Below are 57,141 nucleotides of genomic sequence, written 5' to 3' on the forward strand. Positions count from 1 at the left end.
CAATATGATTCAGGATGTCGCTCATGTTTCTGTCTCAAAAAAGCTTTACGATCTTCTTGTACCACAAAATGTTACTATTTTGGAGATGTCTTCTGTGTAGTTAAGCTCTTTTCGCTATATAACCATAAAATACCGCAAATTGCTCATGTATGTCAATTTCTTCTTACTCCCGTCGGAATCTCCTGTTGCGGGTATAAAAGCAGAGCATATCGTGACTAGCTCCTTCTCTGACAACAGCGATCGACAAAGAACCTATCAAACAGTGTAAGGCCCCTCAATCGACAATTGTTATGCTTAAACAAAACATCTGTCCTTTCAGGACTATGTAATATACATCATTAAAACGATCGAATTGGAAGCCTACAATTGGGTGAATACTCGCGATCGCCCCTCAACTCCCCCCTCCCATCCCCCAACAGCCCAACAATACTTAATAAAAACTTTATAAAAGTTACCATTTCCGCATAGATTAGAGTTATCCTAGAAAATCCAGCAATCCTGCAAAGCGTCAACCTTCTCGTCACTTATCCAGTGGTTCGATGACTCAAACCCAAAGCACTAAAACCGCCACCCCAACTGCAATTTATTCCTTGACAATTGCTCCCGCCTGTGTATTGCGGGGTCGATCGGCGATCGCACAAGCCGGAGAAGCGATCGCCCGTTTCGGAAAGCGGCCGCTAATCGTCGGCGGCAGCAACTCCCTCGCCGTCGCGCAACCCTACCTGCAACCAATCCTCAAACAGCAGCAGTTACAATCCGCCGAAACAGCCTACGGCAAGGATTGCAGCGAAAGAAGCCTCGAAACCCTCCGCGAAGCAGTCCAAACTCATCAAGCCGACTTCATCATCGGTGTCGGCGGCGGCAAAGCCTTAGACGCAGCCAAACTCGTCGCCCATCAGTGCAAAATCCCGATCGTCACAATACCCACATCAGCAGCCACCTGTGCGGCTTGGACAGCCCTTTCTAACATTTATTCAGAACAAGGTGCATTCCAATACGATGTCACATTAGCCAGATGTCCCGACTTATTAATACTCGACTACGGCTTAATTCAAACCGCACCGCAGCGGACATTAGTAGCAGGAATTGGAGATGCGATCGCCAAATGGTACGAAGCATCAGTCAGCAGCGGACACTCCGAACAAACCCTGATTATTTCCGCCGTCCAACAAGCTAGAATACTGCGCGATATTTTATTCCAAAAATCAGCCGCCGCCCTCAAAGAACCCGGTAGCGAAACCTGGCAAGAAGTCACAGATGCAGCCGTATTGCTAGCAGGAGTAATCGGTGGAATTGGCGGCGCCCAATGTCGCACCGTCGCCGCCCACGCCGTCCACAACGGCCTAACTCATCTATTAGCAAGTCACGGCACATTGCACGGCGAAAAAGTCGCATACGGCATTTTAGTACAACTGCGACTAGAAGAAATGCTGCAAAACAATCAACTCGCCGCCACCGCCAGACAGCAACTGCTAAAATTCTACGCCGAAATTGGATTGCCTCAAACTTTAGACAACCTCGGACTCGGAGACATTACCATCACAGAATTGCAGCGCGCCGCCGACATAGCCTGCAATCCTAATTCCGACATCCACCGACTGCCTTTTAAAGTTGTTCCCCAACAATTAATGGCAGCGATGGTTTCTACCACCGCACCTGTGGGAGAATTAAAGATTAAGAATTAAAACAGTTTGTAGTAAGGACTTTAGTCCTGAAAAGGCTGTGCTAGCAAGGACGAAAGTCCTTACTACAAACCAGGAAAACTGACAACTGACAAAAAATAAATGACCTTGGATTGGATTACCCCTGCTGACAGGTTGCAAAAACTACCGCCCTACGTATTTGCCCGTCTCGACGAACTCAAAGCCCGCGCCCGCGAACAAGGACTCGATTTAATAGACTTAGGAATGGGAAACCCCGACGGTGCCACTCCTCAACCAGTAGTAGAAGCCGCCGTCGCAGCCATCCAAAATTCTGCCAATCACGGCTATCCACCCTTTGAAGGAACTGCCAGTTTCCGCCGTACTATTACTAAATGGTACAGCCGCCGCTACAACGTTGAACTCGATCCAGAAAGCGAAGCATTGCCTTTGTTGGGTTCTAAAGAAGGTCTAGCACATTTTGCGATCGCCTATATCAATCCAGGGGACTTAATATTAGTACCAAGTCCTGCTTATCCCGTATTATTTCGCGGCCCAATCATCGCCGGTGCAAAAGTTCACAACATCATCCTCAAACCAGAAAACGACTGGGTAATTGACTTAGCCGACATTCCCGACAGCGTAGCCGAACAAGCCAAAATACTCTATTTCAATTATCCCAGTAATCCGACTGGAGCAACTGCACCCCGCGAATTTTACAAAGATATTGTTGCTTTCGCACACAAACATCAAATTTTGCTGGTTCACGACTTGTGTTATGCGGAATTAGCCTTTGACGGCTATCAACCGACAAGTTTATTAGAAATTCCCGGCGGTAAAGAAATCGGTGTCGAATTTCACACCATGTCCAAAACTTACAATATGGCCGGCTGGCGCGTCGGCTTTGTAGTAGGAAACAGCAAAATTATTCAAGGTTTGCGGACATTAAAAACTAACCTAGATTACGGTATATTTTCCGCATTGCAAGCAGCCGCTGAAACAGCACTGCAATTGCCCGACAGTTACTTGCACGAAGTGCAGAATCGTTACAGGACTCGCCGGGATTTCATGGTGGAAGGATTGGCAGAATTAGGGTGGAATATTCCTAAACCTCTGGCTGCAATGTATCTTTGGGTTCCCTGCACTCCGGGCATGAGTTCGACTGATTTTGCCCTGAATGTTTTGCAGCAAACGGGTGTTGTAGTGACTCCTGGCAATGCTTTTGGGCCGGGTGGCGAAGGATATGTGAGAATTAGTTTAATTGCAGATTGCGATCGACTGGGAGAATCCCTGCGGCGCATGAAACAAGCTAATATTCGATATTAGTCATTAGTTAGTGGTTATTAGTTAGTTGTTATTGGTTATTTGTTGGCCATCGTAACCAATTATTAACTACCAAGGACTAATGACTACTGACTAATGACTACTGACTACTAACTATAACGTTTTAATTTGCTCAATCACCCAGTCAAAAGTTTCCATAACTTGCTTGAGGGCCGATTCATCTTGCAAAGTAAACAAAGCCAGACTCGGCGACCTTCTCTCGCCCGGTTCTATAGGTAGCGACAGACCGATCGAACTCAGCTTGCTTCTCAATTCCAGCCAATTTTCTTCCGCATTAAACGGCGGTCCGGAACCGTAATTGTCAGCAGAAATCTCCATTCTGCCAGCAATATCTACAGTGAATAACTGGTAGGGTTTTCTTCCCCTTTGAGGCAATTGAGCGGCGAAACCGCCGTAGGCATCCCCCGTTCCCCAGTGGATTTGAACTTCGGGTTCTTGACTTTTTGCCCAAAGGTAAATTGCTTTTGCCATTTGCGCCTCGTCCGCGCCCCGTCTAGCTTTGATTTCCGCAAAAAATGAAGATTCATCCCAGCGCCTTCTTTCGCGTGTTGCGCTGGATTTTTTCTGCTGTGCTTCGGCTGTCTGACCGATCACTCTGGGAACCAAAGTTCTGAGGCCGTCTTCACTTACATACTGCTTAATTTCCAGGGCCAAAACTTCAACCGGGTCCATTTGTTCGTTGAGAAATTCGACAACTCGGCGCATTTCAGCGGAAATCTCGTCAGCTACAAACACTAAGCGAACTTTACCCGCTTGCAAATTAGTTTTAACTTTCTGCCAAAATCGGTCTTCATTAGCATCCGCACCGAGAAACTCTTCAAAAATCTGTTCGGGATCGCGACCCCGATCGCGACAATTAGCTTCAAACAGAGCAATAATTGAATCGATCGGCCAGTAAAACAACGCATTAGCAGCATAGTCGATCGACTGACCCAACACTTTTTGTCGCAGTTCGGCATTAGGAGTTCGCCTGACATCCACCAAAGTAGGAACTGCATTTTGGTCGAGAAACAAATGATCCAGCGACCACTGCACCGCTGTTTCCTCATCGCTGGGTGCAGCTTCCCGCGAAATTAACAGCCACCTCCGGGTCGTAGCCCGATCGATTTGGTCTCCCGGGATCAAATTAGGATAAGTTACTAGCAAGTCTTGTAACTGGTCTTCCGAGTCGTAGGGCTGTTCCATCATTTCTACCAGCCTGTCGTCGTCCTGAATCAGATAAATACCTCCAGCCATGCCAGCCCACCTACTTAATTTTAGATTTTAGATTTTAGATTTTAGATTTTAGATTTCAGGCTTAGTTATTAGTCTTCAGTCTTCAGTCCGCAGCAAATAACTTGTGAAGGCAGAAGGCATTGGTCAGAATTCAATACAAATTTTGAATTCAATAATTTTTATTGTTTGTTAATTAAACAATAAAATCCTTCTGACGAGTGACTGATGCCCCTAATAACTGATAACTGATGACTGATGACTAATAACTAATTACTAATACAACCAGTAAATACTAGCTGTGCCGGCCCGGTCATGTAAATCCGCCCTGAAACTTCTGCCCATTCGATTTCCAAAACGCCGCCGGGGAGTTCAACCGCAGTGGCCCGATCGCACTTCCCTACCAACACTCCAGCTACCACAGCAGCACAAGCACCAGTCCCACAAGCTAGAGTAACACCTGCGCCTCTTTCCCACACCCGCATTTTTACATAGTCCGAACGTACCACTTGAATAAATTCCGTATTGGTACGCTGAGGGAAGGCTTTGTTGTTCTCGAATTGAGGCCCGACAGTTTCTAAAGCAACAGCCGAAACATCCTCTACAAACGTAATGCAGTGGGGATTGCCCATGCTGACGCAGGTAACAGACCAAGATTTATCAGCAACTTCGATCGGCACATCTATAACTTTGGCATCCGGTGCGGCCAAAGTTGTCGGAATTTCCGCAGCCAGCAGCCGGGGAACTCCCATATCCACCTTAACCTGACCGTCCGATCGCAATTCGGTGACAATAACGCCCGCACCGGTGTGAATCCGGTACTCAGTCTTAGATTCAATCCCCCCCGAAGCTTGGGGGGGTTGGGGGGGGTGAATTTCCGACGATTCCAAATCGGCGATAAACTTAGCCAAACAGCGAATCCCGTTGCCGCACATTTCCGGTTCCGAACCGTCGGAGTTAAAAATCCGCATCGTATAGTCAGTGCCGTTTTGACCCGGAAGAGCAAATATCGCGCCGTCTGCGCCAATCCCGAAATGTCGATCGCACAAATCCACAGCTTGTTCTGGTGTAATCGCCGGTTCTGACGAGTGGCGGTTGTCAATCAGAATAAAATCATTTCCCAGTCCCTGATACTTCGCAAACTCGATCGGCATAAAAACAAACCTCTTTTGGTTAAAACTGATTAGATAATTCGATCGCCAAATTACCAATTTCCCACTATTATAAAACTTTATGCAATTTATAGTCCTTTCTAGTGCAAGATCGACAAATATAATATTTATAACTCCACAGCGATATCTAATTAATGCTGATGTCAATGGCTCAATGAATATCGGTCGAAAATTAGCTGCCAACGGGTTTCTCCCCGATCCAGTAGAGGCGCTTGTAGTTGGGCCAGTACGGTTTAAACCGTATAAACAGAAGAATATGGTTTAAGGTAATATTTGACTATATTTTTCTGAACTATGTCTGAATTTGAAACCGGATTGCCCAGCGTTCGCTTAATACAAAGCTACATCAAAGACAAACAACAGGTGGAGATCAAACTCCTTACTGGCGACTTACTAGCGGGCAGAATTTTTTGGCAGGATCATAGCTGCATTTGCCTCCTCGATCCGTCAGACCAACAAATTCTGATCTCGCGACCAGCAATTGCTTATATCAAACCCAACGGCTGAGGAGAGGGAGAGAGTGGGAGAGTGGGAGAGTGGGGGAGGGGGGAGATTGGGAGAGGGGAAAAATCTTCCCTCTTCCTTCTTCCCTCTTCCTTCTTCCCTCTTCCTTCTTCCCTCTTCCCTCTTCCTTCTTCCTTCTTCCTTCCCTAATCGCTAAACAGCTTTTCGCTGACTTGGGCGGTAATAAAAGGCAGCTTTAAAGCAGATTGCCGAACTGGCGGCGAGGCCGTCCGCTGCATCAAGCCTAGTTCGTAGAAGCCGCCGCACAGCAGCAAACGATCGCCTTCTTGCAAATTGGTAGTTCCGTCCGGCCAGCGAGTAAATTTCCCTTCCCGGCGGATCGCCCGCACCTGCACCCCGTACTGACTCAGCAAATCTACCTCTGACAGTTTTTTGCCCGCCCAAGGGCTGTTTGCTGGCAGCCTCAGCCACTGGCAGGAACTGTCGCCCTGCGGCACTGCAACTTCGCCCTTCGCCAGCAACTCAAAACTGATGAGTTCTTCGGGTTCTCCCACTACAAAAAGTCGATCGCCCAACTGCAAAGCTGTCTTGCCGTTAGGATAATCAATTTCCTCGCCATTCTTGCGGACTATCGCCATCACGCTGACCCCTGTCAACTGCCGCAAGTTAGTTTCTTCCAGAGTCATGCTGGCGATGGGAGAACCTAACGGCAAGCTGTACCACTCGCTGTTCATATCTCGAACCGCCACTTTCAAATCCCGCGAAACCGCCAAAGGTTCGCGCGGCGGCCGCAATTCCAGATAGCGGCTGCTGCGAATTTGCTGCACTTCCCGCGCGATCGCGGTTGCCGAGATCCCGATGCCAGCCAGCAAGTGGGCAGACAGTTCTAAACTCGCCTCAAACTCCGGCTGCACGACTTCCCAGGCCCCCAGTTGGTAAAGCAGTTCGATGTCTTTATCTTGGTTGGCCCGCACCACAATATCCAAATCCGGGACTAATTCTAAAGCCCGCTTCAGACACAAGCGAGTGCTCATGGGATCGGGAAGGGCGATCGCCATTGCTTTTGCCCGTTCCACCCGCGCTGCTTCCAATACGTGCAAGCTGGCAGCATTCCCGTAAATGTAAGGAATTCCTTGGACTCTGCAGTCTTGAATTCTACTTTCTGACTCGTCGATCACCACAACAGAACAGTTGCGGCTTTGCAGCATTTTGACTAAAATTCTGCCGACTCGCCCGTAGCCGCAAACCACAACATAATTTTGTTCCGGCAAAGTTTCAGCTATTGCCACAGGTTGAGATGTTTCGTCAAAATAGCGCTGCAAAGGCCCGAATTTTTCCGCCCATTTCAATAACTGCGGCACGCTTCTCAACACAAACGGAGTCAGCACGAGGGTGACGGCTGTCGTTCCTAAAATTAACAGGTAAACGTTCCGCGAAACCAGCCCCATAGCTTGGCCGGAACTAGCGAGTACAAAGGAGAATTCTCCTATTTGAGCTAAGCCCAAACCTGCGATCAATGCTGTTTTTAGCGGATAGCCAAATAATCGGACGATCGGCGTTATAATCAAGAATTTGCCGACAAATACTATAAATACCAGTCCCAGAATTACTTCTAGATGGTTCCACAGAAACACCGGGTCAATTAACATTCCGATGGTGACAAAAAATAAGGATGCAAAAATATCTCGCAAAGGCTCGACATAAGTTAGAGTTTGGTCGGCATATTCCACCTCCGAAATCATTAAACCCGCCACAAATGCGCCCATCTCGATCGAAAAACCCAAATATTCTGTAAGCAGCGCAATCCCTAAAGCCAAAACCACAACTCCCAGCAAAAACAGTTCCCGACTTTCTGTTTTCGCGAGGTAGCGCAGCAACTGCGGTACCATCCAAATGCCCGCGACTACAGCACCGGCAGCAAATAACCCGATCCGCAGCAGGGCCCACGCTACCGTCATGCCGATCGCTTCTGCTGGCTGATTGAGTGCCGGCAAAACTGCTAGCATTAGCCCCAAAGCCAAATCTTGAACTACTAATATTCCCAGCATGACTTGACCGTGGGAAGTACCGGATTCATTGCGCTCCATCAAGCATTTCAGGACGACTGCGGTCGAGGAAAGCGACAGAATCGCTCCTAAAAACACGCCTTGAGCGGGCGATTCTACCCAGCCTACAGCCAAGGAAATTGCAGTAGTAATGGCGATCGTCAGCACAATTTGCAAGCCGCCCCCGCCCAAACTAATGGCTTTTACTTTCTGGAGTTCGGCGAAAGAAAATTCCACTCCCAAGGCAAATAACAAAAAAGCAACCCCGAATTCAGCCAGGGTGTCTACCTGAATTAATTCTTTAATCAGCCCCAAACCGGCCGGCCCAATTACGATCCCTCCCAGGAGATACCCGAGAATTACCGGCTGTCGCAACAGCGATGCAAAGAGTCCTCCTGCTGCGGCAGCAGCGAGAACTAGAACTAAGTCAACGATCAGTCGGAAGTCTTCTTGCACAACTTTATGAAAAAAGTATAAAGTTATATTATAGTGTCTAATGTGTTGACTATGTTTAGTGGGTTGACTGTAGTTGGGAAGCGAGGGCAACTGCAACTATAGAACCAGGTATTTTCTGATACCAAAGAGTTTCTCTCCTCACAAAAAGCTTAACCTCTTGCAAGTCGATCGAGGCATTGGGGCTTGATTGTGGGTAATGTTTCACCTCAACCCGATGAGGGCGGAAAGATTAAATCAAGTTACTTTTTTTAATCAATTTCAGGCTGGGTGGAGTGATGTTGATTGCTTTTTTGTAGGGAGCGGTTTTATCGTGGTGTACATTCACCGATCGGCGATAGGTAAAAAAAATTAGTTGAAATCGTTTTTAGTCAAGCCATGCTTGCGGATTTACCCAATCTACTGCATAATTACTCTGACACTTTTGTGCTTTTTTATAGAAATCCCCGGTTTTGCTAACAATAAAGATTTAGGTTTTAGACAAGTAATTTTGTCGTTGCTTTTGATACCTCAAAATGACAAGTCCATTCGGGATCTAGGTTGACAAAGCTGCCGTCGCACCTGTAAAGACTTCACTAGAGGCGATCGAGTCCCTAACTTTAGGACACCCGTATTTGCTCGGTCACGAACTGAGCATTGCCGATTTCTAGCTAATTCCCGTCTTCACCTACCTATCGCAGACCCCAGAGTACGAAGCAACGATCGCTCAAACTCCGAAACTGCGGACTTGGTGGAATGAAGTCAGTCAACTTCCCAGCGTCAAGAAAGTCTGTGCTTGATTGACATCTGTAGCATTTTATAAACCACGGGTTTACAACCATGTCCCATTTATTTGAGCCATTCGATCAACGTGGCGTTAGCTTCCGAAATCGCATTGCAGTTTCTCCCATGTGTCAATATTCCAGTGTTGATGGGTTCGCGAATGATTGGCATCTGGTTCATCTCGTCAGTCGAGCCGTAGGAGGGGCAGGGCTGGTGATGACTGAAGCAGCAGCAGTCGAGCCTGAAGGACGAATTACGCCGCAAGATTTGGGAATCTGGCAAGATGCTCACATTGAAATGTTGGCGCGAATCGTCGAGTTAATTCACCGCAACGGTGCGGTTGCTGGAATTCAACTTGCTCATGCAGGTCGAAAAGCCAGTACAGCACTTCCGTGGGATGGCGGCGAGGTGCTTTCGGAATCTCAAGGGGGATGGACTTCGATCGCCCCTAGCGCCATTCCTTTTGAACCCAATAGCCCCGCCCCGACCGCTCTGAGTATCGAAGACATTCAGAAGCAGACGACACTCTTTGTCAGCGCAGCCCAACGCGCCCTCGAAGCCGGATTTGACCTAATAGAGATTCATGCGGCTCACGGCTACCTACTGCATGAATTTATGTCTCCCTTGAGCAATCAACGGACAGATGACTATGGTGGCAGTTTTGAGAATCGCATCCGGTTTTTATGTGAAGTCGTAGAAGCGGTGCGAAATGTTTTGCCGGATCGAACACCGCTTTGGGTTCGCATCTCTGCAACCGATTGGGTTCCAAATGGTTGGGACATTGAACAAAGTATTGTACTCAGCTATAAATTAAAGTCACTGGGCGTTGATTTGATCGATTGTTCCTCAGGCGCAATTGTACCGGGTGTAAAGATTCCGACGGGTGCAGGTTATCAAACTACCTTTGCCGAGAGCATTCGACGCTCCGGGAACATCGCCACCGGAGCAGTTGGTATGATTACTGCACCCGCGCAGGCTGACCACATCATCCGTACAGGTCAAGCAGATATGGTATTACTTGCCAGAGAAATGCTGCGCGATCCTTATTGGCCGATGCGGGCTGCCAAGCAACTACGTCAGTCGGTGCCTGCTCCAATTCAATACGCTCGCGCTTGGTAATTAAGCGGATTTGCGATCGGTTTTACACAACTCCACTAGGAATCCCTTTTTTAGTGTTTCTGTTAACCAGTCGCTCAATAAAGGCTTGTTTGATTCTGCGATCGCCTCCCGTACAAGGCACGTTCCCATCCCCGTGACGTGAGCCGATTTAATCAACTAACAGGAGTGAATATGTCTGAGATTCAAAACAAGGTTGTCATCATTACTGGAGCAAGTAGCGGTTTAGGTGAAGCCACCGCCCATCGTTTAGCCGCCAGCGGAGCCAAACTGATGCTTGCTGCCCGCCGCGAAGATAGACTCAAGGACTTGGTGGCTGCAATCGAAAAAACAGGTGGCACCGTTGCCTATCGAGTCACCGATGTTGCCGATCGCGCCCAGATGCAAGCATTGGCGGACGCAACGCTGGAAACATACGGACGCATTGATGTGCTGGTCAATAATGCGGGTTTAATGCCACTGGCTCCCCTTGACCAGATTAAGGTCGATGAGTGGGATCAAATGATTGATGTCAACATTAAAGGCGTACTTTACGGCATCGCAGCAGTGCTGCCGACTATGCGCCAACAGAAGTCTGGACACGTAATCAACTTGTCGTCGGTTGCAGGACACAAAGTATTTCCGGCGGCGGCAGTTTACTGTGCTACAAAGTATGCCGTGCGAGCAATCTCCGAAGGGCTGCGGCTGGAGTCAAACGGTGAAATTCGTTCTACCAACATTTCACCCGGTGCGGTTGCGACTGAGTTAACCAGTACCATCACCCATGGTGAGACGGCATCAGGGATAAATCAGTTGTATTCAATCGCCATTGATGCGGATGCGATCGCCCGGGCGATTGCCTATGCCATCAAGCAACCCGGTGATGTGGATGTCAACGAAATGATCATCCGTCCGACTCGTCAGGAGTTGTGAAGTGGGGCCCAGGAAAGTCGATCGACTCTCAATTGAATACGGCTCAACTGTTTCTGGGTCATCCATAGCTTGATTCAGTAACGCCGAATCGGAAGCGATGGCAGTTGACTTACCGGGTTTTGGCGAAACTCCGCCGCTGACAAGTGAAGTGTCGATGCGAACGCTAGCCGATGCAGTCAGTCGGACTGCGCTCTTTGCCCTGTTTTCGGCGCATCCCTGGCAATTGTCGCGTGAAATAACCCTCGAATAGATGCGGAGTTTTGCGGCTGCGCCGTGTTTTGATGAATTGCTGCATTAGCTTGCTTGCGGAGAACTCAGCAAGTTGTACCTGTGGGTGCGATCGCACATCCCCTCGCGATCGGTTGGCACTCCCAATTCGTTCCTGAGGGTATCGTTGTGTCGATCGCACCCTCCTAGGTCAAACTCAACAATCTAATCAATCTAGCCACCATAATATCGGATAATTGTAAAGCAATTCACCAAGCCAACAGCATGAGTATTGACCAATTAAACACAGACTACGGCATAGCCGGGAACCTCACCTTCGCCACCGGAAACGGTGGTTTCCCGATGATTCACATTGACAACGGTCAAGCCAAAGCCTTAATTTCTGTGTATTCCGGTCAAGTGCTCTCCTTTCAACCAGCCACCGAAACCACAGACTTGATGTTTGTCAGCGAAAAAGCCTACTATGCCGAAGGGAAAGCCATCAAAGGCGGTATACCCATCTGTTGGCCCTGGTTTGGCCCCGATCCCGAAGCCTTGGGGCGTCCGAGTCATGGCTTTGTGCGGAATCGCCTCTGGAATGTGCTAGAAACCGCCACAACCGCAGACGGCGGAACCAAAGTAACTCTCGGACTCAAGGATACCGATGAAACTAGAGCAATTTGGCCGCAAGCCTTTGAACTGGCGATCGCAATTACGATCGGCACCAGCCTCACTGTAGAATTAATCACCCGCAATCTAGGCGACAAAGCATTTCCCCTCACCCAAGCTTTGCACACCTATTTCCAAGTCGGCGATATCAACCGCGTACAGGTTTTAGGTTTAGAAAATAGCCAGTATCTTGATAAAGCTGAAGGTGGTGTCGAAAAAACTCAAGTGGGTGCAGTGGTAGTAGCAGGTGAAGTCGATCGCATTTATCTCGATGTCACCAATGAATTAGTCATTGACGATAGCGCCCTCAATCGCCGGATTCGCATTAAATCATCGGGTAGTAAATCCGTCGTAGTGTGGAATCCGTGGGTGACAATTTCTGCAAATATGGCCGACCTTGATGATGCAGATTATCAGCGTTTACTCTGCGTAGAAACGACCAATGCAGCTACAGATATTGTGGAGGTTCCCCCTCATGGTGAGTTCCGCTTGCAGGCAATTTACAGCGTTGAACGCGACTAAGGAATTAGAGCTTAATCTTAGCGGTGATGGGGGCAAAATTCCCAGTAAGCGGTTCAACATTTCAATTGGATATTTTGGGCGTTGCTCAAATCCCACCCACAAGACTGGGATTGTTTCTTTAAATACAACTTAAATGCCGATTAGCTGATTGAATTTAAAAACTCTGTCACCCTAATGACTAATAATACCAAATCCAAAATTTCTCCCCTCTTTATTTCTTCGTCCGCGAAAGACGTTCGGCGAATACGATCGGTGTTAACCGCCGACTCCGATATTTTACTTACCATCAATTATTATGCAAAACTTCAATTGGACAAAACTTCAAAATGGATCAGACATTCGCGGTATCGCACTCGAAGGCGTTCCTAATGAAAAAGTCAACCTCACCCCCGAAATAGCGACAATCTTAGGTAAATCCTTTGTGAGTTGGCTGGTGCAAAAACTCAAGAAACCGACCGCAGAATTAACGATCGCGATCGGGCGTGACAGTCGCCTATCAGGGCCAACTTTAATGCAAGCAGTCATGGAGGGAATCGCCTCAGTTGGTGCAACCGTGTACGACTTTGAAATGGCCTCAACCCCCGCCATGTTTATGAGTACAATTACCCCTGGTTTTGATTGTGACGGCGCGATTATGCTCACTGCTAGCCATTTGCCATTTAATCGAAATGGCTTAAAGTTTTTCACTGCCAAAGGTGGGTTACAAAAGCAGGATATTACAGATATCTTAACACTAGCCCAAAGCAATTACTTTCAGCCAGCCTCATCGCCCGGTAAAATTACAAAGCATGATTTTATCTCAGTTTATGCTAACCAATTTGTCACAAAGATTAGGGAAGCAGTCAATCATCCAGATAATTTTGAGCAACCGCTAACAGGATTAAAAATTGTTGTAGATGCGGGCAATGGTGCTGGCGGTTTTTATGTTGATAAAGTCTTAAAACCTTTAGGTGCAGACACTAAGGGCAGTCAGTTTTTAGAACCCGATGGTACTTTCCCCAATCATGTGCCAAATCCCGAAGATAAACAGGCAATGCAGTCAATTTGTCAAGCGGTAATTGAACATCAAGCTGATTTTGGGATTATTTTTGATACCGATGTCGATCGCAGTGCGGCCGTTGATGGAGTTGGCAAGGAACTCAATCGCAATCGCTTAATTGCCTTGATTTCTGCGATCGTATTACAAGAACACCCAGGCTCTACCATTGTCACCGATTCTATCACCTCCGATGGCTTGACACAATTCATCGAACAAGATTTAAAAGGGATTCACCATCGCTTTAAACGCGGCTACAAAAATGTGATTGACGAGTCGATTCGCCTCAATAAAGCCGGACAGGAATCATGGCTGGCGATTGAAACCTCTGGACATGGAGCTTTGAAAGAAAATTACTTTCTGGATGATGGCGCTTATTTGGTCAGCAAATTATTGATTGAATTGGCTAAGTCAAAGCTAGCAAATCAATCTTTGCCCGATTTAATCGCAAATTTAAAAGAGCCAGAAGAAAGTACAGAATTTCGGATTAAACTTGGTGTGGATGATTTCCAAGCCCAAGGATATCGCGTTATTGAGCAACTGCAAGAATTTGTCTCAACCCAAGCAGACTGGAAAATTGTTCCCAATAACTACGAAGGTCTGCGAATTTCCTGTACCTCAGCTAGCGAATCCGGCTGGTTTCTGTTACGCTTATCACTCCACGATCCGGTGATGCCTTTGAATGTTGAGTCTAATGTTAAGGGTGGTGTCGCTCGCATAGTGGCTCGGCTTTTAGCTTTTTTCCAAACAACAGAATCCCTTGATTTGTCGGCACTATCGAGCTAAGTTTTACTGGTGCCAGACTGTTAGTAAACCAAATCCAAAGAGGAATTTAATCATGTGGCTTTTAATCATAAAATGTTCTGCTGCAAGCTGGGATATCCATTCCAAAGCTTTCAAAGCGATCGCTGCCAAATATCCTGCCACGCCTCTTTCTTCCAAAAAGATGAAAGGCGATGCTCAACGCATCATGGAGTATCAGATTGAGAATGTCAACGATGTAGAGGAATTTATGGAAGAATGCTTGAGCTTAGATGGTTTCACCGCTACCTTTGAATCCCTATAATTCTAGGTGATAAGATTATAGCAATTCTCAATTTTGATCTCATATCCTTTGAGAGGAGATTTTAAAATTGAGAATCAATAGTATTTTGCCAAAAACAGGCTACAATAACTAAAGAGTTTTAGGAAGATTATCGGAAAATAAACTGCCAAGAAAGCAGTTAATTAACAGCAGATGAGTTAACAATAATTATGTCGCCTCGCCGCGATATAACTAATACCAATTGTTAAAAGTTATGCAACAGTAGCTAGGGCCGATAAAATAAAATCCCATTAGGTTATAGATGAAGAGTGTTTATGTTCAAACTTCGGCTGTCCTAGATTTGTGGTGGTGGAAACGGTAGTGTGACCGTCTGGCTTAAGCAGGTTTTCCTCCCCGCATAACGGGAATTTTTATTATTGTTATCACCTCAAGTTAAATATTGATTTAAGTTAGTCTCTCATCTCCAAATCTTTTAGTTTCCCAAGCTTTTTAGCTACGGCTGTTTCTCTCGACTGATTGAGGGTTGCTATAGTGAGTCTAGATTGTTAAAAATATCTCAGCGAGAGAAAGGTTAAGGACACCTAGTGATGATAATGAGTGTGAGTCGAGGCAACGGCGGGCTAAGTGCGGAAATAGTTACGGGTAGGATTTTGCGGTGGCGGCAGTTGAAAGCAAACAAGCTAACCGCCAGTTCGATCGGGGGAATTGTTGCTGGCTTACTGAGTTTTGCCCTGCCGGTGCAAGCTTTGCAGGTAGTTGTAACACCGGCAAATCCCCAACTGGGAGATACCCTGTCAGTAATGATTCAGGTTGACGGTAACGGCGGGGAAACTCCCAAAGTGTCTCTACAGCAAAAAAACTACCCCGCGTTTCCCATTGGCAACGGACGCTTTCGGGCCCTGCTGCCGACGACGCCTGCTGAGAAACCCGGTGCCCGCCTTGTTCAAGTCGCAGGTGACGGACAAGTGCAGAAGTTAAGCGTGCAAGTGCGCGATCGAGATTTTCCCACTCAATCCATCTGGCTACCGCCTGGGAAAGACGAGGAAGGTACAGATGCGGAGTTCGATCGCGTAGACGCATTTAAAGCACTGGTGACACCCGAAAAATTTTGGGACGGCAAATTGTTGCGCCCCAACTCCGGCGAAATTACTACTATTTACGGAGTTCGCCGATACTATAATGGGGTATTTGCTCAGGACTACTACCACCGCGGCGTCGATTACGCGGGTGCTTACGGTTCGCCTGTAGTCGCACCAGCAGCAGGTCGGGTGTCTCTAGTGGGACGCGAATCTCAAGGGTTCAAAATCCACGGGAATGTCGTTGGTCTCGACCACGGTCAGGGGGTAGCAAGTATTTTGATGCACCTCAGCCGGATTGATGTCAAGGAAGGCGATGTCGTGAAAGCCGGTCAAGTAATTGGTGCTCTGGGGTCAACGGGGGCTTCCACAGGCCCTCACCTGCATTGGGGACTTTACGTGCACGGGCAGTCCGTCGATCCCGTACCTTGGCGGCTTCAGGGAATTGAGTAGGAATTTTTACGGGTTTTGACGAATAAAGCCGTCAATTATGGGGTAAGTTTGTGGCTAGGGTGTGCAGATAACTGTTATGGGTTATCAGTATTGAGTTAGGATTTGTATAAAAATTCTCAACTCAATCCTCAAAACTCGAATCTCAAGACGCTAACAATCGCGTCTTAACAAAACTCTATTAATGATGCCGTTGAGTGGGAAGCATATATGAGTATTGAAAAAATTGTTGAACAAGCTTTGCAAGACGGCTATTTAACGCCGTCTATGGAAGCTGAGGTGGGACGGATATGCAATACGGCTTCGGAATTGTCGATCGAAGAGTACATGGCTCTCGATCGTCTGATGGGCTCTTTGTTGACTGGCGAAGTTGTGGTTCTGCCACGCAAACAGTTCATCAACGTGATGGAAGAGTTGGTGCTCAGCGATGCGATCGCTAGGGTGGCCGAAATTGAGGCCACGAGCGACCTGAGTCTGGATGTGGGAGATATTGCAGCTTATGCTTTAAATAGGCTGCCACCTCTGTACGCTACGACGGAAGAGGGAGCTCACTTTCAAAGGGCTAGGGCTAAAGAACAACTTCACGATTTGATTTCCAAAGAAGTCAACGCAGCGATCGCCCGCAACTTGGACAGGCCCGACACCCCAAACCCCACAGCTTTGGGCAAGTCTTCGGGAAACGAAGTTCTTTCACAGCTAAGCACTTGGCTGCAAGCTAACGCCACTAATTTTGAGCCGCAGCCTTAGTACCACCCCAAAAGCTCTATTTTAGTTAAGTCGATCCCGCTCAATTCAGAAAGCGGGATTTTTAGTTGGTTTCTGAGCAATCAACATCTAAACGCACAAGACAGAAGCCAGAATTCAAGAAAAAAAATTAAAAATTAAGAGTTTTTATTTGATGTAAAAAATACAAAACTCCCTCTTCCTTCTTCCTTCTTCCTTGTTCCTGACATCCGTTATAAAATCCGTTGCCGAACTTCCTTCTTCTTTCAAACAATTAATTGTTGCTGTCAGAAGAGTCACCCAAGGGGCCGACGGTAACTTTTGTCTCTCGTTTTTCGCGTTTTTTTCGTTCCGCTTGGATGACATCTTGAAGCACTATTCGCGCTTGGGCCATTTTTTCCAAATTGCTGCGGTACAAATCTAAATCTTTGCTAACTTTGTCTTCTGGGAGGTGCAATGCGGCACAGACTTTGGCGATCGCGCCGTTTCGCGTTTCTTGATCTTTTACTAAGTTAGGGTCAGCTTTTTCTAACAGCGAGAACAAACCGATCGCGAACAAGCGGCTGTACTTAAATTGAGGGTTGCTGGCGATCGCCCCTAAAGATGCTTGCAAATCCCCTGTATCTTCAAAGCTGGTCGAGCGATCGAGCCACGAGAGCAACTCTTGCCCGGAAAGTCGCTCCGCCAAGCTTTCCAATCTCTGAGCGTCTTGTTTGTAGCGATCGGGATCGTCTTCTAGGGACTTGCACAAAGCGTTAAAAATCGAAACTCTGTCTGCTTCTGGGGCGTACCCGAGCATGAATCGATCGAAAGCTGTCACCACACCCAAAGCATAAATTGGGTCGTATTGAAAATCGGCATTTGCCGAAAGCAAGTGCATTTCTACCATCAACTCTTCCACCACTCGACGGTAAATTGAGTTGATCGGTCGAGTGTGAATCGTATAGAAACTTCGCTTAGTATCTGAAACAGTACGGTTATTGTTCACCTGAGTCTTATAGATAAATAATTTTGCCGTAGCGGGCGTGCCAGCGCGGCGTGAGTAAAGTCGGGGGAGTCTTTCTGCGATCTGGCTGACAAAAATTGCCAGTTTTTTAAGCGTTGCCGCCTCTTTGCGAGACAAAATTTTATCAAAAAGATTTTACGCCCGATCGGCAGCAACAATTAATCTGTCGCACTACGAGAGCCAAACCCCAGTATCTTTACAATCATAGCTCTTCTGGGATCGCTCATAAATCTAATCTTCTGACTTGCGCAGCCCAGGTATCGCAACCGTTATCACAATAAGTTTTTTCTGTCAAGCCATGAACCTGAAAAATCAAACAAACATGACAATTTCTCCTGAATTAAGAGCTTTAGCCCAGTACATGGCGGGCGAATTTGACAACCGGGAACAAGCGCTAGCAGACCCGGCTTGGTACGTCCACCTTCGTTTGTGGCAAAGACCCGTACCCGTTCCTCTTTTTTCCGAACCCAGCATTACTCTGTTTGCCGAACAAGCCAACATTCTGGAATTAGACAAGCCATACCGCCCCCGCATCGTGCAACTGAGGCACTCACAGATAGCGCCGGGACTTATAGAAGCTCAGTATTATATGTTCCACGACATTGAAGCCGTCAAAGGAGCCGGTTGCAACCCCGACTTGCTTGGAAAGCTAACGAAGGAGCAAATCCAACTCCTCCCCGGCTGCACCCTCTCGGTTGCGGTGCAAAATTTAGCCTCAAACGGCTATCGGTTTCGGGCATCTTTGCCGGAGGGCACTCGCTGCGGCTTTGCCTACGGGGGGCAAAATTACCAAGTAGACTTGGGGTTTGAAGCTGCAGGCGAGGAATTTCTCAGCTATGACAAAGGAATCAGCCCCACGACAGGCAAGGCTATCTGGGGAGCCTTAATGGGCCCTTTTAGATTTGTCAAGCGTCAGGATTTTGCTGCTGAGATATTGGGTTGAACTACAAAGCAACAAGAAAGAAGGAAGAAAGATTTAGTTATCTAGGAGAGAAGGCAAGACTTTACCTTGACGTATTCTTCTACTTTAGTGTTTTGGTGAATGTTTCAACCTTTCAAGAAAGGAATAAGGCAGAAGGAAGCAGGCAAAAATTTACCTGCTTCCTGTTCTTCTGCTGGGTTTCTGCGCGCTTCTGAGTCTCAAGCTTAAATTACCCGCGACACTGCAACCGATGCCAGCAGGAGTGCTCAACTTGCGCGCGGCACCCCCTCTAGAGCTTCTTCTTCCGTTTCAAAGATTTCAAACACAGAATCCATCATGGTGACTTCAAACACCAGTTTGGCTTCTGGATGAACATTGCAAATGCGGAAACTTCCCTTAACTTTATCCGCATCCCGCATACCTGCTACAAGTGAGGTCAGGCCAGAACTATCGATAAAGTTAACCTGACCAAGATTCACTACGACATGGCGGCTGAGTTTGGAAATACACTCTTGCAACTTGAGGCGGAATTGCCAAGCTGTAGTGATGTCCAACCGTCCTGTCGGTGCTAAGACGATAACTGTTGTACCGTCTTGAAGCGTGTGGGTTTTTTGATCAATATGAATCACTGACCCTTCCCTCAAATTTATTATCTATCGCGGTGGTTACTGTCCCAGTAGTTTAACTCAGGTCGGTGACTGCTGAGGCATCCAATTCGCCCAATCTTGCGGTTTTAAGAACTTGGAGTAGAGTTCGGCTTCTGGAGAGTTGGGTTCTGGCTCATAGCAGTATTCCCAGCGTACCAAAGGCGGCAGGGACATCAGAATCGATTCGGTGCGTCCGTTGGTTTGCAAGCCAAAGGTCGTGCCTCGATCGTACACTAAGTTAAATTCAACGTAACGGCCGCGGCGGTAAAGTTGGAAATTGCGCTCGCGATCGCCGTATTCTTTCGATCGGTGCTTTTCAATTATGGGGGTGTAAGCCGGCAAAAATGCCCGGCCGCAGTCCTGTACAAAAGCGAACAGCGACTCCCAACTCCTAGGTTCCGGCACCCCGATGTTGTTGCTGCACTCAGCAGCCTTCCCTTTGACATTATGGTCGCGGTAAAGCGCGCCTTGAGCGCTTTGGTAGTCAAAAAACAGGCCGCCCACGCCGCGGGTTTCTTGGCGGTGGGGGAGGTAGAAATATTCGTCGCACCAGAGTTTAAAGGTCGGATAATATCCGGGATGGTGGCGATCGCAAGCTGCTTTCAGAGTTTTGTGAAAATGAGCTGCATCCTCAGCCAACGGGTAATAAGGAGTCAAATCGACACCGCCGCCAAACCACCAAATCGGTCCAGCCTCAAAATAGCGGTAATTCAGGTGAACCGTAGGCAAATAGGGATTGCGGGGGTGCAGCACCATCGAAGTGCCAGTTGCATAGAAATCGTGACCGGCAGCTTCTGGGTGCTTGGCCAAAATCAAAGCCGGCAAACTTTCGCCCCAGACTTGGGAAAAATTGACTCCCCCCTGTTCAAAAACATTGCCTTCCCGCATGACGCGAGAACGTCCGCCGCCGCCTTCAGAGCGTTCCCAAGAGTCCTCTTTAAATTTGCCAACGCCATCGACCTGTTCGAGGGATTGACAAATTTCGTCTTGTAGGCTTTTCATAAATTGGCTGACTCTAGCTCTAGAGTCAGCGGGCGGCAAAAACGGGGAAGTGGCGGTTTTAAGTGTGGTAGAAACTGTCATCCGATTTTAGATTTTAGATTTTAGATTTTAGATTGAAGAATTGCGACCACGGCTCAATTCGCCTATTGTGACCAAATTGCTTTCGGTCGTAGAAATTCTTGCCGATCGCATTTGAGTTTGAGATTGACCGTGAGTCCCAAATCCTGTCGTCATGTAATTATGCCACCGCAGGTCTGCAAATGATCGCTATGAAGTTACATTAAAAAATAGCAATAAAAATATACTTAAACCTGCGATCGAAAATTCGCTAACCCAATTGCAGAGCTATGGTGGAAAACACAATGCCCAATACACTCGATGTTAGTTCAGTCTTAGAAATCCTGCGACCCGTGCAAGACCCCGAACTTCAAAAGAGTTTGGTGGAATTGAACATGATTCGTAACATCAAAATTGACGGCGGTGTCGTCAGCTTTACTTTAGTGCTGACAACGCCTGCTTGCCCGCTGCGAGAATTTATTGTCGAAGATTGCCAAAAAGCGGTCAAACAGTTGCCAGGAGTCGAAAAAGTGGCGGTGGAGGTGACAGCCGAGACGCCGCAGCAAAAGGGAGTGGTCGATCGCCAAGGCATTGAAGGAGTGAAAAATATTATCGCAATTTCCAGCGGCAAAGGCGGCGTCGGCAAAAGCACGGTGGCGGTAAATGTGGCAGTAGCACTGGCACAAACAGGTGCTAGGGTGGGTTTGCTGGATGCGGATATCTATGGGCCCAACGACCCCAATATGTTGGGTTTGGGGGACGCAAAAGTGATGGTTAGGGACGGAAAAAGCGGGGAAAGCCTGGAACCCGCTTTCAACTACGGCGTCAAATTGGTGTCGATGGCGTTTTTAATTGACAAAGACCAGCCCGTGATTTGGCGCGGCCCGATGTTGAACGGGATCATTCGGCAGTTCCTCTATCAGGTGAATTGGGGCGATTTAGACTATTTGATTGTCGATATGCCTCCGGGTACTGGAGACGCGCAGTTGACAATGGCGCAAGCGGTGCCGATGGCTGGTGTCGTGATCGTTACCACGCCGCAGACAGTGGCTTTGTTGGACTCCCGCAAGGGTTTAAAGATGTTCCAGCAGTTGGGTGTGTCGGTGTTGGGAATTGTGGAAAACATGAGCTATTTTGTGCCGCCGGATATGCCCGACAAGCAATACGATATTTTCGGTTCCGGCGGCGGGGAAAAGACTGCTGCTGAGTTGGGAGTGCCGCTGTTAGGCCGCATTCCGCTGGAAATTCCGTTGCGGGAAGGTGGCGATTCTGGCGTGCCGATCGTGGTGGGGCAACCGGGTTCTGCTTCAGCTAGGGAGTTGCGGGCGATCGCGGGTCGCATTGCCGGTAAAGTTTCCGTAGCAGCCTTAGCCTAACAAACTCTCGTTTCAGGGCTTTGCCTCGCGTCTTCCTGTGGACGAAGATTTGCCTAGTTCTCAGGCTCTGCTTGGGAACTAGAAACGAGAAACGGTAAGCTATAAACAGCCAACTTAACATTCCAAGAATTATGATTTTTCCAGGTTCGGCAGTTCGAGTTAAAGATAAGGGTGAGATTTACTACACCTTTCAAGGACAAGTCCAGCGAGTTAGCGACGGGAAAGTTGCGGTACTGTTTGAAGGCGGGAATTGGGACAAGCTGATTACGTTCCGCCTGTCGCAGTTGGAACTTGTCGATGCTACGGCTGGTCGCGCGAAATAATCAGTTGGTTGTTGACAGTTGACAGTTGACAGTTGTCAGTTGTAATTAGTTATTAGTTATTGTTTATTAGTACCCACTTACAAATAATAATAACCAACTGCCAACTGCCAATAACCAACTGCCAACTGCCAATAACCAACAACCAACTGCCAACTGCCAATAACCAACTGACTAATATGCGTTTACCTTTACCCCAATTTGCTACAAAAGAGCGCCATCCCGATCGCATTGCTGAGGTGATCGAGACGGCAACTTCGGAGTTTTTGGCTCAATGTTTGGAACCGGAAGACTTGAGTTTTCCCGTGATGCCGCCTTTTGGCAGTTGGGTGAAGGCCGAGGATGAAGAGTCGAAAAATCAAATTTACGGCGTGGTTTATTACGCTACGACTAGCCCGATCGACTCGGTGCACAGAGCTCGCGCTTTGGGTTTGTCGCTGGAAGAGTTGCGGGAGGAACAACCGCAGATTTTTGCGATGCTAAAAACCGAGTTTCGAGTGGCGATTGTGGGGTTTGAGGCTGCGCCGGAAAGGTTGAACGGTCACGGCCCATCAAGGGGTAAAATTTATCAGTATTTGCCGCCGCGCCCGCCGCAAATTCACCAGGCGGTTTATCGCTGCGAACCGGATGAGGTGGTTGATTTTACCGTGCAGTTGGATTTTTTGAGGACGCTGCTGGGGGTGACTAATGCGCCGGTGGATGCGCTGACGGCGGCGGCGATTCGTGAGATTTATCAGTTGCGGATGCGCGATCGAACTTGGTTGGTGGAAGCGGGGAGGAGTTTGAGTGTTTTGCTGAAGGATGATTACGATCGGTTGCGGGTGATTTTGAGTCAGATTCATCCCTAGGGTAAAGGTTAAGAATCAGAATAATAAACAGTGACATATCCGTCGCTCCAGTGGTCTTGATCCAAGGGATAACAGCTTATATGAAAGCCTTCTGGAGCATCTATAAAACCGGGTTGGGAGAGCATTCTTGCCTTAGCAGCTTCGGCTAATGTTTTAGTCGAATAAATACCGATAATTTTTACGTCTTCGCGGTCGTCTCCCAATTCATGGACGTGCTGAAGAATAAAGACATTAACCATATTCTTAAAATTATTCAAGCATCGCTCTCAAGCATAACTGACACGGGAGGCGATCGCCCGATCGCCCATATTATTACTCTTCAAGTTTTTCCTCCAAATCATCTAAATACAAACGAATAAAATCCCCTGCTGAATCGGGATTAATTTGCTGTAATCCCCTGCGAATCTCTAGAACAGCTTCAGATGCCGGATCTCTATTCTCGTTAACCCAACGCTTAATGCTCGATCGCCCAATGCCCATAATCGCTGCCAATTGATTTTGACTGATGCCATAGGTTTCTCAAACCTGCTTCAGCGCCTTTCCTGCCTTACTCATGGCTTCTATGTTCTCAGAAGCTCGCAGCTAAGTAAAGATTGTGAACATTATTATTACTCTTCGGGTTTTTCTTCCAAATCATCTAAATATAAACGAATGAAATCTGCTGATGCCTGCGGATTAATTTGCGATAGTGCTTTCCGAATGTCCAACACTGCCTCTGCTACAGGATCTCTACTTTCATTGACCCACCGGTGAATGTTGGAACGTCCTACTCCCATTGTCACAGCCAAGCGATTTTGGCTGATGCCGTAAGTTTCCAGCACCTGCTTGAGTGCTTTGCCTGCTTTTCCCATGCCTCAGATTGTCTCAGAGGCCGATCGTTTCGTAAATGTTGCCTATAGGTAACATTCACGATAGAATGATTTTGTTGCCTATAGGCAACATCAACCGCAAAAACACAAAACGCTGATGCCGAAAAACTTCCTTGCTAGTCCCCCAGCAACCGATACTGCTACAGCGACAGTACCTGTAGCAGAGCCTCCGCCACCCGATAGAGAACCCGTCAAAATCTTGCTGATAGGTTCTCCCAAAGCGGTGAGGAGCATCATTCACATCCTTTACTGTTTGGGTTTTGCCTCTGTCAGCGAGTGGAGCCCGCTGCAACCTGCCCAAAAGCCCGGTGAAGTTATGAGCATTCTCATGCGTTACCTGCGACTGTAGGGGTGATATAACATTCTTTGCGGGCGTGAGCCAACAGCTTGTACAGTCTATTCAGACTTTAAGAGGTGTTGGCGTTAGAATTAGACCGCGATCGCTCGTTGTTCACTATGTCTTTCGGGCGATCGCCCATTAGTTTGCAATCATTTATTTAAACCGAGAAAGATTATATGTGGGTAGAGATAACAGGGCTGAATCAAGTTCCCGAATGGGATGTTTTGAAGGTAAAAGTTGAGGGTAATTCGCTGATTTTGAATCGTCGAGGCATGAATGTTACTTGTTACCGTAATGCTTGCACTCATTTAGAATATCCGATCGACATGGGTAAGGTAAGCGGCGGTATCATTACCTGTCCGTTCCATAAGTATCAGTACAAGTTAGATAGCGGTAAATGTTTGAATGCACCCGCCGATTCCCTGGAATCTTATCCGGTAAAGATTGAGGGCGATCGCGTTTTTGTGAAGATAGATGAGTCATGATTCATCAGTCATTTACTCGTTACCAGGCTGGAAGCTGGAAGTTAAAATTCTGAAAGATAGCGGTAAATATAGATTGTACGCGATCGTCTGTAGGGACACGGCAATGCCGTGTCCGGCCCGGGGATCTGCGACTTTTAATACTTTCAACCTACCGCTTTCGCCTAATACTTTCAACCTACCGCTTTCGCCCGCCGCTGGCGGAGGAAAACCGCCAAAAGCCCGATCGCAACAACCCCCAAAAGCAGCCATTCTTCGGGTTCAGGAACCCCCGAAACATTCAGAGGATTGTTCGGTTTAGTTAACTCCTCCTTACCCGATTCTACTTCTCTGTCAAATCGATCGCTCTTAGCTTCCGCTGCTTTTAGCTGCTCCCTTTGCGCATCATTAACTAACACAATCATCGAAGAATAAGGCGTCACCACTTTGAAATTTTTAGCTACTGCGTGCATCGCATCCAGTTGCGTCAATTGAGTTGAACTTTTCTGCTTGCTAAGTGCAGTTATCAACTGCCGCGCCGCTATCTGTTTAAAGCCTTCATTGCCTGTATTTTTTGACTCTGCAACTGCCGCCGATTTTGCAGTTTTTTTCGACTGCGGGGTTTTGGCATAACTCCAAACATAGCCGTCAACAACGCTAACTGTAGATTTGCCCGAAGCTGCTGTCGTCGCCACTCGCTGCATCGCTTCTTTGATATCTGTAGAAACTCCGCCACCGCTATCTTGAATCACCTTTAAAGTTGAGTCGTCGTAGCCCGGGGGCAAACCTCCCAAATGCACTGTCCACAGCGGTGCAGAGATGGAAAGTTTAGGTTGGCGATCGTCTGACAATTCGTAACTGTGGCGATCGCTCACCACAAATACAGTATCGTAACTTTTATCGCCCCGCAACTGTGCAAACTGTTGCAGCATATCTTTGAGCTGGATTGTACCGTAAAACGTCACCTTTGCCGCATCTAAATTGCGTACATCTTCCACAAACTTAGGTGGCATTCCCGCAGCGCTGGCGACATACAAATTAACAGCATTTTTGCCTGCTGCATTAGCTTTCAACCATTCAAAAGTCTCTTTTACATCCTTATTTTCCGCCGCCATGCTGCGGGAAGTATCGAGAATTACTGCAAACTTCTTGCCTTGCGGTAGCGAGTAATTTGCATCAGCCAGCGGCTTAGCAGAAATGATATTTCCTCCCGGTAGAACCGCCTGCTGCGCTGTTAGTGGTTGCTGTGCGACTGCGGGCAAAAAGGGTGGCAGCCAAGTTTCTCTTGCTTCTTTCCCGCTGTATTTTACCTCTTTTCCGGCGATCGTGCGGCGCGTATTTTGGTTCCAAAAAATGTTGCGTTTCTCAGCCAAAACAGGCATAGCCCAACCCTGCGGCTGGCGCATGACTTTATAAGTAAGCCACAGGTTCATCTCCGTTGGCGTGTCAGTTTGCGTTCCCGAAAACTCTCGTTTAACCGGAATTGGAAAAGCCCGCAAGCGGTATTGTTTCGGGCCAATTTGTTCTAGCAAAGCCGGATCGACCCTTTCTACTACCTGCTGGTTGTAGACTTGCTGGGCGGCACCGCGAGGCGATACAGTAAATGCAAAACGCTTTTTCAAATCCCCAGTATCTCCCAGCCAAATTCCTGTCACTGCGGCGCTTTCCGGCAAGGAAAAGTAGTAGAATACTTCTTGCAAGTTTGTTGTTTGATTTTTGTAAACTTCGTAGAGTTCAACATCAGCCCAATCGCCGTTTTCTTTGACTGTAACTTCTTGCGACTGCAACCATACTTTTTCCTCATTGACATTCAGCAAACCAGCTTTAGCTTCTTCTCGGTTAAATGTTGACTGCACCGCGTGTTTTACGGCTTCTGTGTCACCTTTCTGAAGTTCCGTATCGAAGAATTCGCCGTAGAGTTTTTCAGCTTTTTTAACATCTGCACTTGAACCTTTATACAAAAACGGCGACATTAAAAAATTATAGCTATTCTGCACTGTCTGAGCGGCTGCGTCAGGAAAATTCAAAGTATTTTTGTATATCTCATAAATGTGGTTGTTTTCTCCCACAGTGCTGAGGTAGCGGTAAGGGGACAAATAAGCATTGACTAAGCCCGATCGAATCATATCAGACTTGGCTAATAAAGTTTGGCGAACCGTGTCATTTGCTGCAGGAGTCGCCAGCATTTTTAGTGCTGCAACTTGCGGTTGCTGCTGCAAAGCGGAGAAAATAGCCAGCCAAGCTGCTATGACTCCCAAACTTCCGATTATCGCCTGATTTTTCCCGTATTGTGCAGCAAAACTCTGCCATATTTTCCGCCCGGAATGAATGTAGAGAAAGCCGTACAGCGAAGGCATGACAACAAACAAGCTACAGGTTAAACCAAACAAGATAAATGATAGCGGTATCCAAATTAAACCCCAGACCCACGCCCCGTATTTAAACATCTCCAGAAATGGTGATACCCATGTAAACTTGAAAAATTCAATGACTAAAGTGAAAAATCCTACAACTGTAAATAATCCTACTGGTAGAGCGTAAAACATCAGCAATGTTGCCGCCCAAATACCAACTACTAGCATTAAACTGTGGCAGCCTAATTGCAGCCATACACTTCGCTTTTCTCCAATTAAGCTTAAAAAACGAGGCTGTTTATTATGGGCAGTTTGGGAATCTGAAATGTTTTGAACATTTTCTATTTTCCCTAGATATCCGTACAGCATTTCCACTAAAAATGCTGCAATGCACAAAGCAAGAGTAGCGATGATTTGAGAACTAGCAGGATTCAGCTCTCGCAGCAGAAACAACCGAAGTAAGCAGAGCAAAAATAAGGGCGTTTCTACTCCGTAAAACAATCGCATTAGCTGTAAGGGTTGATTCCTAAAAGTCCTGAATCCGATTGCGGTAGATATTGTCGGTATTGCTATCAGTGCTGTTAGGCTTAAGAAAAATTCAAGGGGAATAATTCCATCTATTGTGGCTTGAATTAAGGGAATTCCTACATAGGGCAAGATTCCGAGATAAACGATTGATAAAAATGTCAGGTTCCACAGCCAAAAAATTGACTGAAAAATTATATTAAATACCAGTTTTAATTTTTTCATTTTTGCCTCTTTTTAAGCTATCATTTACGGCATTGTGTACAGTATTAGCGAAGTTTTGTATTTCAGAATTTGCGGGATTTACAGAACTATCAAATAGAATAGAAACTAGCACCCAAGTATGGTTTTTATGGATAATGTCGCTGCCGATGCGCGACAAGAAGTTATCGGTAGTTTGCTTCGCAGATTGCAGCCAGTATGCAGCAGATAGTTGGTTGTCTTTGAGAGAGAGCCAGCGCGCCGTTACGGCAGGAGTTAGCTGTTTTTTTTCTATTCGATTGACGGGAATCCCGCTGGCTATAAAACACAACTCTGGTGCGTGATAAGTTTGCCAAGATGTGCTCGATACTGTGAGCATGGAACCGCGCAAGTTGCCTGAGACAAATCTCTTTTTTTCTGTTTGGGTGCCTGGGTAATTGCCAAAGAATTTTTGTTCGCTGGCATTCAGCGGGATTGATTCGGATACAATTTGTTCGGGAAATTTCAGGGGGGCGATCGCTAATTTTTCGCTTTCTACATGATACAATTGAGAAATTGCACCCAAAACCGCCACCGCCACAATTAGTCCGAGCTTAGCCAGAGATTGATTTTTGAGTATTTGTAAATCTCGTTGCGAGTTAAAATCAATTTCTTTTTTTTCTTGAAATTTCGGAACTTTTTGCAGCATCAACCAACTTAAGAAGCAAGCGCAGATTAAACCCACAATTCCCAGGGGTACGTGCAGAATTTCTGCATAAGTTTGCTGTTGGAAAACTTGGGCAACCAGCACTAGCACGGCAACCCGCAAAGCGTTAGCAGACACTAACATTAAGAAATTAGCAGCGCATACTGCCAGCCATTTTAAACTCAATTGGCGGCATTCTAACCAGGTAGCAGTTAGCAAAAAGAGCGTACCCACTAAGAGTGTTTTAATGCCGCTGCAAGGCACGTCAACGTGAGCGATGCCGTTTTCCAAAACGATGATATCGTAAGAAGAAATAGCCCCAACGTGCAGCATTGAAAGCAATTGTTCTACTACCTGAGCAGTCAGCACTCGCGCCGGCAAACCTAATCCGTTATTCAACTGAGTGTTGAACGGTAAAATACAAGCCAGCAAGCCCGCAACTGGCAAGTTTTTTCGCCAAAAGTTCGGCTCCACCAATAAGCCGCACAGCCCGTAAGTTCCGAGGATAAATAGCAGGACAGTAATTTGTTTGATATCAATTATGCACTGAAGGGCGATCGAGCAAATACCCGCACCCAACATCAACAGCAGCGGATATCGCCTCAAAACGAAATTGGGCGAAAATCTAGGCGGGCGATCCTCTTCGAGGGCTGCGCTAACGGAGTTCCCAGTCGATCGCACTACTAATGCTACAATCAAAAAAGCAATTACTATCTTGTACAGTGTGGGTATCTCAACAAGCGAGGATAACAGCCACTTAACTGCCGAGATATTAGCCCAAAACCAAGCAAGCGCTAACAAAAAAGGAGCCAGCCAAACCAAATTAACCCCTGAATTGGGACTGACAGCATCTGGAAGGTCAGAATTGGGAATATTGGTGCGCTGCATGATACCGCTTGACATTCACGTTGGTGACATCTTAGCTCAGCAAAATTGGTAATGCCTAGACCGATTATTTAAGTTTTGTCAAGCTTCGATTTTCTCTACAGAGGAGCTAGCGTTATAATAATTAATTTTAGCGGAGGTAAAAATGAGCGAAAAAAGCCCAGGATACAAAATTGTTAGCGATAACCGACAAGCGCGCCATCTCTATGAAATTATAGAGACATATCAGGTAGGCATCGAGTTGAAGGGAACCGAAGTCAAATCAATTCGAGAAGGAAAAGCCAATTTGCGAGACGGATATGGCTTAGTTCGGAACGGCGAACTGTGGCTGATCAACGTTCACATTTCGCCCTGGAGAAGTGCTAGCAACTATTTTAATCACGAACCCCGCCGCACTCGTAAATTGCTGATGCACAAGCAGGAAATTCGCAAATTAATCGGCAAAGTGGAAGAAAAAGGTTTGACTTTAGTGCCGTTAAAAATGTATTTGAAAGGCGGCTGGGTAAAACTTGATATCGGTTTGGGAAAAGGGAAAAAACTGTACGACAAGCGCGAAGATTTGAAGAAACGCGAAGACAAGCGGGATATGGAAAGAGCCATGAAGCAATTTTAGTTATTAGTCATTACTCATTAGTCTTTACTCATTAGACATCTCCGTCAATGAAACTAAAACCTTTGCTACTCTAAGGTTTTAGTTTCATTTTTGGAGATGTTTATTAGTCAGGAGTCATTAGTGAATTAATGATTGGTGATTGCTGATTAGTGATTGATTATTTTAAATCTAGTTCGGTTAATTACTCATCATAAAATTGTTCGATATTCCCGTTGAGAATTTTGAGGACTTCCGTGGTCACTACCAACTTAATTAGAGTTATTCCACCGAAATCCATCTTAAAGCAGATTGCAAGTTGATGAAATGCACCCCCGATCGAGCAATCCCTCTAGGATCAAAGTATTGCCGTGTTACTAATGTACTTCATAAAGCTGCGTGCTGTATCTCCTAATACAGTCGCATACTGTCGAGCGACTGACCCCTGACTAAGTATTATTACTTAGACAAAGGGGACTGTTCTACCTTATTTCTGCTTTCCGCTTCCTTTTTTTTGAAAATATCCGGATGGCTTGTGGAGTCTCATGAATGATTAACCTATGCTCGAATACATCTAGGTAGTGGGAGCATTACCCAAGCATTCGGCTGTGGACTTGCAAACTCTTATGAGAAATGGGCTCAAGCCTGAGTCCTTTCCTAAGATTATGATGCCATTAGGGTGGCAATTAAATCTGGCAAACAAAATATAGCCCAACTCTCAGGTTAAAATATGCTAAAAATGAGACCATTAGCTAACATTTTCAATGTTATGAAAGAGCCAGCAAAAAAGCATCACACCTCGAAGTGGGGAGCCTTCTTGGTGATGCTAGCAGTAGGCTTTGGTGGCTGGCAAATTGGGTTACCGGAACTGGCATCATTTTTTAATAATATTGCCTTTGAAAACTACAAAGCCAATCGATTGGCTGATACTCAACAAGCCTATGAGTTAGCACTTTCTGTCGATCCCAAAAGCCGCACAGCTCTTTACAATTTGGGATGGCTTTGCGAAGAGGTGCAAGATTTACAGTGCGCTCGAGGCAAATATCTGCAAGCTGCAAAACTCGGTCTGCCAGCAGCTTACAGCAATCTAGCTCGCTTGTATATAATCGATCAAAAAAACTCTGCTGCTGCCGTTCACTTGCTGTGGCAAGGTTTGAAATTAGCTGAGGACGATCAAGTTAAATATTCTTTACTCAAAAACTTGGGATGGGCGCGCCTAGAACAGGGTCGATATTCAGAGGCATTGCAACATCTGGATGCAGCGATTAAACTTGATACTGAAAGACCAGCAACTTACTGCTTAAAAGCGCAAGTCCTAGAAAAGATGAAAAACACGAAGGAAGCGCTACCGCAGTGGAAAATTTGTCTAAAGTATGCGGATTCTCAAGAATTCGATGAGGATATATGGATAGGAATGGCACGTCAACGATTAAACGAGGAAAAAACAAATAAATGAAACGCACAGTTTTGTTTTCATCAACCATACTGGCAATTATAACGGTATTGGAGCTAAGTCAAGCCTCAACAGCACTGCCAACTCCTTCGACTGTTAAAATTACAGTTAATGAATCAGTCGAAACGCCGTTCGACTTCAATCAATCGACGTGGCGACGGTGCAGAGATAGAGATGGTGGAAAGTATCCGTGCCCAAGATTCGTCATGCCTTCGGATAGCGCAGAATAAGAGTTATTTTCAATAAATTTTGTAGAGTGTACCATGAGCACTTTACAGCAACAGGTATGTAGTATGTAGTAGTATGGATGGTGCGCAGTGCGCACCTGATAGCATTTGAGATTTGAGATTAAATAATTGAAGAATTGGAAACAACTTAATGACTATAATGGTTTGCAGCTTGCATAAAGCTGCATTCTTTTTTTGAACTGGTATAACTATTAATAATTGCTGTGTCCGCTTTTGCTGGAATTCGCACCGGGCGGGGAGAAAACCCCGCCAGCAATTCTATCTACTCGCCCTCCGTCAAAACTGAATCTGGCTGCTGCTGCGAGTTGCTGTAAAAACTAGCAATAATCGCCACCATCAACCACCAAAGCATATTAACTTCCGGCCGGTACCAAACTGTATCCACAAAACCGTGGGCCATCATGCCGGCTAAAGTTGCGATCGCCCCAATCAACCAAAACCCCTGACTCGATTTTAGATTTTGGATTTTAGATTTTGGATTTCGGGATTCTTCCTCTAAATTAGAAATGTTAAATTGTGAATCCCGCAGATTTTTTATCTGCAACAAACCTTGATTGACGGTGACTGTCATCAGCCAAAGGAAAGATATTAAACCGATAAAACCGGTTTCAACTGCAATTTCCAGCAGCACGGAATAAGCGCTCAAAGCAGTAAATCTTGGCTTCATATAAAGCGGATAAACTTTATTAAAAGCAGTGTTTCCGGGGCCAATTCCGAGAATTGGTCGATCGCGAATCATGTCAATTACTGCCGTCCAAACATTAATCCGAAAATTGTTGCTGCTGTCACCTCGGCCGATAAACATACTCGAAACTCGATCGCGCAGAGGCTCCACTAAAGCCACTCCCAAAATTAAGGCCCCAGCCAAACCTCCTAACCCTAACGGCAGCGCCCAAGTTCGCCAGAACCGAGGCATCAAAGGACTGTACCAATACCAAAGCAGCACTAAAAATACCACAAGCAGAGCCACAAAACCGATCCAAGCACCCCGGCTGTCCGTGTAGCGCAAACACGCGCAATTCACCACCAGCATAGTCAGCGCTAAAAATTTTGTTCCCCATCCTTTCCACACAAAAAGTGCAGCGGCGCTCAATGCAATGGCCGGCAGCAAATAGGAACCCAGCAAGTTTGGATTGCCCAAAAAGCTGTAAACTCGCGTGACGTCGGCTTGAGTAGAAGTCGGATCGTTCCAAGTAGCTAATGGCGGCACTTTGTCAATCCACTGCCGCACGCCGTAGAAACTGACAACTAGAGCGACGTTCAAAAATACGGCAATTAACCACGATCGCCAACGGGGCGATCGCAATATCCGAGCCATCAGCGCAAAAAACAGCAAATACAGCGTTAGCTTGCTCCAACCCGTAAAAGCAGCGGCTTTCACTGGCGACATCGCGGTTGCAACGGTGGCAATGCCCCAGTACAGCAGAACCAGCAAGTGAATGGGCGTCAAGGCGATCGCGCGATCGTCGGAAACAGTCAGCAGCACCCAAAATGCAGCGCCAGCCGCCATCAACACTCCCACCAAGGCATTGTTCACAAATGGCCCCAAACCGAAAGTCAAGGCCAGCAAAACAAAACCCAGGGGTTCTGCCCACTGCATCAGCCAGCTACTCTGCCGCCAACTGCGTAAAGAGCCGATCGCTAAATTTAATAAATAACTTCCACTTTGCCACTGAGAGAGCGGCAAATTTGCCAGAGTTAACTGTTGCCAAACTGAATTCATTGCTATTTTAGATTTGTACTTGGTAATCGGTAATTGGTAATTGGTAATTGGGAATCGGTAATCGCTCATCGGGAATTGGTAATCGGGAATTGGTAATCGGGAATTGATAATTGAAAAAAGTGGATTTATTTTTCTTCCTTCTTTGAGCAGTTACGTCCTGTACACTGCTTCTTCCTTCTTCCTTCTTCCTTCTTCCCTCTTCCTTCTTCCTCCTTCCTTCTTCCTTCTTCCTTCTTCCTTCTTCCTTCTTTAGCCTTCCAACAATTCCGTAGCATTGGTGCAGGGGAGCCAGAGCACGTAGCGATATCCAGATTCCGGGGCCCCTTGAATCGAGAGTTGACCGCCTTGAATTTCCACCAATTGGCAGCAAAGCAGCAGCCCCAAGCGTTCCCTGGCCCCGTAACCAGCTAACACCGGTGCGGTATCCTCGGCATTCTGGGCCACCAAACCCGCCAACTCAGAAAACGCCAGCGTTAATCGCTGCGAACCCTGTGTGGGGAGTTGCGGTTCTCCGGGGGAGTCGGTTTCGGAGTTCGATGGCGAACCGCTTCCCGATCCGACCTTCAACAAGTAGTCGGTGTAGAGTTTAGCATGGGGCAAACTTTCTCCCAACCAAGGATGAAAAACCCAAACTCCGATGTTGATACCGTCTTCTTTCCGAGAAACGTGGACTCGAATCACGCTGCCTGCCCCAGCAGATTGAATAATGCTAAAAATTAAGTGGTGCAGCATTTGCTGAACCTTATCTTTATCGACCAACCAGATGCGCGGCCCGGGGCCCATCGACAAATTAATTTCTTGCTCTCGCCTACTTGCCGCCGGCAACAAGATTGTCACAACCTGCTGGCACAAAGTTTCTATATCGACTGCGGTTCGCTTCAACGTGAAAGCGGAATCATCTAGTTCTGCCAGTTCCAAAATTTCTTCAACTAGCGATCGCAAAGATCGGCTGCTGTCTTGGATCACATCAATATATTCTTTTTGCTTGCTCGTTAAGGGGCCATAAATTTCTTGTTTCAACACGCTTGCCATGCCGAGAACAGAAGTGAGCGGTGTGAGCAATTCCTGCGCTAAATAATTCAGCAGTTTTACCTTAATTGAGTTAGTAGACAAATCGATAGGTTGGTTAGTCATTGGTAATTTTTATTGGTTCATTGTCGAGCGAGCGTTGGCGGTTCATTAGACCTATTCCAAAAGTCTATAACAATGTGTTTACACTTCACAAAAGAAAAAGGTAGGAAAGAAAAATATATATTCCTTCTTCCCTCGAACCTCTTCCTTCTTCCCTTGAACATCTTCCCGATCAGACTAATTAAGATTTAATCATTCTTTCTAAAGCTGATTGCAAGTCTTGAGTGAGTTCTGCCACTGCTAACCTGCGGCTGGTTTGATATTCCTCCCAGCGATCGCCCACTGATATCGGTTCGCCCACGGTCATTTGTACTTGCTGTTTGCCCAACTTCGGTCTGCCGAAAGGATTTCCCCCTTTGATGCGAGCCAGTACGTCCCACAGCAGTAAAGTTGTTTCTGCCAAACGTTCTGCTGTTAGCTTTTCTTCGACGTACCTGCCCGTGACGGACACGAAACTTTCTACAAGTCTCATGTGCCACATCCGAAGACTTGCTTCTTCAGCGAGGCGATCGGCTAATCCTCTTTCTAAGGGAGAAAGTGCTGCAATATTTTTGATATCTTCTCGATAAATATAGTCCCAGCCTGCTTGTTCCAGACGGCGGCAGCGGTCTATTAAACTGCCTTTAGGCTTTAAATTAAAATATTCTTCTGCTACTTGCAAAGCCACGTCTAACAGTGCTTTCAGTCTAGCGATCATTACTTCATTGCCCGAATCGTTTGCAGTTTTTTCTGGGAGCGATAACGATGTTAAAATAGATGTTTGTGGCTGTAATGTTTTATGATAAAAACGGCTGTAAAACTCTTCCATCACTGCTAGCAAATGACCGCCCAGTCGGATAAGGCGCAGATATTGGAATTTGTGATTAGGGTTTTCGGAATCGGGATTGGCGGTCTCTAAGTTGGCGATCTCGGTGCGATCTAAGGGTGGCAGTCCGCAATCAATTTCTAATTGAGTTAAAAGTTTTTCTAGGGGTTGCCAAGGTGGGTTGACATAGCGGTATTGAATGCCGATCGGCACAATTAAAACTTTTTCAGTGCGTCCGGCTTTTAGCAAATCTTCAACGCACCAGAAGCCCATTTGAGCAATTCCCGGTTCGAGGGGGCTAACTATTTCATTGTGACCGTTGGTGGCGCCTTCTGGGGCGGCGGCGATCGGGAATTGGCTGTTGGCAAATAAATTGCGGCCAGATCGCAATCCGAGGCGATCGATTTTACCGCGAACAATCGGAGTGCCGCCGAGGTGGGAATACAACCAGCCGACGCCCGCACCGGCCCAGAGGGGAATGCCGCGATCGTAGATAAAGTGGGAATGTACCGGGAATTTTAGGGGAATGCCTTTTGCCCGCGCCGCCTGGGGAACGAGTTTCCAAATTAGTTGTCCCAAACAGTACGGATCGTCTGAGTTGGGGTGGCGGAAGGCTAACAAGAAGCGAACTTTCTGATTTTGAAATTGGTGGAATAGTTCGGCGAGGGTTTCGACGTTTTCGGCTTGGATGTGGCTGATATTCGTCCGAAATCGCAGCCACCAGGGGAGTATTTGCTTACAACCTTGCATCACTAGCGGGTTGTAGGCTGGGGGTATGAATTCCAGCGGCGGCTGAACTTGGCTAATTGAATTGGGCATTTTGCGATTTTAAATTTTAAATTTTAGATTACTAGGCTGCGGTAAAAACTTCCAATTTTTACAATGCTGAAGTTTTTTTATTAACCGCAGAGCACGCAAAGGACACACAGGAAGAGAGGAGATAGCAAAGCGTGTCAACTTAACGTCAAAAGTATTACCCGTCTTGGATTGGATATCATGTCCAATCGATCGACCACAATATTTTGGTCGGGGCGGGTTTACGGGATTTCTGGCTGATATTACAGATCGGGGGTGAACCCGCCCCGACAAGAATTACGATTATTTTACAGGACTAGATATGAACCCATCATCTTTTTTACCCCCCTGCCGTTGACAAGGGGGATGCGAGGGGGTCAATCGATTTTAGATTTTGGATTTTAGATTTTAGATTAAAGAATTGAAGCATTGACCCCACGGATAAATTCGGGGGGCAAGTTTCATCGGATACAGGTTTTTTATTTCTGGACGGATGAATCCGGGGGCTTGTATCCTGGATGCTTTCGGTCAGAAATTCGACTAAAAACGAGATTTATCCTCAGTTTCAGCCTTCAATGCAGATTTTTGCAATTTAAAATCTCAAATCTCAAATCCTATTGTGCGGCTTCAAAGATCATTTCTTGGAAGTTAATGACATCCGATCGCGGATCGCAGTGAGTGACTTTGACTTCTAGCCGATCGCCTATGGCGACCGATCGACCAAATCGCATTGCCAATTCTAAACCCAACTCTTCCAATAAAATCAATCCGAGATTGCTGTCTTCCCTCAGCCAGCGCAGCATTAAAGCTTCCCAAACTTCGTCTGGGTTGCGCCGCAAATATTCCAATCCCCAATAGCGGTTAGTTTGGCGTTCGACAGTGGATGCTTCTTTAACTGCGGTGCCGAGACACATCACAATGTCCTGTATTTCTTCAGCCGTAAAAGGTAGGGGTTCGCCTCGCAGGTGGGCTTTGATTTGGAAGTGAGTCAGCAAGTCGGTATAGCGGCGGATCGGGGAAGTAACTTGAGTGTATAATTCCAAACCCAAGCCGGCGTGGCGTCCGGGGGTGAGGCCCATTTCGCTGCGGGGCATACAGCGGCGCACGGCGCAAGCGCGGGCGGGGCCTGCAGGCACGGCCAGCAGTTCTTCATCGGGAGGGAGTTCGGGCTGTGGCTGATAGCGGTAGGGTATGGGCAGGCTGTGAGCTTGACCGTAGCGGGCGGCTAGTTCGCCGGCTAAAATCATCATTTCGGCTACTAGCATCCGGGCTGTGGAGTCGTCGATGACGTGGATTTTGATGTCGTCGCCGTTGACTTTGATGACGGATTCGGGCATGAAAATGCTGATTGCGCCTTGGGCTTCCCGCCATTTTTGCCGCAGTTTTGCTGCAGAGGCGATCGCTGCTATTTCCGGTTCTGCTTCGATTCCCAACTCCAGCATTTCGTCTACGTCATCGTAGGTCAAGCGGTAGGTGGGTTTTATGGTGCTGATGTGGATGCTGTAATCTTGAGCCGCGCCGATTTCGTCTAAGGTGACGCTGAAGCTGAGGGCGCTGCACTCTTTACCTTGAATTAAACTCATCGGCCCGGTTGCCAAAGCTGGGGGAAACATGGGAATCATTCCCGTGGGCAGATAAACTGTAGTGGTGCGCTTTCTGGCTTCGAGGTCGAGTTCGTCTCCGGGGGAAAGCAGGCGGGTGGGATCGGCGATGTGTATCCAGAGTCGCTGCTGGCCGTTTTCGAGGAATTCTAAGCTGAGGCCGTCGTCGATTTCGGTGGTGCTTTCGTCGTCGATCGTGTAAACCTTGAGGTGAGTTAAATCGAGACGATTTGTGTCCGAGTCGGTTGGGGGATTTTCTAGGCAGCGTTGGGCCACTTCTAATACCTTTGCGGAGAATTGTAGGGGAATTTGGCTGCGCCGCAAAAACAGGTTTTCGTGGGTACTCCAGAGGCCGAGATCGACTAGGAGCCCAAAGGCTGCTTCGGAGTTTTCGGAGCGTTCTAAGCTGGCTAAAGTTTCTAAAGCCGGGGTGCGGTGCGTTGCTTCTTCTCCGAGGAGGGCAAAGCGTTCCAGGGCGTCGAGGCGAGTTCGATCGCTGTGTTCCCAATCTACATTTTTTCCTGCCAGCCGCTGTTTGACTCGATCCCAAAATCCTTGGGATTCTTGGTGTCGCTGCTGTTCTACTTCTTGCTGGTGTTTGATTTCGGCTACTTGGGCGGCCGGTCGCGGTTCGTAGCGATCGCCCTTTTGTTTGAAATACAGCTTATCTGTTGATAGCAAACAGTAAGCCGCGTAACACTGGGCCGCACTACTCTCGGAAAATAACAGCATTGCCAGGGATTCGGGATCTGCCGTTTCTCCGTCGCCGACTAGGAGTTCCCAAGCTACTTCCAAACTCGACGGATCTGAGTAGGCTTCTACTTCTTTGAGAAATTTGGGAATGTCGGAGGGTTTGTAAGTTTCTCCGACTACTTCGTAGCTGATTTGTTTGGGCGGTATGCTGTGCGGTTGACCGTTTTCGTCTACCACGATCCAGTTTTTCTTGCCATCGGGGCGATCGGCAACTGCCAGACGGCGGTCGCCGTGCACTCTAAATTCTACTAAGGTTCCCTTCTCCACTTGCCAGCTTTATATTTGAGATTTTGGATTTTTACAGTAGCCACTTATCGAGTTTCGAGCTTGCGATTTTAGATTTTGGATCTTGGCAATTTTTATGGTCAATTGTGACAGTTAAAATCTAATAAAAAGTTGTTCTTTTTCTTTCTTATTTTTTAACTTTTGACTTTGGATTAAGACTTGCGCTGCGGCGACTCTCAACCCTATTTCGCGATTACTTCGCTGCATTCTTGCTGCACTCTTAATTGCAGAAAGACGTTGTTTTCGCGCAAGTCTTATTCCCAGTCCAAAATCTAAAACCCAAAATCCCAAATCCTGTTAACCTTCTTGGTTTACGAAGGGCATCAAAGCTACAATTCTTGCTCTTTTGATGCTTCTGGTCAGGTCTCGCTGCTGTTTTGCCGTCAAACCGGTAATCCGGCGGGGCAAAATTTTACCGCGTTCTGTGACGTATTTTTTGAGCAAATCGACATCTTTGTAGTCGATCGGGTCTCCTGGTTTGATGGGCGAAACGCGCCGGCGAAAGTAAGTCATGGTTTGTTGTTTGTTGACTGTTGACTGTTGACTGTTGACTTAGTTTTTAGTTATTAGCCGTTAGTTGCTAGCCGTCAGTAAAGCATTTGTTAGTTATCTGCTTTTCGCGGGTCAGTCGATTTTAGATTTTAGATTTTAGATTTACTCCACAAATGAATCTGGGAGCTTGAACCTTCGTCTAAAATTTTGCGCTCTCCACTCAGGATTGTCGGGGGCTTTTACCCGTTTTTGAGCGGGTTCAATATCAATTGCCAACGACTGATGACTGATGACTAAGGACTAATGACTAATCACTACTTGATCTCTTTGTGGGCAGTGTGCCTGTTGCAATGGGGGCAGAACTTTTTGAGTTCCAGCCGCGCCGTCGTGTTGCGGCGGTTCTTGGTGGTGGTGTACCGAGACACGCCTTTTGAGCGTTTGCTTACGTTTGTACGGCACTCAGTACACTCTAGAGTAATTATGATGCGGACGCCTTTAGCCATAATTCTAAATAAATTTCGACTAATTTAAACACAATTTATTATCTTCTCACATTGCTCTGCACTTGGTCAAGCAATCTTCTAACTTTGATATCTAGGGAGTAGCCGCGGCGGGTTCCGACGACGATCGTCCCGCCGATGCGATCGTGGAAAGCTTGGGGAAACCTTTCGGCGGAGGTGAGGGCAACGCTACAGTCGATCGCCAGGGGCAGCATCAGCAGCAAGACAGCGGCGTTGGTAGATGTGAGCCCAGCTATACCTGCGAAGGCTAAGCCAGCGCAAATGCCCAGCAATGCCTCGCGCTTGCACAGTTCTTGCACTCCGGGAGTCCGATCAAGTCTGGGATCGACAATTTTCATGTCCAAAGCCCAGCGCCCGAGACTTTGACCTTTATTTTTCCTGACGATGGCTACGCGCATTATCAGCCACAGCAGGACAAAAAATATGGTTTGGACGATCGCATTAGTGCCCAGAAGCAAACTGGGCATCCAAACTGCGATTCCGTCGATGCAGAGGGCCGCGGCGCGGCGGCCGACGGATACTTTGGGAAGGAGAGGAACTAGGTCGGAACTCATAGGCAAAAAGGTCGATCGCCACTAGCAACTTTTTCATCTTAAGCTGTGGAATAATCGATCGGCATCTATGGCGCATAACTCAACTTCCAAGCCAACCGCTAATTATTCAAGCTGAAAATGGATTTTCGCCAATTCCCAACTGCGTTTTCGACTTTTCCACCTGTTCCCACAGTGTTTGGATCTGAGTAAATGCCTGTTCTACAGAGATTTTACCGTTAGATGTCAAGGAACTGATGTAACCCACTCGCTGAGAAAACTCTTGTAAATTCGCATTAAATACCACATTCTCTGGCTTTACTTCACCGTAATAGCGATTTTGAGGATATAAAAAATTTGAATTTGCTACCATTGCTTTAACCTCGGATGAAAACTTGTTTCCTGAACTTATCAAGATTATTATAAACCGCGCTTCCCTTCTCAAGTTGTGCTGTAAGTAGCAAAAATCATGTGATATTTTGGGAGCTTTTTTGTGATGGAAATTACACCGAGAGGTGAGGGCGACAAAAACCTAAGTAACTTCACGTCGTATAAAACTTACCCATACGGGGTCAAGAATCAGGTTTCTGGGTTAAAGCTTATAACTTCAGATTAGGCGTCAAAACGTTGCTTTTTTTCGTCCAGGACTGACTTATTAAAATAAGTGACAAAAACTCCGAAAGTGGATATGATTATTGCCGACATAAATAGTTCTACTTTTAGACGGAAACTGCGTAATGTCTCCCAATGCGCGATCGCCTCATCCCAAACCCCGGCTGAGGCAAGTGTTAATCAGACTTGCCATCGCCGTAATTGCTGCTGCTGTTATCGCCTTCAACATTCCTCACTCCTTAATTCCCGTGTTTAAAGAATCCGTATCCGAAGCAACGCCGCCACCAGAAATCCAGAAGGTGCTCGCCGGCCGGCGCAAAATTGTGACAGTGGGCGACAGCATCACCGCGGCAAGAAAATACCCCGGAGGTTATGTTGTCTGTGAGTGCTAAGTTTGAATAGTAACACCTGCTTTTGGTCAAGCAGGGAGTGCTGGAATTCCTAAGCTTTTAGCTACTACGAAGTAGTATAGCATTGACAATCAAAATCAGCCACAGTTTTTTAGTTGTAAGTGATTGAGTCCTTAAGTCTCTGCTAGATTGCCTTTAGCTTTTAATAAGAGCATGGTAGTGGTTGAGAACTTAACTTTTATTTGCGGTCTGCTTTCCACCCTGTCCACTTTACGTCAAGTTTCTCGGCTTAATATCAAAGTTAAAAATACAATGACACAATGCACTAACAAGGCATTGGACAGTAATTCGCAGGAGGTTTTATGGCAATGGTTGACTACTCGCTTTTCACATTGAAGCTTTTCTCGGCACTAGGCTGCGGGCTGATTGCTGGAGTCTTCTTCGCCTTCTCGACGTTTGTGATGAAAGCCCTTGCCCGACTCCAACCAGCACAGGGTATTGCCGCCATGCAAGCTATCAATATAACGGCGATTAATCCGTTGTTTATGACGGCGCTATTCGGAACGGCTGTGGCTTGCATCTTTCTGGCTGTATCCTCGCTGTTAAAGTGGCATCAACCCGGTGCTGCCTATTTGCTCCTTGGCAGCCTGCTCTATCTTGTCGGTACTGTAGGAGTGACGATGGCGTTCAATGTGCCGCTAAATGATGCGCTGGCGACTGTCGAGCCAAGCAGCACTGACGGTGCGGGTTTATGGGCTAGATACCTTACCGAATGGACGTTCTGGAATCATGTTCGGACGGCTGCGGCCCTGGCGGCATCGGCTTTGCTTACCATTGCGCTCAGTTATCGAGCGGTACAATTTTAATTTGACATTTTTAATTTTGATCGATCGCGCGATAACTGAGCGCAAAAACGAAATGTATTGAGGAGGGTAATTATAATATGGTTGTGCTGCTGGAGGGTCATCTTATCGAACTGTGCTAAGAAAAACATACGCGATCGCCAAAAAAGCAGAACGCCACAATTTGGCAAAACTAATGACCTGTGCGGTTATATTACTGCCTGCAAACCTCGCTTTTTCTGCTCCTACTTACTTGGGTAGCGAAACAATTGCTGAGGCTGACAGTGCTAAATTTACTCAAAAGGTTAACATCATCCTGGCTCAAGAAAGCACCCAGGTGCCGCTGAGCATTCGGTATGGTGGGACAGAAGCTAGGGGAGGCTTTGTCCTCATGCAACTTACTGCACCCAATCGAGATACAACTCAACCGGCTTACGGTGGCAAGCTTCGTTTCTACGATGTTCATCTTGCCAAAATGTTTGAAACTTCCCATTTTTTGTGCCAGCAGTTTAGAGGCGTTTCCGGTTATGAATGGGTTTATTCAGCAGGTAATGGAAGTATTCGCATGGGAAACTTTAGAATTCCCTGTAGTTTAGCTAGCGAAATGGCTTCAACCTACGGCTTAGGTAAGCCAGAACGCACAAGCATTGCCAAAGATACTGAGGGCGGCCCTCCTGAATCAGATGTCTATTCTATTCCGATTTTAGACATCACCGGTTCTAAGGTTCAGCGGTGGATGAATTTTGTGCAAAAGTTTAAACCAACTAGCAGGGATATGTAGCGACCTGCAATACTAAACGCTCAAACCTGCAATAAGCGTCATTTCTCAGCGTTCGACCGATCGCAAATCGACCGATCAAGCCGAACGTCTCACGCCGAAGTCCAGGATTGTTTGCAACTGTAGCGAAATTGATGGCTCACTCTCAGAAGACTCAGGCTAAAATCTACGATTAAAGTGAGGACACGCATCAAATAGCCTCTTTTTTATTCTTCCTTCTTCCTTATGTCTGCAAATGTGCGATCGCCCCGTCCCAAATCCCGGCTGAGACAAGTTTTAATCAGACTTGCCATCGCAGTAATTACTGCTATTATTGCTTTCAACATTCCTCACTCTTTAATTCCAGTGTTTAAAGAATCCGTATCCGAAGCAACGCCGCCGCCAGAAATCCAAAACGTGCTCGCCGGCCGGCGCAAAATTGTGACAGTGGGCGACAGCATCACCGAGGCAGGAAAATACCCCGGAGGTTACGTTTGGCTGCTGCAACGCTATCTGAATGCCCTTTATCCCGATCGCAAAATCGAAATCGTCAACGCCGGAATCTCCGGTAACAAGGCGACGGATATGCAAGCGCGCTTCCAGAAAGATGCGATCGACCAAAAGCCAGATTTAGTGATGATTAATGTCGGAGTCAACGACGTTTGGCACTCTTTTTTTGACTTCCAAAACCTGCGGTTTTATCCGCAAGGCAAGTTGCCCACGGGAGTACCACTGGCACAATATCGGGAGAAAATAACTCAAATGGTGCTGGCGGCAAAAGCCGCAGGAATTCGAGTTGTACTGCTTTCTCCTACTCCGATCGGCGAAATTCTCGACTGCCCAGAAAATCGCAGGTTGCAAGACTATATTGCCGCGATGCGAGAAATTGCGTTGCAGAATCAGTGCTTATTTATCGATTTGAATGCACCGTTTCGGGAAGTTATCGGCACGTATCAAAAGCACGCGGGTAAAACTTTGAATTTGTTAGCGGCAGATGGAGTTCATCCCAATCCGTCGGGATATCGAATTATTGCTTTTACTATCTTGCGCGGTTTGGGCGTACCCGCAAAGGATATTGAGAATTTGGAAGTCAAAATTTAAGTTTTCAAATTCAGTTTATAGTTGACAGAAAACATCCGGGATACAAAGCCCCCGGACTTATTAGCGGGTCGCTTTCTTCAATACTATCGCCACCTTGCCAATTATCAATTTGCCTAAAAATTTCAGTCAGTTGAGTAGCAATAAAAGCCAATCTAACTGCAATCGCGGGGCGCGGGCGGAGACTGACGAGGCGCAGCGCCCCGCGATTTCCCCATCAAGGAATAAAAGCTTCACTTCTGGCTTTTGTTGGTTAAAATTACTTTAGTAGCGCTTGAGTAAAATGCAGTGCATAATGGTTATACTGGTTCCGAATTTACCGATATTTTAGTCAAGATGTTTGGTTTAGCAGTCAATCCCAGCTCCCTAAACAATATTCTCGGAATATCTGAGTCAGTCCGAGATACTATCATTGAAAGAAATAAAGAGAAGGCGGAAAAACTCATATACGATAATATCCCTGGTTTAGAAGAGCTATTTCAAGAAAATTATAGTCCCGTGCATCCTCTGGAAGAATTAATTAAGATGCCAACCAACACTATCGGCTATATTTACGCAGAACATATGGCTCGTAATAACTTAAATCTTTTCCCTTTTAATTCTCAGAAAGAGCCTGATAAATATCAATTTTTTTTCGGGAGAATCAGACAAACTCACGATATTATTCACGTTGTTACGGGATTTGAAACGGATAACTTGGGAGAAATCGGTATAGAAGGGTTTTATCTCGGTCAGGCGACGATCGTCAATATATATTATCTCCTGATAGCGAGAATGTCTCATATTCTGTTTGACGAGAAAATCTTTGATGGACAACTATATTTACACAACCTAACAAAAGGTTTTCAAATGGGACAAAAAGCTGAAAAAATTTTAGCTTTAAGATGGGAAGATATGTGGCTTGAAGATATGGCAACCCTGAGAAATAAATTAGGAATAATTTGCTAAGAGTTTAGTGCTTAGCCTCAGCTATTGATATTGCCTCCAAGTTTGATAAAATTCTCAAAAAGTGTATATTTTTAGTCCTTGATAACACCTTCAAAGTTTGGAGATTTTTTTAATTAACCGAGAGTTTTTTATCGATAAAATACACAACACTATGGCTGGACAATAACACAAGTTTTATTTGACAAATTTGTTCGCTGCTGTGTATAATAATATTATTATACATTTTTAGACATGATTCTATAGATGGAGCTAAATACATTGATCTCAAAAATTTCCGATATTATCAATCTTGATAAATATCCGATCCACGACCTAGAGAGTGAAGCTGGAAGAGTCTTGCTCGCAAAAGCTCGTCAGGAATTCAATAGTAATAGTTTGATAGTCCTAAACGATTTCTTGCGTCCAGAGATCGTCAGCCATCTCGCTGCTGAGACACTGGAAGATGATGTCACCAAGAGCTTCTGTTTTACAGGGTCTAATAACGTTTTTTTAGGTACTCAGGAGGTACAGAATCTTTCTCCAGACCACCCAAGTTATCTTCAAAAAATCTATACTAAACGTACCCTAGCCTGCGATCAAATATCTTCCGATTCTCCACTTAAGGTATTGTTTCAGTGGAATCCTCTTGTGACTTTTGTCTCATCTATAGTTGGTCAAGAAGTCTACAGATCCGCAGACAAACTTGGAGCAATGACAGTGCATATTCACCACAACAAAGACGAGCAAGACTGGCACTTCGATGTCTCAGAATACACTATCGTCCTCCACATCTTGGCTCCACAGAAGGGAGGAGTGCTAGAGTATGTACCTTGCTCTCGTTCCGAAGTAGAAGAGGATACAGAAGCACTGGCAAAGATTATCAGAGGAGACAGGCATTCTCTCACCAAAGACCTTCCCACCATTCCTGGTGTCTTTGTATTGCACTCAGGAAAGCTTTCCATGCATCGTGTGACTCCTGTGGAAGGTACTATCCCTCGCATCAGCGCTACCATGTCCTTCAATCGCACTCCCAATTTTCAACTAAACGAATACACCAGACAGTTGTACTTTGGAAGGAATGAATGAAAACAATAGTCCGGACAGTTTTGAGGTCTTTGTCTGAAAGCCTTGAGTTTCGGTTGACATATCGTGTGTTCGTTAGCGCATTCCTCGTACCGATCGCCCTGCAACTCTTATTCTACCGTGGGTCATCAAAAACTGTCCGAAGAGTTGTTTCTTAAATTCTTAAATTCTTCAATCACTCAATCGGTGGATGATAACGTTTTAGCCAACAGCTACCAATAATAACTAAGGCCACCACAACTATAATTTCTGTCCAAAAAAACGAAAGGAAATCGCTGGCAGTGCCCACCGGCGGCACCCCCGGTTGAGCATTGCGAATAGCGGGAAAAGCAAACAGCATCACAGCAGTCCAACTCAGCATTCCCACTTCCGGCAACTTCCCAGATTGCATCACTTTTAATGCTAGCAAAAGTGCCATAGTTGACAGCACCCACATGATGACAATAATCACTAAGGCAAAGAATTTCACCGGGATTGAGCGAGTTGCAGAAACATCAATATAAATAAAGATAGAAGAATTCTCTTCCATCGGCTTATAACTGATGTCGAAACCGGGAACATCGGCATTAAACTTAAATTCCAGCGGCACGGGATTCAGTTCAAAGGGAGCAAACTTTTTACCAATCGAAGGTAGCGGGTCGATGGAAATAGCTACTTTAGCAATGTGCTTGTCAAACGGATAATTATTAATTTTTCCCTTGACTAAGTTAAATTTTAATGCAGGGACAATCATCGGTTTGCCTTCTTTAAAGGTAATTTCCGAATCCTGTACATTTGCGCCGTTAACTGTCATTAACAAGTCTTGAGCCGGGTAAGTTGGCCCTTTTTTATAAATACCTTTGAGTTCAAACTGCAAGCGGGTTTCTAATTCGTTTTTAATGGGATCAACTGCAATTACCGCCATTTTGACTTCTACCAAGCCTTTGAGGAGCGCAGCGGTATCTTGAGACGGTCTGTAAGGCTCTTGGGCGTTAGCATTGTGAGAGTAAATAAATAAGATAATTGCCAAACTTACGGCGAGGCTGCAAATTAAAATAAGTATTTTTTTGAGCTTAAATTTGTTGACAGTTTGCATTTATTATGAATATTTTACATTTTGATTTGTTGTTAGTATTTCCCGCAGTCTGCCAGTCCGCCAGTCGTCAGGGGTTAAAACTTGTGTCTCATAGCTAACATCGGTGAAAACTGACATCTTGCCCCATTTTGATGAACAGGCTTTTCGGCCTGTCCCACAAAGAGTGAATTTCTTGTGGGGTGGGCCCCAGAGCCCGCTCATAAAAGGCTTATTGAGAATGGTGCAACATCTCAGTTAAAACTGACATTTTGCACCATTTTCAGGAACAGGCTTTCCGGCCTGTTCCACAAGAGTTCAATTTTCCTTCTTGTGGGGTGGGCAGGAGAGCCCGCCCATAGTAGCGCAACTACGAACCGATAGGAAGCAGTACATTGGGTGTAAAACTGCCGTGCAAACCGTAGGGAATGTGCTGTTTTAAATGCAAGCGCGCTAGGGGCCCTTTGGTGATGTCGCGAGCATCTAAAATCACTAAGGTCGATCGATGATAAGCTGCATCATACATTAAAACCAGCAGCCAGCCGTCATCCTCAGCAACAGCACCGGGACGGGTAACAAACACCGGTTCCCCCGCAAAACCGCGCGGCGCCCCACTCCAAATTTGCCTTTCACCAGTCAGGAAATCAATTTTGAGGATAGCTTGCAAAGGAGCATTTCCCGTGGGAGAATCCGCAGCACCGATATAAAGATATCGGTAAGGTTGTCCGACATTATTGGGATGCAAAGTTGGAAACTCGCAGCACCGAGTTTCAACAACTTGATGCTGCACGGTTTTGTCTTGCAAATTTAACTTAAAGCGCCACAATTCGCCCGCTGGAACGCTATCAAAATCAATCTCGCGAAAATCGCCGTCTGCTTCTACAGTTGGAAATGATTCGTAACAAACTGAATCTACAAAAACTTCGCCTCCTTCTTCCCATGCGTTGCAGTGGTGGAAGACAAAACAAGGTTCCGTTTCTAATATCTTCACCTCGTCAGTGCCGTTGCGGGGAATTAAAATTGCTTGCGTTGGCTTGTTTGGCGAAAATTGAATGCACTGGGAGGCACTCCGAAATCCTAACAAGAAAAGCAGCGGATTGAAGGTGACGGGATTTTGGAAGAATATGCAGTAATTCGGGGTAATTACCATGTCGTGCAGGAAGGCAAAACCCGGTATTGCATGGGCGTGACGCTGCAAAAGTTTGCCGCTTTCGTCGAGTTCGTAAATTGTGATGGTACTCGACAAACCGGGCTTGACGGAAAAGTTGACTAATCTGTCTCCTTTGCCATTTTTCCCTTTTTCAATTCTGGGGTGGGCGGCGAAGGCTTCACCGGGTTCCAAGATGCCGTCTAGGGTATCTAAGCCGAGTGTTTCTAGGCTGCGGGGGTCGAGTCTGTAGGGCTGTGCTGCTTCCCAAAGTGCTAGCAGTTTGTCGCCCCAATAAATGATGTTGGTGTTGGCAATGTTTTTGATTTTGACATCAAAGATGTTGGCTAGCCAGCCGCCCGGTTTCTGCGTGCCGAAAACGCCTCGGTGGAGGATTTTTCCGGCTTTTTGTTCGGCGAGATAGCCTTCTGTGTGTATGAATCGGTTGCGGAAATGGGCGCGGCCTTCGCTTAGGGCGATCGCACAAACCATCCCGTCGCCGTCAAACGGGTGGTGGATGCGCTGGCCGTTGACATCCAATAATCCGGGCCCGTTGCGAAAGAATGTGCCTTGCAAGCCGGCGGGGATTTCGCCTTCTATGTTGTCAATCCAGTAGTCGGATTCGTTGGGTTGGGATTCGTAGCCGCGCTGCCAGTCTGTGCGATCGTAGGATGGTTTTGGGGCGGCTGTTTGAGGTTGGGAACTCTGTAATTTTTGCATGGGTCTAATAAGCTTTTATGGATTTAACCGCAGAGAACATAGAAAGTGCAGAGAGGGTGAAAGTCGAAGAGTTGGGAAACACAGTTAAATTCAGCAGTCTATCCGTGTCAAAAGCCGTGTATGCCTGCCTTTATTTGCTATCTGCGGTGCGGCTTTGTGACCTTACTGTCGGTACTAAGTCGGGAAAGTATTCGGGAATGAAATGCTGTCCGCCTGGTTTGGAAGTGCCCAGTTCTGGTTCTAATACGGGAAGAGACTTTTGAGAGTTTGGATCGTTGCTTTCTGTACTCTCGGCGGGCAGCCAATTTAAGAACAGTAGGGGCAGAAGTGTGGACAGGTTTGTGATGATGACTAGCAGCCAGAGGTTATCGAAATTGCGATCGGTAATTCCTAGCAAGTGGGTCAAAAGTGCACCGCCTTCGTGGGACAAAAGTCCTGCTAAATTTATGATTGACATCAGCAGCGCAAATAAAGTTGCTTCGACGCCTGGGGGACACAAGCGGGCGGAGAGTATCAGCACCGGCATATAAGCAATTTGTCCGATTACTGTCAGGATCAGGCTGTCTCCGATGCTGAACCATCGATCGTCAATTCCTAAAGCTCGGTTCGCATGAGTTACTAATAATAAAGTAGTCATGCCCAAAACAGTCGCCATGACCGTTGACCAGCCAAAAATTACTCGAAATGGAACTGTTTTGAGGAAGCGCTGAAACAGCCAGACGCCGGCGAGGGCGGCAATGCTGGTAACGAGACGCACTCGGCCGAGAAATTCGGGTTGAAAGCCTAATTCGTTGGTGGTGAAAAAGAAGAAGGCCGAGTCTGAACTTGGGGTGGCTTGCAAGACGAAGAGAAACGCGGTTGGCAGCCAAATTGATTTTTGGGTAACAGCTTGCCGCAGTTTTTTTAATTGGTCTTTGACACTTTCAAAGTCGGTTATTTTGTTGGTTTTTTCTTCGGTAATTAACCAAGCTGTTGCTGATACAATGAGCGGGAAAGATGCGGTGATTAAAAATATGGTGTGGGTGCTGAAGTGTTGCAGCAGGAAACCGCTGAGGTAGGCGGTAATTAGTCCGCCGAGGGCTGAAGCGCCCCAAGACAAGGATTGCAGGGAACCGGCGTCGGTAACGGATTCTTTTCTGGCCCTTTCGACTACCAGGGAGTCGGCGATTACGTCGCTGACGGCGAGGGAGAGGGAACTCAGGGCGATCGCGCCTGTAGCTGCAAGCGGTGTGTGTACAATTGTTGCGAGGCTCACCCATGCTGACGTTCCCAGCAGCCCGGAGATGACGATGTAAGGGCGTCTGCGGTAGCCGAATATCGGCAAGCCGTCGGACATGAAGCCGAACACGGGTTTGATAATCCAAGGCAGGGCTACGACGCCCAGCATTGCCGAGACTTCGGCGGGACTCATACCTAGTTCGTCTTTGAGAAAGAAACTGACGGCTAAGCGGGCGAGTCCGAGAATGCCTTGGACGAAGTAAATCAGTAAGATGGCTATGAGTTCGGGGGTTGGCTCATTCCCAAAGAATACTTTTTCTTTTAAAGATTCTTTGAGTTTGCTGAGGCCGGAGGGGGAAACGAACATTTGAGCAATATTTCTTAATGAATCTCAATATTTATAACACATTCTTCATGAGTTGGGGGAACTGTCGGAGGTGGGAGGCGAGAGTGGCGGGGAGCTGGTAAGTGCTATAAAATTGTATTTATCTTGAATTTAAGCGTGTTTTGTAATAAGAAAAACAGAAAAACGAACCGCGAAGGAAGAAAAAGAAGAGAAAATTTACAACTGCTGTCAGGCCTGTTATATGATTATCTATCCTGAAAATGTGCCGGAAATTACGGGTTCCAAGTACCCTCAACAATTCAAATCTGCTGTGGCGGGGAGAGTAAAAAAACGCTTGGGCGATGCTGCCGGATTGCAAAATTTTGGGGTAAATTTGGTGAGACTTGCACCGGGAAGTTGTTCTGCTCTCAGGCACTGGCATTCCCGTCAAGATGAGTTTATCTATGTTCTGGAAGGGGAAGTTACTCTGATTGTAAATTCGGGAGAGCAAGTGCTGAAACCGGGTATGGCGGCGGGTTTTCCGGCTGGGGATGCTGACGGACACCATTTAGTCAACCGCACGAATTCAGATGTTGTTTATCTGGAAATTGGCGATCGCACTCCGGGAGATAGTGCCGAATATCCCGATGACGATCTAATTGCGAAAGCTAACGAGAATAGTTGGATTTTTACTCGCAAAAATGGCGAAGTTTATGAGAGTTGAAAATTTATGAGTCAAGTGAATCTTTGGACTTCGGCGGAACACGCTTTGTGGTATCTTGCTAAAGCCGATCGCATTCCTCACCGCACGGAAGGTGAAGCGGTTTTGTTGGAAGAAGTGCCGAAAACTGTGAAGCGGATTCTCGATGTGGGCACGGGAGACGGTCGGTTGCTGGGTCTGCTGAAGTGCGATCGACCAAATGTTCAATGTGTGGCGATCGACTTTTCGCCGACAATGCTGGAAAAAGCCAGAATTCGCTTTGCTGATGACCAGAATGTCACGGTAATCGAGCACAATTTTGATGAATCGCTACCGGATTTGGGCAAGTTTGATGCAGTTGTTTCTAGTTTTGCGATTCATCACGTAATAGACGATCGCAAACGTTCGCTTTACGCTGAGATTTTCGAGCTTTTGGAGCCCGGAGGCATTTTTTGCAATTTGGAACACGTAGCGTCAGCAACTCCGGCTTTGCATCAGAAATTTCGAGAGGCGCTGGGTATTAGCGATTCGCCAGACGATCCGTCTAATAAATTGCTCGATATGGAAACGCAATTGCGGTGGTTTAGAGAAATTGGTTTTACCGATGCAGACTGTTATTGGAAGTGGTTAGAACTAGCTTTGTTAGTTGGTGTCAAACCTGTTTAGCTGCGGGTAAGGACTGCATTGTCGTGTTATTTTAAAATTGGAAATAGTCAAAATTAATAAGGTGCGTCATATTTTTAAACCCTCAATAATCGTTCTAGAAATTCACCTGACACACCCTACAGCTTGATTTTAGTATGCCAGTTGCCTAAGTCCTGAATATAAGAGGTTGCTGTCGTAGTAGAAGTCGATCGCGAACAGTTCTGGTTATTTTAAAATAACCAACAGAGTATTGAGGAGAGAACAGGCGAACTCTTAACCCAAACGATACAGAAAGCAACCGTTTTTTGGAGTAGCAAGCAAATTGAACCTCCAATTTACATTTTTAGTTAGTTGGGATGGAAGATATTGTCCGGTCGCTCGCACATTGGGATCTTAACCAGTTAGAGGGCTGTTTTAAGAGTTATTAACCAAACAATCGAATTAACAACAAACAAAAAGGTATAAAAAATATAGATTGATGGAGCGCAGATAGCTGTCCATAAAGCAGGCATTTTAATTGTTTTTAATGAACCGAGCGGGTGAACAAGACCTGCCGGAATTGAGCGAGCATTAAAACTTGCATCTAAAGCGCTTTCATTATTCAAAAATTGGGTAACTGCATTGGCTCTTTGTATGTAATACAATTGCACCTTCCAGTAAGTAGCTTCTAAAAACCAGAAACCCAAAATTATAACGTATCCTAGGGGAACCAACGCATCTATTTTGCTTGTAAAAACCCAACCAATCAACGCTACCCAAATGGTAATTACCGCAGTTTTTAATTGCATCAGAATTGTTGTGAAGTTAGCTATTTTTTTCTCAAGTTCCTCTGCTCCTTTTTGCAGCATTGCTAGCTGAAATTCAAATCTATCCATGTTTGATTCGGCGAACGTTTATATTAGAGTTATCCAAAAAATTATAATCTTCTTTTCTTTCGGTATCGTTAGAGAGCTTCGCCTGAGGCACCCTACAAGTCGATTTTAGATTATATAGTAAGGTGCGTCAGATCCCGAAATTCCCGATCGCCGTTAGAGAATTTCGCCTGAGGCACCCTACAAGTCGATTGTTGTGTGACCGTTGCGTCCAGGACTATTAAAGTCACGCACCTTACTGAATTAAATTAAATCCGGTACTTTAGGTTTGATTCTGCGCTCGTACCAGTTCATTAACGGGGTCGAAGTAATGCCGTGCAAAATCACAGAAATCACGATTGTTGTAAAGGTAATCCAGGCAATTCTTTCGGCTATTTCCCCTTCCAAACCGTTACCGAAAGCATAGGTAAGATAATAGATAGAACCGACACCACGAATGCCGAACCAACCGCACAGCCAGCGGCTGGCGGGATGTAAAGGACTGCCGATCGTACTGATCCAAGCTCCCACAGGCCGAATCAAAAAAATCAACAATCCAGCTACTAATAGGGAGTATCCTCCATAGGCCAACATAGGCTCTAGGCGCAAAAGCGAACCTAATAGTAAAATAGTTGCTATTTCCATTAACTTTTCAATGCGCTCGGTAAAGTGGAGTTGGGAAAGCGGTTTTTCTGGGTTGTGGTAACTCCGCTGCATCACAATTCCTGCTACAAAAACTGCGAGAAATCCGTAGCCGTTGACTACTTCGGTGAGGGAATATGTGAGCAGAATTGTGCTGAGAGCAATGAAATCTTCCATTAGTTGATCGGCCGGTCGATAGCGTTGGAGTTGGCGATCGATCCAGGTGACTGCTTTAGCTACTACAATTCCCATAACGATACCTGTGGCGGTCGCCCAAATCAAGTCAACTGCTACCCACTGCGAAAACCAGTTCGGCCAGTTGTTATCTTTTAGTGCATAAATGCCGAAATAAACGAAGGGAAAAGCTAAAGCATCGTTCAAACCGCCTTCGGATGTTAAACCAAAGCGCAATTCATCGCGATCGTCTATATTTGCTAACTGAACTTCTGAGGCTAAAACAGGATCGGTGGGAGCGAGAATTGCTCCCAATAAAATTGCCGCCCCCCAATCTAATTTCACCAACCAATGACCGACAGCAGCCACCGCAAAAATCGAAATTGGCATTAAAAAACCGATCAACCGCGCTGTAGAATTCCAAGCCCAAAATTGTAGCGGGCGATTCATTTTTAAGCCGCAACTGAACAGAGAAACAATAACTACAAATTCTGTAAGTCTTTGTAAAAATAGAGCTTCGGGACGCAAGTCAATCAGCTTGACGCCATAGGGCCCCAATCCGATACCGACAATTAGATAAATTAAGGCATAAGACACCGGCAATCCTGAAATCCATCCGGAACCCAAGGTAACGGTCAGCAGGAGGATGCCAATAACTAGCAAGTTGAGAATGTAATCATCCACCATAGCGATCGCACTTTTAATCAGGTTTACCAAATGCGATTTTTACAGATAAAAGCTTTTGGGGCATCTACCGCCCGCTAGATTCAGATATCCTCCGAAAGTTGCAGTTGTTATACCAAATTTTTGATGCTTCTAGCCTGCTGCTGCGGGCTTTGTCTTTTTGCGCCGTAAACTCCGTGACTGACAATCGACCGAAATTGTTTATTTTATACATCTGACTAATAACTAATGATTAATGACTAAGGGCTGATAACTAATAATTAATTAGAAAGACCACTTTTTTCGGTAGCGATGATGTGCAAATCTACGTGTTTGAGCGATCGCACTAACTGTTGAGTCAAAGAACCCCGCAGCAGCAATCTCCAGCGGGATTGCTGGCTTTCGCCGATCACAATTTGAGTAATTCGATACTGTTTAGCTACCTCCGAAATCGCTTTAGCTATATTAGTGCCGTTTACCCGCAAAAATTGCCCCTTAAATTCTTGACAGAGTTTCTCACAAGTTTCAACGTGCAAGATTTCTGCTTTTGTTAAAAATCGGTCTGGATCGTTGACAAACACAGCATAAAATGGGGCATTCATGTAGCTAGCAATCCTCCCGCCCCGCCGCAGCAGTTGCAAGGAATTGGGATAAGTCGAGATGCACACTAAAACTCGTTCGTGAATGTTGCAAGATTGACCTTTTAAAGTTGCTGCATCGTCTTCCACATTGTCTGCGACTTCTCGCAGGGCGAGTTCTCGCAAAGCAATTAAATGACGGCGCTGGAAAAAGTTTTCTAAAGATTGTTCAATTTTTTCGGGAGCATAAATTTTGCCTTCTAGCAACCTTTCTTCTAAAGTTTCCGGCGTGACATCCACAACGACTATTTCGTCAGCATCTTCGAGAACGCGATCGGGCACTCGCTCTCGCACTACAACTCCGGTAATTCGAGCTACTAAATCGTTGAGACTTTCTATGTGCTGAATGTTGAGAGTGGAGAAAACATCAATTCCAGCATTCAGAATTTCTTCGACATCTTGATATCGTTTTTCTCGCAGAGAACCCGGAATGTTTGTATGAGCCAGTTCGTCTATTAATGCTAATTGGGGGCGGCGTTCGATGACAGCTTCACTATCCATTTCGGTTAGCACTTTTCCGCCACGCAGCATTTGTTTTCTGGGTACTACTTCCAGTCCTTCGCCTTTAGCTGCTGTCTCTTTCCGTCCATGAGTTTCTAACAGTCCCATTACCACATCAATGCCTTCAGATTTGAGCCTGTGTCCTTCTTCTAGCATTCGGAAAGTTTTGCCGACACCGGGGGCCATGCCGATAAATATTTTGTGCTTTCCCCGGCGGGGAGTGCGATCGTAAGTGCGGTTCGGTTGGGCGTAAACCGCGTCTGGATTGTTGGTAAGTTCGCTAGAGTGAATCATAGCTCAGTAGTGGGTAGTTAGTCAATTTCCAGTCATCAGTCGGTTTATGACCGATGACTGCCGACTGTCGTAAACTATTGTAAAGCGTCGAGAGCCAAATTAAGTTTGAGGACGTTAACTCCCGGTTCGCCGAAAATGCCGAGAAATCTGCCATCCGTATTTTTGGCTACCAACATTTCTACTTGATTGAAATTGAGCGATCGCACCGTTGCTATCCGCTGAATTTGCGATCGAGCTGCCTCTAAGCTAATGTGCGGATCGAGGCTAGAACCAGAGGTGTAGACTAAATCAGCAGTCGGTTTTATACCAGCTTTGTTGAGACGATCTAATTCAACTTGCACCCCCTGAAAACCATCTTTCTCATTACCTCGTTTCAGCAAATCCGAGTTACTGGGGGCAAGGTTGCTAGCTCCCGAAATACCTGTTGTTTGACTTAAATTTTCTGCCTTTGTGGGAGTGTAATCTTCGGTTGCAAAGCTGCTGTAATTTGTGGTGCTGGGGCGGCTCCAAAAATATTGATCAGAGCTGAAAGGCTGACCGATTAAGGACGAACCCACGACAACTCCTTGCTGAGTAATTAAACTGCCGTTTGCCTGCGAGTTGAAGGCAATTTGACCAATTACTAGCAAGATTAAAGGGTAAATAATGGCTGTAATTCCCCACAAAACCAGGGTAAGGCGAATGGCTCTAATTATTTCTCTCATAAATTACCTCGCTCCGTTATTTGCTAAGGGTTAATTATTGACTAAAATCTTTCCGGCTGAAAAATGACTACAAACAGGTAAATAGAAAGGGCGATAATCACCAAACCCAGGAGACTTAAACCCCAGACAGCTTTTCGGGTCAAATCTTCACGCCCAACCGCGTAAACAGCGGGGGCAATTATCGCATTGAAACACATTACCAGAAATAGATGCACCGGGATTGGGTGGCGCTGCCAAAGCATTTGCGCTAACTCAATAATTTCTTGGAAATCTCTGGGAAAAATATCATTCAGCAAATCATTCCGTTTCATAAATTCTCCTTATTTTGGGAATAAACATCTGTCTTTCTATTGGATGATTTTTTGGGGAAAATCGAGGCATATCCTCTGGAACTGGGTTCCCCGGACAGAGCCGGCGAACGGGATTAATCCGTGTATCCGTGTCGTGCTTTCCCGAGCTATGCTAGCCCAACGGCGGCAATCAAAACATCAATAACTTTGATAGCAATAAACGGCGCGACTGCTCCTCCCAATCCGTAGATTAAAATATTCCGCTGCAACAGTTGATTTGCGCTCAAAGGTCTAAACTTTACACCAGTTAATGCTAGTGGAATTAAAGCAGGAATAATCAAAGCATTGTAAATTAATGCAGACAAAACTGCCGATTGACCGCTGGCTAAACCCATGACGTTTAAAGCGCCGACGGGGGCAAACATGGCGGGAATAATTGCAAAATATTTAGCAATATCGTTGGCTAGGGAAAAGGTGGTCAGCGCGCCGCGAGTAATCAGCAATTGTTTGCCGATTGTAACTAAATCAATTAATTTTGTGGGGTCAGAATCCAAGTCCACCATGTTCGCAGCTTCCTTCGCTGCTTGGGTTCCAGAATTCATCGCGAGTCCTACATTTGCTTGCGCTAGTGCGGGT

57 protein-coding genes (1 of these 57 only partly in view) are annotated in these 57,141 nt (G+C 46.3%); 28 read left to right on the plus strand and 29 right to left on the minus strand.

What is annotated here, in order from left to right; translation table 11 throughout:
• The first annotated feature begins 539 nt into the window (after positions 1-539).
• Together E5S67_RS09085 and E5S67_RS09090 are read left to right on the plus strand one after the other, a co-directional pair.
• Positions 540-1,685: an iron-containing alcohol dehydrogenase family protein gene (locus E5S67_RS09085; RefSeq protein WP_172186723.1), complete on the plus strand. Its 1,146-nt coding sequence runs from the start codon at positions 540-542 to the stop codon at positions 1,683-1,685.
• Between the two features lie 99 nt (positions 1,686-1,784).
• Positions 1,785-2,966 (plus strand): aspartate aminotransferase, encoded by a 1,182-nt coding sequence (locus tag E5S67_RS09090; protein ID WP_172186724.1) that lies wholly within the window; start codon positions 1,785-1,787, stop codon positions 2,964-2,966.
• Positions 2,967-3,077: 111 nt separating this feature from the next.
• On the opposite strand, the gene E5S67_RS09095 is transcribed toward E5S67_RS09090, so the two are convergent.
• Positions 3,078-4,220, minus strand: a complete 1,143-nt coding sequence (locus E5S67_RS09095) for a hypothetical protein (protein WP_172186725.1) — start codon at positions 4,218-4,220, stop codon at positions 3,078-3,080.
• A gap of 245 nt (positions 4,221-4,465) precedes the next feature.
• Complete coding sequence (dapF, locus tag E5S67_RS09100) at positions 4,466-5,350, minus strand: diaminopimelate epimerase (protein ID WP_172186726.1); 885 nt, start codon at positions 5,348-5,350, stop codon at positions 4,466-4,468.
• 312 nt (positions 5,351-5,662) lie between these two features.
• On the opposite strand from dapF, the gene E5S67_RS09105 reads away from it, so the two are divergent.
• A complete protein-coding gene (locus E5S67_RS09105) occupies positions 5,663-5,875 on the plus strand; it encodes an Hfq-related RNA-binding protein (protein ID WP_172186727.1) in 213 nt (70 codons plus the stop codon).
• A 143-nt stretch (positions 5,876-6,018) separates the two neighbouring features.
• On the opposite strand, the gene E5S67_RS09110 is transcribed toward E5S67_RS09105, so the two are convergent.
• Positions 6,019-8,334 (minus strand): cation:proton antiporter domain-containing protein, encoded by a 2,316-nt coding sequence (locus E5S67_RS09110; RefSeq protein ID WP_172186728.1) that lies wholly within the window; start codon positions 8,332-8,334, stop codon positions 6,019-6,021.
• Positions 8,335-9,150: 816 nt separating this feature from the next.
• Between E5S67_RS09110 and E5S67_RS09115 the strand changes: the two genes are divergently transcribed.
• The 8 genes from E5S67_RS09115 (at position 9,151) to E5S67_RS09150 (ending at position 16,873) form a co-directional block, all read left to right on the plus strand.
• Entirely contained in the window at positions 9,151-10,212 is a 1,062-nt protein-coding gene (locus E5S67_RS09115; protein ID WP_172186729.1) for an NADH:flavin oxidoreductase/NADH oxidase, read from the plus strand.
• A 171-nt stretch (positions 10,213-10,383) separates the two neighbouring features.
• Complete coding sequence (locus E5S67_RS09120; protein ID WP_172186730.1) at positions 10,384-11,121, plus strand: SDR family oxidoreductase; 738 nt, start codon at positions 10,384-10,386, stop codon at positions 11,119-11,121.
• A 97-nt stretch (positions 11,122-11,218) separates the two neighbouring features.
• Positions 11,219-11,371, plus strand: coding sequence for a hypothetical protein (locus tag E5S67_RS32340; protein ID WP_216670312.1), 153 nt, complete (start codon positions 11,219-11,221; stop codon positions 11,369-11,371).
• A gap of 242 nt (positions 11,372-11,613) precedes the next feature.
• The gene (locus E5S67_RS09130; protein WP_172186731.1) at positions 11,614-12,519 is read left to right on the plus strand and encodes a D-hexose-6-phosphate mutarotase; all 906 of its coding nucleotides are present in this window, start codon (positions 11,614-11,616) and stop codon (positions 12,517-12,519) included.
• A gap of 295 nt (positions 12,520-12,814) precedes the next feature.
• On the plus strand, positions 12,815-14,341 hold the full coding sequence (locus E5S67_RS09135; RefSeq protein WP_172186732.1) for a phosphomannomutase/phosphoglucomutase: 1,527 nt from the start codon (positions 12,815-12,817) through the stop codon (positions 14,339-14,341).
• 52 nt (positions 14,342-14,393) lie between these two features.
• Positions 14,394-14,621 carry a hypothetical protein gene (locus E5S67_RS09140; RefSeq protein ID WP_172186733.1) on the plus strand — a complete coding sequence of 76 codons (228 nt, stop codon included), beginning with the start codon at positions 14,394-14,396 and terminating at the stop codon, positions 14,619-14,621.
• A 566-nt stretch (positions 14,622-15,187) separates the two neighbouring features.
• On the plus strand, positions 15,188-16,129 hold the full coding sequence (locus E5S67_RS09145) for a M23 family metallopeptidase (RefSeq protein WP_172186772.1): 942 nt from the start codon (positions 15,188-15,190) through the stop codon (positions 16,127-16,129).
• A gap of 207 nt (positions 16,130-16,336) precedes the next feature.
• A complete protein-coding gene (locus E5S67_RS09150; RefSeq protein WP_006631395.1) occupies positions 16,337-16,873 on the plus strand; it encodes a late competence development ComFB family protein in 537 nt (178 codons plus the stop codon).
• Between the two features lie 250 nt (positions 16,874-17,123).
• Here E5S67_RS09150 and psb29 read toward each other — a convergent pair whose 3' ends face one another.
• Positions 17,124-17,837, minus strand: a complete 714-nt coding sequence (gene psb29 / locus E5S67_RS09155; protein WP_172186773.1) for a photosystem II biogenesis protein Psp29 — start codon at positions 17,835-17,837, stop codon at positions 17,124-17,126.
• Positions 17,838-18,177: 340 nt separating this feature from the next.
• On the opposite strand from psb29, the gene E5S67_RS09160 reads away from it, so the two are divergent.
• Positions 18,178-18,798, plus strand: a complete 621-nt coding sequence (locus tag E5S67_RS09160) for a chromophore lyase CpcT/CpeT (RefSeq protein ID WP_172186734.1) — start codon at positions 18,178-18,180, stop codon at positions 18,796-18,798.
• A gap of 245 nt (positions 18,799-19,043) precedes the next feature.
• Here E5S67_RS09160 and E5S67_RS09165 read toward each other — a convergent pair whose 3' ends face one another.
• On the minus strand, positions 19,044-19,406 hold the full coding sequence (locus E5S67_RS09165; RefSeq protein ID WP_006631392.1) for an STAS domain-containing protein: 363 nt from the start codon (positions 19,404-19,406) through the stop codon (positions 19,044-19,046).
• 57 nt (positions 19,407-19,463) lie between these two features.
• Positions 19,464-20,507: an oxygen-dependent coproporphyrinogen oxidase gene (gene hemF, locus E5S67_RS09170; protein ID WP_172186735.1), complete on the minus strand. Its 1,044-nt coding sequence runs from the start codon at positions 20,505-20,507 to the stop codon at positions 19,464-19,466.
• A gap of 281 nt (positions 20,508-20,788) precedes the next feature.
• Between hemF and E5S67_RS09175 the strand changes: the two genes are divergently transcribed.
• The 3 genes from E5S67_RS09175 (at position 20,789) to E5S67_RS09185 (ending at position 23,027) form a co-directional block, all read left to right on the plus strand.
• Entirely contained in the window at positions 20,789-21,859 is a 1,071-nt protein-coding gene (locus E5S67_RS09175; protein WP_172186736.1) for an Mrp/NBP35 family ATP-binding protein, read from the plus strand.
• Positions 21,860-21,990: 131 nt separating this feature from the next.
• The gene (locus E5S67_RS09180; RefSeq protein WP_172186737.1) at positions 21,991-22,182 is read left to right on the plus strand and encodes an NAD(P)H dehydrogenase subunit NdhS; all 192 of its coding nucleotides are present in this window, start codon (positions 21,991-21,993) and stop codon (positions 22,180-22,182) included.
• 176 nt (positions 22,183-22,358) lie between these two features.
• Entirely contained in the window at positions 22,359-23,027 is a 669-nt protein-coding gene (locus tag E5S67_RS09185) for an HAS-barrel domain-containing protein (protein WP_172186738.1), read from the plus strand.
• 8 nt (positions 23,028-23,035) lie between these two features.
• Here E5S67_RS09185 and E5S67_RS09190 read toward each other — a convergent pair whose 3' ends face one another.
• The 3 genes from E5S67_RS09190 to E5S67_RS09200 form a co-directional block, all read right to left on the minus strand.
• On the minus strand, positions 23,036-23,266 hold the full coding sequence (locus tag E5S67_RS09190) for a DUF7336 domain-containing protein (protein WP_172186739.1): 231 nt from the start codon (positions 23,264-23,266) through the stop codon (positions 23,036-23,038).
• 73 nt (positions 23,267-23,339) lie between these two features.
• On the minus strand, positions 23,340-23,534 hold the full coding sequence (locus tag E5S67_RS09195) for a helix-turn-helix domain-containing protein (RefSeq protein WP_339382806.1): 195 nt from the start codon (positions 23,532-23,534) through the stop codon (positions 23,340-23,342).
• A 101-nt stretch (positions 23,535-23,635) separates the two neighbouring features.
• Positions 23,636-23,878, minus strand: coding sequence for a helix-turn-helix domain-containing protein (locus tag E5S67_RS09200; RefSeq protein ID WP_172186740.1), 243 nt, complete (start codon positions 23,876-23,878; stop codon positions 23,636-23,638).
• 115 nt (positions 23,879-23,993) lie between these two features.
• Between E5S67_RS09200 and E5S67_RS09205 the strand changes: the two genes are divergently transcribed.
• Positions 23,994-24,245: a peptide ABC transporter substrate-binding protein gene (locus tag E5S67_RS09205; RefSeq protein WP_172186741.1), complete on the plus strand. Its 252-nt coding sequence runs from the start codon at positions 23,994-23,996 to the stop codon at positions 24,243-24,245.
• A gap of 167 nt (positions 24,246-24,412) precedes the next feature.
• The gene (locus tag E5S67_RS09210) at positions 24,413-24,721 is read left to right on the plus strand and encodes a Rieske (2Fe-2S) protein (protein WP_172186742.1); all 309 of its coding nucleotides are present in this window, start codon (positions 24,413-24,415) and stop codon (positions 24,719-24,721) included.
• 170 nt (positions 24,722-24,891) lie between these two features.
• On the opposite strand, the gene E5S67_RS09220 is transcribed toward E5S67_RS09210, so the two are convergent.
• The gene (locus tag E5S67_RS09220) at positions 24,892-27,801 is read right to left on the minus strand and encodes a TIGR02921 family PEP-CTERM protein (protein ID WP_172186744.1); all 2,910 of its coding nucleotides are present in this window, start codon (positions 27,799-27,801) and stop codon (positions 24,892-24,894) included.
• Positions 27,776-29,365 (minus strand): exosortase O, encoded by a 1,590-nt coding sequence (gene xrtO, locus E5S67_RS09225; protein WP_246276698.1) that lies wholly within the window; start codon positions 29,363-29,365, stop codon positions 27,776-27,778. Before xrtO ends, E5S67_RS09220 begins: the two co-directional genes overlap by 26 nt.
• A 127-nt stretch (positions 29,366-29,492) precedes the next feature.
• Here xrtO and smpB point away from each other — a divergent pair, with 127 nt between their 5' ends.
• The 3 genes from smpB (at position 29,493) to E5S67_RS33245 (ending at position 31,619) form a co-directional block, all read left to right on the plus strand.
• On the plus strand, positions 29,493-29,960 hold the full coding sequence (smpB, locus tag E5S67_RS09230; RefSeq protein WP_006631384.1) for an SsrA-binding protein SmpB: 468 nt from the start codon (positions 29,493-29,495) through the stop codon (positions 29,958-29,960).
• 745 nt (positions 29,961-30,705) lie between these two features.
• Entirely contained in the window at positions 30,706-31,392 is a 687-nt protein-coding gene (locus tag E5S67_RS09235; protein WP_246276699.1) for a tetratricopeptide repeat protein, read from the plus strand.
• Positions 31,389-31,619: an Osc7112_2153 family protein gene (locus tag E5S67_RS33245; protein WP_246276700.1), complete on the plus strand. Its 231-nt coding sequence runs from the start codon at positions 31,389-31,391 to the stop codon at positions 31,617-31,619. Before E5S67_RS09235 ends, E5S67_RS33245 begins: the two co-directional genes overlap by 4 nt.
• 280 nt (positions 31,620-31,899) lie before the next feature.
• On the opposite strand, the gene E5S67_RS09240 is transcribed toward E5S67_RS33245, so the two are convergent.
• The 9 genes from E5S67_RS09240 to E5S67_RS09280 all read right to left on the minus strand — a co-directional run bounded on the left by E5S67_RS09240 (position 31,900) and on the right by E5S67_RS09280 (position 40,646).
• On the minus strand, positions 31,900-33,360 hold the full coding sequence (locus tag E5S67_RS09240) for an IctB family putative bicarbonate transporter (RefSeq protein WP_172186775.1): 1,461 nt from the start codon (positions 33,358-33,360) through the stop codon (positions 31,900-31,902).
• Positions 33,361-33,485: 125 nt separating this feature from the next.
• Entirely contained in the window at positions 33,486-33,635 is a 150-nt protein-coding gene (locus E5S67_RS09245; protein ID WP_172186746.1) for a hypothetical protein, read from the minus strand.
• The gene (locus E5S67_RS09250) at positions 33,610-34,494 is read right to left on the minus strand and encodes a sensor histidine kinase (protein WP_172186747.1); all 885 of its coding nucleotides are present in this window, start codon (positions 34,492-34,494) and stop codon (positions 33,610-33,612) included. Before E5S67_RS09250 ends, E5S67_RS09245 begins: the two co-directional genes overlap by 26 nt.
• A 178-nt stretch (positions 34,495-34,672) precedes the next feature.
• The gene (locus E5S67_RS09255) at positions 34,673-36,115 is read right to left on the minus strand and encodes a lysophospholipid acyltransferase family protein (protein WP_172186748.1); all 1,443 of its coding nucleotides are present in this window, start codon (positions 36,113-36,115) and stop codon (positions 34,673-34,675) included.
• 590 nt (positions 36,116-36,705) lie between these two features.
• Positions 36,706-38,712, minus strand: a complete 2,007-nt coding sequence (locus E5S67_RS09260; RefSeq protein ID WP_172186749.1) for an RNB domain-containing ribonuclease — start codon at positions 38,710-38,712, stop codon at positions 36,706-36,708.
• A gap of 315 nt (positions 38,713-39,027) precedes the next feature.
• The gene (gene rpsR, locus E5S67_RS09265) at positions 39,028-39,243 is read right to left on the minus strand and encodes a 30S ribosomal protein S18 (RefSeq protein ID WP_006631377.1); all 216 of its coding nucleotides are present in this window, start codon (positions 39,241-39,243) and stop codon (positions 39,028-39,030) included.
• Between the two features lie 293 nt (positions 39,244-39,536).
• A complete protein-coding gene (gene rpmG / locus E5S67_RS09270) occupies positions 39,537-39,725 on the minus strand; it encodes a 50S ribosomal protein L33 (RefSeq protein ID WP_172186750.1) in 189 nt (62 codons plus the stop codon).
• Positions 39,726-39,763: 38 nt separating this feature from the next.
• On the minus strand, positions 39,764-40,297 hold the full coding sequence (locus tag E5S67_RS09275; protein WP_172186751.1) for an RDD family protein: 534 nt from the start codon (positions 40,295-40,297) through the stop codon (positions 39,764-39,766).
• A gap of 106 nt (positions 40,298-40,403) precedes the next feature.
• Positions 40,404-40,646 (minus strand): DUF7219 family protein, encoded by a 243-nt coding sequence (locus E5S67_RS09280; protein ID WP_172186752.1) that lies wholly within the window; start codon positions 40,644-40,646, stop codon positions 40,404-40,406.
• A 364-nt stretch (positions 40,647-41,010) separates the two neighbouring features.
• Here E5S67_RS09280 and E5S67_RS09285 point away from each other — a divergent pair, with 364 nt between their 5' ends.
• The 6 genes from E5S67_RS09285 to E5S67_RS09310 all read left to right on the plus strand — a co-directional run bounded on the left by E5S67_RS09285 (position 41,011) and on the right by E5S67_RS09310 (position 45,945).
• Entirely contained in the window at positions 41,011-41,277 is a 267-nt protein-coding gene (locus E5S67_RS09285) for a hypothetical protein (RefSeq protein WP_246276701.1), read from the plus strand.
• Between the two features lie 419 nt (positions 41,278-41,696).
• Positions 41,697-42,101: an anthrone oxygenase family protein gene (locus E5S67_RS09290; RefSeq protein WP_246276702.1), complete on the plus strand. Its 405-nt coding sequence runs from the start codon at positions 41,697-41,699 to the stop codon at positions 42,099-42,101.
• A gap of 112 nt (positions 42,102-42,213) precedes the next feature.
• Positions 42,214-42,858 (plus strand): hypothetical protein, encoded by a 645-nt coding sequence (locus E5S67_RS09295; RefSeq protein ID WP_172186754.1) that lies wholly within the window; start codon positions 42,214-42,216, stop codon positions 42,856-42,858.
• Positions 42,859-43,200: 342 nt separating this feature from the next.
• Entirely contained in the window at positions 43,201-43,935 is a 735-nt protein-coding gene (locus tag E5S67_RS09300; protein WP_343045293.1) for an SGNH/GDSL hydrolase family protein, read from the plus strand.
• A 285-nt stretch (positions 43,936-44,220) separates the two neighbouring features.
• Positions 44,221-44,880, plus strand: a complete 660-nt coding sequence (locus tag E5S67_RS09305) for a Coq4 family protein (protein WP_172186756.1) — start codon at positions 44,221-44,223, stop codon at positions 44,878-44,880.
• 375 nt (positions 44,881-45,255) lie between these two features.
• Positions 45,256-45,945: a HalD/BesD family halogenase gene (locus tag E5S67_RS09310; RefSeq protein ID WP_172186757.1), complete on the plus strand. Its 690-nt coding sequence runs from the start codon at positions 45,256-45,258 to the stop codon at positions 45,943-45,945.
• Between the two features lie 172 nt (positions 45,946-46,117).
• Here E5S67_RS09310 and E5S67_RS09315 read toward each other — a convergent pair whose 3' ends face one another.
• The 3 genes from E5S67_RS09315 to E5S67_RS09325 all read right to left on the minus strand — a co-directional run bounded on the left by E5S67_RS09315 (position 46,118) and on the right by E5S67_RS09325 (position 50,445).
• Positions 46,118-47,017, minus strand: a complete 900-nt coding sequence (locus E5S67_RS09315) for a DUF4436 family protein (protein WP_172186758.1) — start codon at positions 47,015-47,017, stop codon at positions 46,118-46,120.
• Between the two features lie 346 nt (positions 47,018-47,363).
• Positions 47,364-48,860, minus strand: coding sequence for a carotenoid oxygenase family protein (locus E5S67_RS09320; RefSeq protein ID WP_172186759.1), 1,497 nt, complete (start codon positions 48,858-48,860; stop codon positions 47,364-47,366).
• A gap of 130 nt (positions 48,861-48,990) precedes the next feature.
• Positions 48,991-50,445: a folate/biopterin family MFS transporter gene (locus tag E5S67_RS09325; RefSeq protein ID WP_172186760.1), complete on the minus strand. Its 1,455-nt coding sequence runs from the start codon at positions 50,443-50,445 to the stop codon at positions 48,991-48,993.
• Positions 50,446-50,665: 220 nt separating this feature from the next.
• Here E5S67_RS09325 and E5S67_RS09330 point away from each other — a divergent pair, with 220 nt between their 5' ends.
• Both E5S67_RS09330 and E5S67_RS09335 read left to right on the plus strand, forming a co-directional pair.
• Complete coding sequence (locus tag E5S67_RS09330; protein ID WP_172186761.1) at positions 50,666-51,127, plus strand: cupin domain-containing protein; 462 nt, start codon at positions 50,666-50,668, stop codon at positions 51,125-51,127.
• Between the two features lie 6 nt (positions 51,128-51,133).
• Positions 51,134-51,769 (plus strand): class I SAM-dependent methyltransferase, encoded by a 636-nt coding sequence (locus E5S67_RS09335; protein ID WP_172186762.1) that lies wholly within the window; start codon positions 51,134-51,136, stop codon positions 51,767-51,769.
• Between the two features lie 380 nt (positions 51,770-52,149).
• Here E5S67_RS09335 and E5S67_RS09340 read toward each other — a convergent pair whose 3' ends face one another.
• The 6 genes from E5S67_RS09340 to kdpB form a co-directional block, all read right to left on the minus strand.
• Positions 52,150-52,623: a hypothetical protein gene (locus E5S67_RS09340; protein ID WP_172186763.1), complete on the minus strand. Its 474-nt coding sequence runs from the start codon at positions 52,621-52,623 to the stop codon at positions 52,150-52,152.
• Positions 52,624-52,863: 240 nt separating this feature from the next.
• Positions 52,864-54,132, minus strand: coding sequence for a cation:proton antiporter (locus tag E5S67_RS09345; RefSeq protein ID WP_339382805.1), 1,269 nt, complete (start codon positions 54,130-54,132; stop codon positions 52,864-52,866).
• Between the two features lie 227 nt (positions 54,133-54,359).
• Complete coding sequence (locus E5S67_RS09350) at positions 54,360-55,511, minus strand: universal stress protein (RefSeq protein ID WP_172186764.1); 1,152 nt, start codon at positions 55,509-55,511, stop codon at positions 54,360-54,362.
• A gap of 74 nt (positions 55,512-55,585) precedes the next feature.
• The gene (kdpC, locus tag E5S67_RS09355; RefSeq protein WP_172186765.1) at positions 55,586-56,215 is read right to left on the minus strand and encodes a K(+)-transporting ATPase subunit C; all 630 of its coding nucleotides are present in this window, start codon (positions 56,213-56,215) and stop codon (positions 55,586-55,588) included.
• A 41-nt stretch (positions 56,216-56,256) separates the two neighbouring features.
• A complete protein-coding gene (gene kdpF / locus E5S67_RS09360; protein ID WP_172186766.1) occupies positions 56,257-56,526 on the minus strand; it encodes a K(+)-transporting ATPase subunit F in 270 nt (89 codons plus the stop codon).
• Between the two features lie 146 nt (positions 56,527-56,672).
• A protein-coding gene (gene kdpB, locus E5S67_RS09365) for a potassium-transporting ATPase subunit KdpB (protein ID WP_172186767.1) crosses the window boundary here: on the minus strand, positions 56,673-57,141 show its 3' end. 1,625 nt of this gene lie beyond the right edge of the window; only the last 469 of its 2,094 coding nucleotides appear in the window; the start codon falls outside the window, past its right edge — the gene reads right to left on this strand; its stop codon occupies positions 56,673-56,675.

Origin of the sequence: Microcoleus asticus IPMA8 (genome assembly GCF_013179805.1) — a bacterium.
Classification (GTDB): Bacteria; Cyanobacteriota; Cyanobacteriia; order Cyanobacteriales; family Microcoleaceae; genus Microcoleus; species Microcoleus asticus.

What these genes read in the sequence shown, in the direction of transcription:
- E5S67_RS09085 (WP_172186723.1), top strand. Translation starts at nt 540, where the DNA reads ATGACTCAAACCCAAAGCACTAAAACCGCCACCCCAACTGCAATTTAT.
- E5S67_RS09090 (WP_172186724.1), top strand. Translation starts at nt 1,785, where the DNA reads ATGACCTTGGATTGGATTACCCCTGCTGACAGGTTGCAAAAACTACCG.
- E5S67_RS09095 (WP_172186725.1), bottom strand. Translation starts at nt 4,220, where the DNA reads ATGGCTGGAGGTATTTATCTGATTCAGGACGACGACAGGCTGGTAGAA.
- dapF (WP_172186726.1), bottom strand. Translation starts at nt 5,350, where the DNA reads ATGCCGATCGAGTTTGCGAAGTATCAGGGACTGGGAAATGATTTTATT.
- E5S67_RS09105 (WP_172186727.1), top strand. Translation starts at nt 5,663, where the DNA reads ATGTCTGAATTTGAAACCGGATTGCCCAGCGTTCGCTTAATACAAAGC.
- E5S67_RS09115 (WP_172186729.1), top strand. Translation starts at nt 9,151, where the DNA reads ATGTCCCATTTATTTGAGCCATTCGATCAACGTGGCGTTAGCTTCCGA.
- E5S67_RS09120 (WP_172186730.1), top strand. Translation starts at nt 10,384, where the DNA reads ATGTCTGAGATTCAAAACAAGGTTGTCATCATTACTGGAGCAAGTAGC.
- E5S67_RS32340 (WP_216670312.1), top strand. Translation starts at nt 11,219, where the DNA reads ATGGCAGTTGACTTACCGGGTTTTGGCGAAACTCCGCCGCTGACAAGT.
- E5S67_RS09130 (WP_172186731.1), top strand. Translation starts at nt 11,614, where the DNA reads ATGAGTATTGACCAATTAAACACAGACTACGGCATAGCCGGGAACCTC.
- E5S67_RS09135 (WP_172186732.1), top strand. Translation starts at nt 12,815, where the DNA reads ATGCAAAACTTCAATTGGACAAAACTTCAAAATGGATCAGACATTCGC.
- E5S67_RS09140 (WP_172186733.1), top strand. Translation starts at nt 14,394, where the DNA reads ATGTGGCTTTTAATCATAAAATGTTCTGCTGCAAGCTGGGATATCCAT.
- E5S67_RS09145 (WP_172186772.1), top strand. Translation starts at nt 15,188, where the DNA reads ATGATAATGAGTGTGAGTCGAGGCAACGGCGGGCTAAGTGCGGAAATA.
- E5S67_RS09150 (WP_006631395.1), top strand. Translation starts at nt 16,337, where the DNA reads ATGAGTATTGAAAAAATTGTTGAACAAGCTTTGCAAGACGGCTATTTA.
- E5S67_RS09160 (WP_172186734.1), top strand. Translation starts at nt 18,178, where the DNA reads ATGACAATTTCTCCTGAATTAAGAGCTTTAGCCCAGTACATGGCGGGC.
- hemF (WP_172186735.1), bottom strand. Translation starts at nt 20,507, where the DNA reads ATGACAGTTTCTACCACACTTAAAACCGCCACTTCCCCGTTTTTGCCG.
- E5S67_RS09175 (WP_172186736.1), top strand. Translation starts at nt 20,789, where the DNA reads ATGCCCAATACACTCGATGTTAGTTCAGTCTTAGAAATCCTGCGACCC.
- E5S67_RS09180 (WP_172186737.1), top strand. Translation starts at nt 21,991, where the DNA reads ATGATTTTTCCAGGTTCGGCAGTTCGAGTTAAAGATAAGGGTGAGATT.
- E5S67_RS09185 (WP_172186738.1), top strand. Translation starts at nt 22,359, where the DNA reads ATGCGTTTACCTTTACCCCAATTTGCTACAAAAGAGCGCCATCCCGAT.
- E5S67_RS09190 (WP_172186739.1), bottom strand. Translation starts at nt 23,266, where the DNA reads ATGGTTAATGTCTTTATTCTTCAGCACGTCCATGAATTGGGAGACGAC.
- E5S67_RS09200 (WP_172186740.1), bottom strand. Translation starts at nt 23,878, where the DNA reads ATGGGAAAAGCAGGCAAAGCACTCAAGCAGGTGCTGGAAACTTACGGC.
- E5S67_RS09205 (WP_172186741.1), top strand. Translation starts at nt 23,994, where the DNA reads ATGCCGAAAAACTTCCTTGCTAGTCCCCCAGCAACCGATACTGCTACA.
- E5S67_RS09210 (WP_172186742.1), top strand. Translation starts at nt 24,413, where the DNA reads ATGTGGGTAGAGATAACAGGGCTGAATCAAGTTCCCGAATGGGATGTT.
- E5S67_RS09220 (WP_172186744.1), bottom strand. Translation starts at nt 27,801, where the DNA reads ATGAAAAAATTAAAACTGGTATTTAATATAATTTTTCAGTCAATTTTT.
- xrtO (WP_246276698.1), bottom strand. Translation starts at nt 29,365, where the DNA reads ATGTCAAGCGGTATCATGCAGCGCACCAATATTCCCAATTCTGACCTT.
- smpB (WP_006631384.1), top strand. Translation starts at nt 29,493, where the DNA reads ATGAGCGAAAAAAGCCCAGGATACAAAATTGTTAGCGATAACCGACAA.
- E5S67_RS09235 (WP_246276699.1), top strand. Translation starts at nt 30,706, where the DNA reads ATGAAAGAGCCAGCAAAAAAGCATCACACCTCGAAGTGGGGAGCCTTC.
- E5S67_RS33245 (WP_246276700.1), top strand. Translation starts at nt 31,389, where the DNA reads ATGAAACGCACAGTTTTGTTTTCATCAACCATACTGGCAATTATAACG.
- E5S67_RS09240 (WP_172186775.1), bottom strand. Translation starts at nt 33,360, where the DNA reads ATGAATTCAGTTTGGCAACAGTTAACTCTGGCAAATTTGCCGCTCTCT.
- E5S67_RS09245 (WP_172186746.1), bottom strand. Translation starts at nt 33,635, where the DNA reads ATGCTACGGAATTGTTGGAAGGCTAAAGAAGGAAGAAGGAAGAAGGAA.
- E5S67_RS09250 (WP_172186747.1), bottom strand. Translation starts at nt 34,494, where the DNA reads ATGACTAACCAACCTATCGATTTGTCTACTAACTCAATTAAGGTAAAA.
- E5S67_RS09255 (WP_172186748.1), bottom strand. Translation starts at nt 36,115, where the DNA reads ATGCCCAATTCAATTAGCCAAGTTCAGCCGCCGCTGGAATTCATACCC.
- rpsR (WP_006631377.1), bottom strand. Translation starts at nt 39,243, where the DNA reads ATGACTTACTTTCGCCGGCGCGTTTCGCCCATCAAACCAGGAGACCCG.
- rpmG (WP_172186750.1), bottom strand. Translation starts at nt 39,725, where the DNA reads ATGGCTAAAGGCGTCCGCATCATAATTACTCTAGAGTGTACTGAGTGC.
- E5S67_RS09275 (WP_172186751.1), bottom strand. Translation starts at nt 40,297, where the DNA reads ATGAGTTCCGACCTAGTTCCTCTCCTTCCCAAAGTATCCGTCGGCCGC.
- E5S67_RS09280 (WP_172186752.1), bottom strand. Translation starts at nt 40,646, where the DNA reads ATGGTAGCAAATTCAAATTTTTTATATCCTCAAAATCGCTATTACGGT.
- E5S67_RS09285 (WP_246276701.1), top strand. Translation starts at nt 41,011, where the DNA reads ATGTCTCCCAATGCGCGATCGCCTCATCCCAAACCCCGGCTGAGGCAA.
- E5S67_RS09290 (WP_246276702.1), top strand. Translation starts at nt 41,697, where the DNA reads ATGAAAGCCCTTGCCCGACTCCAACCAGCACAGGGTATTGCCGCCATG.
- E5S67_RS09315 (WP_172186758.1), bottom strand. Translation starts at nt 47,017, where the DNA reads ATGCAAACTGTCAACAAATTTAAGCTCAAAAAAATACTTATTTTAATT.
- E5S67_RS09320 (WP_172186759.1), bottom strand. Translation starts at nt 48,860, where the DNA reads ATGCAAAAATTACAGAGTTCCCAACCTCAAACAGCCGCCCCAAAACCA.
- E5S67_RS09325 (WP_172186760.1), bottom strand. Translation starts at nt 50,445, where the DNA reads ATGTTCGTTTCCCCCTCCGGCCTCAGCAAACTCAAAGAATCTTTAAAA.
- E5S67_RS09330 (WP_172186761.1), top strand. Translation starts at nt 50,666, where the DNA reads ATGATTATCTATCCTGAAAATGTGCCGGAAATTACGGGTTCCAAGTAC.
- E5S67_RS09335 (WP_172186762.1), top strand. Translation starts at nt 51,134, where the DNA reads ATGAGTCAAGTGAATCTTTGGACTTCGGCGGAACACGCTTTGTGGTAT.
- E5S67_RS09340 (WP_172186763.1), bottom strand. Translation starts at nt 52,623, where the DNA reads ATGGATAGATTTGAATTTCAGCTAGCAATGCTGCAAAAAGGAGCAGAG.
- E5S67_RS09350 (WP_172186764.1), bottom strand. Translation starts at nt 55,511, where the DNA reads ATGATTCACTCTAGCGAACTTACCAACAATCCAGACGCGGTTTACGCC.
- kdpC (WP_172186765.1), bottom strand. Translation starts at nt 56,215, where the DNA reads ATGAGAGAAATAATTAGAGCCATTCGCCTTACCCTGGTTTTGTGGGGA.
- kdpF (WP_172186766.1), bottom strand. Translation starts at nt 56,526, where the DNA reads ATGAAACGGAATGATTTGCTGAATGATATTTTTCCCAGAGATTTCCAA.